Raw genomic sequence first — 56,744 nt, forward strand, 5'->3', positions numbered from 1 at the left:
ACTTTTCCAGCGCGGTGGAGCTGCTGCAGTTGTGCAAGACCCACAACCTGCGCGTCGCCGAGTTGATGCTGGCTAACGAAAAAACCTGGCGCTCCGAAGAAGAAATCCGCAGCGGCCTGATGAAACTCTGGCGCGCCATGCAGGATTGCGTGGAGCAGGGCCTCAAGCACGAAGGCATCCTGCCTGGCGGCCTGAACGTGCGCCGCCGCGCCGCCAAGTTGCATCGCAGCCTGCAAGAGTTGGGTAAGCCGAACGTGATCGGTTCGACCTTGAGCGCCATGGAATGGGTCAACCTGTTCGCCCTGGCAGTCAACGAGGAAAACGCCGCCGGTGGACGCATGGTCACCGCACCCACCAACGGCGCGGCGGGGATTATCCCGGCGGTGTTGCACTACTTCATGAAGTTCAGCGAGGAAGTCACCGAAGCCAATGTGGTCGACTACCTGCTGGGTGCGGCGGCGGTGGGGATCCTGTGCAAGAAGAACGCCTCGATCTCCGGTGCCGAAGTCGGTTGCCAGGGTGAAGTGGGTTCGGCCTGCGCGATGGCTGCTGCTGGTTTGGCCGAGATCCTTGGCGCCACGCCGGAACAGCTGTGCAACGCCGCCGAAATCGGCTTGGAACACAACTTGGGCCTTACCTGCGACCCGGTGGGTGGGCTGGTGCAAGTGCCGTGCATCGAGCGCAATGCAATTGCGGCAGTGAAGGCGATCAACGCGGCGCAAATGGCGCTGCGTGGCGATGGCCAGCACTTTATCTCCCTGGACCGGGTGATTCGCACCATGCGCGATACCGGGGCGGATATGCATGACAAATACAAAGAGACATCGCGGGGTGGGTTGGCGGTCAGCGCTGTTGAATGTTGAGACCGCGTCGCTTGTATTCGCGAGCAAGTCGAATCGTCGCACCGCCGCTCCCACATTTGATCGAGTTCCAACATGAGAACGCGGTCAAGTGTGGGAGCGGGCTTGCTCGCGACTACGGTAGTCCAGACAACATTGCGCATAAAGTGAACACCCGGATGCAAAAGCGCCACCTTTTAGCGCGTCGCAAACAGATAAGTAGCTACCGAACGATTTCCCGCCCGACCCGCTGTCACCCGTGCTTGGGGTGACAGACTTTTCCCACACCCGCAAAGCGCCTTCCCACAAGTGCTACCGATCTGCTCACGCCCCGTGGGCAGACTCATTCCTACGGCTGATTTCAGCTATATCCGTACTCGCGGCGCGGGCTTATCTAGACGCGTCATCAGGTCGTTTTTAGGAGTTATTGGATGGCCATTCAATTTTAGGCATGGCATTTGCTCTATCAATTCAAAGCCTCTCTCCTCGCTGGATGAAGAGCGCAATAACAAGAGCCTCGCCTGAGGCCATCACCCGCTTTGTGTGAGGAGATACCGCGATGACGTCGTTCAACTCCGGGGCCCAACCCCAGAACCGTGCGCCTCAATCCATCGGCTTTTTGCTGCTGGACAATTTCACGCTGATTTCCCTGGCCTCCGCAGTCGAACCCCTGCGCATGGCCAACCAGCTCTCTGGCCGCGAGCTGTATCGCTGGACGACCTTGAGCGTCGACGGAAACCAGGTGTGGGCCAGCGACGGTCTGCAAATCACCCCCGATGCTTCCATGCACAAAGCCCCGGCCCTGGACACCGTAATCGTGTGCGGCGGCGTGGGTATCCAACGTACCGTTACCCGTGAACATGTGTCGTGGCTGCAAAGCCAGGCGCGTCAGTCCCGTCGCCTTGGCGCGGTGTGCACCGGCAGTTGGGCCTTGGCCTGCGCCGGTTTGCTCGATGGGTTTGATTGCAGCGTGCACTGGGAATGCCTGGCCTCGATGCAGGAAGCCTTCCCCCGCGTGGCCATGAGCACACGCCTGTTCACCCTCGACCGCAACCGCTTCACCAGCTCCGGCGGCACCGCGCCACTGGACATGATGCTGCACTTGATCAGCCGCGACCACGGCCGTGAACTGTCGGCCGCGATCTCCGAGATGTTCGTGTACGAACGCATCCGCAACGAACAGGATCACCAGCGTGTGCCGCTCAAGCACATGCTCGGCACCAACCAGCCGAAGCTGCAGGAAATCGTCGCGCTGATGGAAGCCAACCTGGAAGAGCCGATCGACCTGGACGAACTGGCGGTGTACGTCGCCGTGTCGCGTCGCCAGTTGGAGCGCCTGTTCCAGAAATACTTGCATTGTTCGCCGTCGCGTTACTACCTCAAGCTGCGCCTGATCCGTGCACGGCAGTTGCTCAAGCAAACGCCGATGTCGATCATCGAAGTGGCGTCGGTGTGCGGGTTTGTCTCCACACCGCATTTCTCCAAGTGCTACCGCGAATACTTCGGCATTCCGCCACGGGATGAGCGTGTGGGTTCCAACACCACCCAGCAAGTGGCGATGATGCCAATCCCGCAGGCGCTGGTGTTGTCACCGTTGTCGGGGCCGATGTCGGCGTTGAGTCAGGCGCGCAATGAATCGACGTTTGCCAGCGTAAGGCTCTAAACCGAGGGGGCTTCATCGCAGGCAAGCCAGCTCCCACATTTTGATCTGTGAATACATTCAAATGTGGGAGCTGGCTTGCCTGCGATGGCGCTTTATCAGGCGCCGGAGTTCTGTTTGAACTGCACCAATGCCGGCAACAGCTGTTTGTCGATTGCCTGCCTCACGGCCGGCAGAATCGTCGCACTGCCGGTGTACATCTGCTCAACCATGCCCTTGAGGGCCTTGGCCCGCGCCGGGCTCAAACCGCGTACGGCGCACTCGCAGGCCTGTTCGGCGGTGGCGCCACTGGACACTTCGAAACCCAGTGAGCGCAGTTGGCCCAGCAGGTCATCCTGGTCAATCAAATCCGCATGCATCATGACGTTTATCCTGGTGAAGGGAACGGGGCTTGACGTGGATTCTGGTAGCCACCCAAGCGGTCGGCAAGGGCCGATTGCACGAATGCCTCAGATGGCTATGAGCAGGTCGTTTTCGGGCCATGTACCGACGGTATTAATGGGCACACTGAACTCAAGCAAACAACTTGAAGGTTTGGTCACCCTCAGGATGTCACGCTCACACAAGGCACTCTGCCCCGATCCAGTCACGGCTGGATCGGGGCTTTTTTTTGCCTGGGATTTGTGCTGATTACACGGACGCCATCGCCGGCAATAGCCGCGCCACGGTCTAGCGCTGCAACACCAGGATGCGCGAGAGCAATTCATCCCGGTCGATATAGCACCCCTGAAAATGCCGCGCCCCCGAAGTGGGATCAAAAGCATTGCGCGCATGCAAGGTGCGGCGGTTGTCGAAGCACCACAACTCACCCGGGTTCAGGCGCTTGACCAGCCTAAAGCGATCCTCCCGCGTCATCGCAATAAACCGCCGATACGCCCGATACAGCAAGGGCATCTGCTCCACACTGGCCTCGAACGGCCCACGCAAAAAGTTAGCCATGCGAATCTCCGCCACATCCCCCAACGCATCCAGCGCAATGATCGGCGCCAGGCGGCGATAGTCGCTGTGACGGTCCTTGTTGCGAAACTCCACGGGTATTTCACACAGTGCGCGAAACGCTTCGGGGTCTTCTGTGCGCAACGCATGGGCGATGGCAAACCCATCGACAAAAATGCTCTCGCCACCGCTGGCATCGTTCACCAGGCAATGCAGGAATTGCAGGCCCGGTTGCAGCTCCCGCGTGGGCAGATCAGTGTGCAAGGGCAGGTTGAACGCGGTGTAGGCATTGCTGTCGGCATCGGCCTTGGATTGCACATTGAACAGCACGCCGAAGTTGCTCTCGCGGATGAAGGATATGCGCTTGGCGATCAGCGCCAGGGAGCCGGGCTCGGTTGGGACGCCTCGGATTTGCGTCAGGCCTGAATCGCGCAGCGCCAGCAACCATTGCAGTAGCGCGTTCGGGTCTTCCATGACGGCCTTGTATTCGAACGCCGGCAGTTCGAAGCGACTGTCCCACAGCTGCGATTGGGGCTTTGCCGCACGGCGTTCGGCACGGGATTCATCGTCGTAGGCATGGGCCCGCAACCAGCCGGGATCGTACTGACTGCGGTGGCCGCCGCTCCATTCCAACCACAGGTTGCCTCGGTCAAGACGTGCCGAGGCAGCCCTGAGATCGGCATCTACGTCGACAATCTCCAGCACTTGTTCACGGGTCACGCTGTATACACATTCTGCACAGGGGCAGTTGTCCCGCAGCCATTGATGATGGAACGGGCTGACCCGCCCATCGGCCCAATGCACAAGGATTTGATCTTCCAGCACCCGCACGTCCGCGATGTCGCAGATCTTCGGGTAGGTACGGAAATCGGCGACAGCGACAGCGGCGGTTTGCATGGTGGCTCCTTATTATTTTTTGGGTGGCTATTTTTTCAGCGGCAGTCCAATCACTCGGCCAAGCAGTGCGGGGCGCGGCAGGTCAGCCTGCTCCGCACTGATGGCCGTGAGTTTTTCCAATGTGGCCTCGGTGAACGGCGCCGAATTCGGGCCTGCCAGCTCAACATGCAGCAGCATCTGCTCGTTGCCCGCTAGCTCCTTTTCATCTCCCACTAAATGCAGGCTGTGATAGAGGTGCAGGCGCTTGGCATCAAAGGCGATCAGTTGGGTATGCACCTCCACGTAGGCACCGAGTTTCACTTCGTGCAGGTAGTTGAGGTGCAGCTCCAGGGTGAACAGTGAATGGCCGCTGGTTTCACGGTTTTCGCTGTCCAGGCCCAGGGTGTCCATCAGCGCGTCGGTGGCGTAGCTGAAGATCAGCAGATAGAACGCGTCGCGCAGGTGGCCGTTGTAGTCCACCCAGTCGGGGTGGACCTGGGTGGTGTAGGTGGTGAGTGCGGGCATGTCAGGGGTTCCGTTATTCGGCGAAGGTCATGCCGTGCTTGGCCTTGGTGGTTTTCACCGCCTCCAGCACCGCCAGCAGGCAGTCATCACGATAGCGCTCCAGCGCCGAAATGCTGTGTTTGCCCAGTTGATCGCTGGTGCCGTCGACTACATCGTCGATCAGCTTGTCGGTCAGCTCCGGCGCCGGCAGGTAGGTCCACGGCAATTGCAGTGCCGGGCCGAACTGCGCCATGAAGTGGCGCATGCCGGCGTCGCCGCCGGCCAGGGTGTAGGTCAAGAAGGTACCCATGAACGACCAGCGCAGGCCCGCGCCAAAGCGGATCGCGTCGTCGATTTCGCCGGTGGTGGCCACGCCGTCATTGACCAGATGCAGGGCTTCACGCCACAGCGCTTCGAGCAGACGGTCAGCGATAAAGCCTGGGACCTCCTTGCGCACATGCAGGGGTCGCATGCCGAGGGATTCGTACACCTTGATCGCGGCTTGAACGGCTTCCGGCGCGGTGTTCTTGCCGCCGACCACCTCCACAAGTGGCAGCAGGTAAACCGGGTTGAACGGATGGCCGACCACGCACCGCTCAGGGTGGGTCGAGCCCTCGTAGAACTCGCTCGGCAACAGGCCGGAGGTGCTCGACCCAATCAACGCATTCGGCTTGGCCGCAGCACTGATCTTGCTGTGCAGGTCGAGTTTCAGCTCCAGGCGTTCCGGGGCGCTTTCCTGGATGAAGTCGGCGTCTTTCACACACTCTTCAATGGTGGCGACAAAGCGCAGGCGGTCCTGGGACGCACCCGGCGCCAGGCCTTGCTTTTCCAAGGCGCCCCAGGCGTTGGCGACACGTTTGCGCAGTGCGGCTTCGGCACCGGGCGCCGGGTCCCAGGCGATTACATCCAGGCCATGGGCCAGGGCGCGGGACACCCAGCCGCTGCCGATGACACCGCTGCCCAGGGCGGCGAAGGTTTTGATTTCGGTGATAAAGCTCATGGCAAATTCCTAAAATAGTGGTGGCAGCGATCAACCGCGTTTGGTCAAACCCATCTTGATTCGGCCTTCGGCCGGGGTCATGACCCGTGCACCCAGGCGGCTGAGGATTTCGCTCGCCCGTTCCACCAACTGGCCGTTGGTGGCGAGCACGCCTTTGTCCAGCCACAGGTTGTCTTCCAGGCCGACCCGCACGTTGCCGCCCAGCAGCACCGCTTGTACCGCCATTGGCATTTGCATGCGGCCGATGCCGAAGCCGGCCCACACCGCGTCGGCTGGCAGGTTGTCGACCATGGCTTTCATGGTGGTGGTGTCCGCCGGCGCGCCCCATGGGATGCCCAGGCACAGTTGGAACAGCGGGTCGTCGAGCAGGCCTTCCTTGATCATCTGCTTGGCGAACCACAAGTGACCGGTGTCGAAGATTTCCAGCTCGGCCTTCACGCCCAGTTCCTGGATGCGCTTGGCGCCGGCCCGCAGTTGCGCCGGGGTGGAGACGTAAATAGTGTCGCCATCGCCAAAGTTCAGCGTGCCGCAGTCCAGTGTGCAGATTTCTGGCAGCAACTCTTCGACGTGAGCCAGGCGGGTCAACGGGCCGACCAGGTCGGTGTTGGGGCCGAACGCCATCGGGTTCTCGCCGCCACCGATCTCCAGATCACCGCCCATGCCGGCGGTGAGGTTGACGATGATGTCGATGTCAGCCTCACGGATGCGCTCCATCACTTCGCGGTACAGGGCGACGTCGCGGCTGAACTTGCCGGTTTCAGGGTCGCGCACATGGCAGTGCACAACGGTGGCGCCGGCCTTGGCAGCTTCCACGGCGGCGGCGGCGATTTGTTTGGGGGTGACCGGCACGTGTGGGCTGCGGCTGGTCGTGTCGCCAGCACCGGTGAGTGCGCAGGTGATGATGACGTCGTGGTTCATTAGGCGGTTCCTTACAGGCGTGGTGGTGCCGTTCGCAGCCCGGTTGAGCTGCGAAACGGTGGTTCAGAAAAAGTTATTTGCTGGTCAGTTGCAGGTTGGCCGCGGCCGGCTTGCCGTCGAAGGTCGTCACACCTTCCAGCCAGCGCGCCTGGTCTTGCGGGTGATCCTTGAGCCACTGCTTGGCGGACTCGATGGCGTCCTTGTGATCCAGCAACGGCTGCATCATCCGGCTCTCGTCGGCGGCGGTGAAGGTCAGGTTGGTCAGCAGTTTGTGCACGTTCGGGCATTGCTCGGCGTAGTTCGGCGCGGTGACGCTCCACACGGTGGCCATGCCTTCGTTCGGGCCCAGGGCGTCGTCGCTGCCGGTCAGGTAGGTCATGGCGACGTTGACGTTCATCGGGTGCGGCGCCCAACCAAAGAACACCACGGCTTCCTTGCGGCGCACCGCCCGGTCGACGGCGGCGAGCATGCCGGCTTCACTGGATTCCACCAGTTGGAACTTGCCCAGGCCGAACTGGTTCTTGGCGATCATCGCCTTGATTTGGGTGTTGGCGCCCGAGCCTGGCTCGATGCCGTAGATCTTGCCGCCCAGTTCTTTCTCGAACTTGGCGATGTCCGCGAAGGTTTTCAGGCCTTTGTCTGCCAGGTAAGTCGGCACGGCGAGGGTGGCGCGTGCGTCTTCCAGGCTGGGCTTGTCGAGGACTTTGACTTGCTTGGCGTCGACGAACGGCGTGATGGTCTGGGTCATCAGCGGGTTCCAGTAACCCAGGAACACGTCCAGGCGCTGGTCGCGGATGCCGGCGAAGATGATTTGCTGGGAGGCGCTGGTCTGTTTGGTTTTGTAGCCGAGGCCGTCGAGCAACACTTGAGTCATGGCGCTGGTGGCGATTACGTCGGTCCAGTTCACCACGCCCATGCGCACGTTCTGGCAGGATGCCGCGTCGGCAGCCAGTACGTTCGTGCTCAAGATGGCGCTGGCGCTGAGTGCAAGCACACAGCGGCTGATCAGTCGGTTCATGGTGGATCCCTCGGCAGGTCGTTATTGTGGGGGCCGGTGTCTTTGTGCACCGTGGAGCCAAGTTACGTAGCTTTGGGGGCGACAAAACGCACGGCGGCGACCAGCTCTTGCACTGCAGCGACCTGCCCCCTTGAATCCACCCGAGAACGGGAGTATCACAGTGCCACGCTGCCCGTCCTACGAGAGCGCCACCATGTCCCAGGATTTCTACTTTCTGCTGATGCCGGGCTTCTCGGCCATCGGCTTTATCTCCGCGCTGGAACCGTTGCGGGTGGCCAATCGCTTTCGTGGCGAGCTGTACCGCTGGCATGTGTTGAGTGCCGATGGCGGCGCGGTGCTGGCGAGCAATGGCATGTCGGTCAACGCCGATGCCGCGTTGGAACCGCTGAAGAAAGGCGCGACCTTGCTGGTGGTGGCCGGCTTCGAACCGCTGCAATTCGCCACCCCCGCATTGGAACACTGGCTGCGCCGCCTCGACCATGATGGCGTGACCCTCGGCGCCATTGACACCGGCGCCTGCGTCCTCGCCGAAGCGGGCCTGCTCGACGGCCACCGCTTGACCCTGCATTGGGAAGCCATCGACGCCTTCAAGGAATCTTATCCACAGCTCACCGTGACCCAGGAGCTGTTCGAGATCGACCGCCGTCGCATCACCTGCGCTGGCGGCACAGCGTCCATCGACCTGATGCTCGACCTGATCGCCCAATCCCACGGTTCGGAGCTGGCGATCCAGGTCTCCGAACAATTCGTGCTCGGCCGCATCCGCCCGCGCAAAGACCACCAGCGCATGCAGATCGCCACACGCTACGGCATCAACAACAAGAAGCTGGTGCAGGTGATCGGCGAGATGGAGCAGCACACTGAGCCGCCCCTGAGCACATTGGCCCTGGCCGAGGCGATCAAAGTGACGCGTCGCCAACTGGAGCGCCTGTTCCGTCTGCACCTGAACGACACCCCCAGCAACTTCTACCTTGGCCTGCGCCTGGAAAAAGCCCGGCAGCTCTTACGTCAAAGCGGTATGAGCGTGCTGGAAGTGAGTATTGCGTGCGGGTTTGAATCGCCGTCGTATTTCACCCGCAGTTATCGGGCGCGGTTTGCCAAGTGTCCACGGGAGGATCGGCGACGAGAGGTTGTTTGACGGCCAATTATAGTCAATTATACTCGTGACTATAATTTATAGTCATTTCTATAATTGAGTGTAAAACCATGTCCAAGCACAGCGGCTTTGTATTCCGCCGTCCCACGCTGGCAAGCAGTATTGCCGATGGTCTGGTGGGGGCCGGTATCCAGGATTTCACCTCTGGCCTGTTTCTCGCGGCGCCGCGTCGCACGGGCAAAAGTACTTTTTTGCGTGAGGACCTGATCCCGCAGTGTCAGCTTCGAGGGTGGCTGGCGGTGTACGTCGATCTGTGGGCTGACAAAGAAAAAGACCCCGCAGAGTTGATTGCCAGCGCCATCGCCGCAGCGCTGGTTCCCTATGAAAAGGGCATTCGCAAGCTCGCCAAGAACCTTGGGATCGAGAAACTGAGCTTTCTGCGCACGCTGTCCTGGGACTTCAGCAAGCCTCAATTGCCCGTCGGCGCGACGTTGACCCAGGCCTTGGAGTTGCTCCATCACGCGGCGGAAAAACCCGTGGTCCTGGTGATTGACGAAGCGCAGCACGCGTTGACCAGCGATTCAGGCATCAATGCGATGTTTGCGCTGAAGGCCGCCCGGGATCAGCTCAACCAGGGGCGTGACGAGGAGGGCAGCGGTTTGCATCTGGTGTTCACCGGCTCCAATCGCGACAAGCTGGCCCATTTGGTTCTGGGCAAAAGCCAGCCATTCTTCGGCTCCAGCATCACGCCGTTTCCGCTGCTGGGTAAGGCGTTCACACAAGCCTATACCGCGCACCTCAATGCGCACTTGGCGAAAACCAACCAATTCAGCGCGGACGATATTGATGAGGCTTTTGAGCTGGTTGGCCGTCGCCCCGAGATGCTTCGTACCATCATTGGAGAAGTGGCGCTGGAGTTGGGCGAGGCGAGCAATTTGGGTCAACTGCTGCACAGCCGCGCCGAACTGTTGCGCGCAGGTGTGTGGACCGAATTCGAAAGCGCCTGGAACACTCTCACCATTCCCCAGCGTGCCGTGCTGGAAGTGATGGTGGAGCGCTCGCAAACGAACGAACCCTTCGCGCCGTTCACCGACAGCACGCTCACGGCGGTCAGCAAAGCGCTGGAAGAGATGGGCAGCGATGTGGTGCCAGGTACCCAGACGATTCAGGCTTGCATCGATGCCCTGCGTGACAAGGAACTGGTGTGGAAGTCGAGCCGGGGAGGGTATGCCCTAGAGGACAAGACCTTTGGTGATTGGCTGCAACACAGGGGCCGTACACCTGATTAAGGCACAACGCGAATCCAATGTGGGAGCGGGCTTGCTCGCGAAGGCGGTGTGTCAGTTGATGCATTCGGTACTGGCATACCGCATTCGCGAGCAAGCCGGCTCCTACAAGGGTTGTGTGTGGCTTATTTCTTTAACAGGGCCGAGCACGCCGCTTTGTAGGCTTCGTGTTGGTACTTGTTCAGCGTCGCGGGCAGATCAAAATTGTGCTTCTTGTTCTGCGCATTAATGGTCTGCGGCGACAGCAGCGTCACTTCAACACCGTCCAGCAACTGAAACACCCCTTCAATCTTGAACGTCGTCGGGCCGCCGGCAAACTCGCCTTTTTTGCTGCGCTTCTTGATGGCGATACGGGTGATGCCGTTTTCCTGTACGAACGTTTTCACTTGAGCGGCGAAGGCTTTGACGTTGGCGGCCTCATCGTCGTCTTCAAGTGCGATCTTCTTGGTCGCCAGGGCGACATGGCTCAACGCCTGATTGTCCAGGAGGGCGACCGCGATGATGGCTTCGCTGCCTTTGATTTCGATGCCGCAAATAGTCATGAATAGCCTTGGTTCAGAGAAAAGTGGCGGTGATTGTCGTTTATTCCTGCCCGATCGACTCCAAAAACTCCGACCGCTCATCGCTCATCCGTGCCAGACAATCATTCTGCGCAATCGCATACGCCTTGGTGCCGTTCACTGCCGGGAAGGTGTCCACGGCGCAGTCGGCATCGCGTAACTTTTCCCACTTCTGCTGGGCATCCTTCAGACGAGCGGTAATGTCCGCCAGCTTGGTCTTGTCGCTGCCGTAGGTCGAAGCCATGCGTTCCAGCAGGCCCTGATAGTTATCCTTGAGCAATTGCTCGGCGGTGGTTTTGTTATAGGAGGCGCATTCCAGGGTTTGCTTGTCGTTTTCGATGCCATCGCACGGCGTGCTGTCGGTGTCTTCGGCGGCGTGGACGCCGGTTGCGATGAGTGCCAAAGCCAGGAAAATCGATTTCATTGCGCCGTCTCATATCAGGTGATGCGGGAATTCTGGCTCAAGCGTAAGACAAAGAACAGCCGCCAGTCAGACCTCTCATACCAGCCTTTGTCGTGGATTGACGCTTTCGGCAATTCCCCTGTCGTTTTTGCACCCGGCTCTGTCGGCCCCTGGGCATATGCTGGCCCCAAAGCGCCGGCAGACGATTCGGCGCATGAATCGCCAATAAGGGGACGCCTGATGAGCCCAGCCGAATTGCACGCCGACAGCATCGTTATCGACGGGCTGATTATTGCCAAGTGGAATCGCGACCTGTTCGAGGACATGCGCAAAGGCGGTCTCACTGCCGCTAACTGCACCGTGTCGGTGTGGGAAGGGTTCCAGGCCACCATCAACAATATCGTGGCCAGCCAGACCCTGATCCGTGAAAACAGCGACCTGGTGATCCCGGTGAAAACCACCGCCGACATCCGCCGTGCCAAGGAACAAGGCAAGACCGGCATCATCTTCGGCTTCCAGAACGCCCATGCCTTTGAAGACCAGCTCGGCTATGTCGAGATCTTCAAGCAGCTCGGCGTCGGTGTGGTGCAGATGTGCTACAACACCCAGAACCTGGTCGGCACCGGTTGCTACGAGCGTGATGGCGGCCTGTCGGGTTTCGGCCGTGAAATCGTTGCTGAGATGAACCGCGTCGGCATCATGTGCGACCTGTCCCACGTCGGCTCCAAGACTTCCGAAGAAGTCATCCTCGAATCGAAAAAGCCAGTGTGCTACTCCCACTGCCTGCCGTCCGGCCTTAAAGAGCACCCGCGCAACAAGTCCGATGAAGAGCTGAAGTTCATCGCCGACCACGGTGGTTTTGTCGGCGTGACCATGTTCGCGCCGTTCCTGGCCAAGGGCATCGATTCGACCATCGACGACTATGCCGAAGCCATCGAATACACCATGAACATCGTCGGCGAAGACGCCATCGGCATCGGCACCGACTTCACCCAGGGCCATGGCCAGGATTTCTTCGAAATGCTGACCCATGACAAGGGCTATGCCCGCCGCCTGACCAGCTTCGGCAAGATCATCAACCCGCTGGGCATCCGCACCGTGGGCGAGTTCCCCAACCTCACCGAGACCCTGCTCAAGCGCGGCCACCCCGAGCGCGTGGTACGCAAGATCATGGGCGAAAACTGGGTCAACGTCTTGAAAGACGTCTGGGGCGAATAAGCCACCGCCAACGCATCTTTTCCCCTGCCGTTCGCGCCGGGGGCATTAACAAGAATTTTTCTGGAGTTAAGTTTCCATGGCCAAGATCGCCCCGCAATTGCCTATCGAAGTCGACAGCGAAACCGGTGTCTGGACCTCCGACGCCCTGCCAATGCTGTACGTGCCGCGCCATTTCTTCGTCAACAACCACATCGGTATCGAAGAGGTGCTGGGCGCCGATGCCTACGCCGAAATCCTCTACAAGGCTGGCTACAAGTCCGCTTGGCACTGGTGTGAAAAAGAAGCTGAATGCCACGGCCTGGAAGGCGTCGCGGTGTTTGAGCACTACATGAAGCGCCTGTCGCAACGCGGCTGGGGCTTGTTCAAGATTCAGGACATCGACCTCGACAAGGGCACCTGCAGCGTCAAGCTGGAACACTCCGCGTTTGTGTACGTGTACGGCAAGGTCGGGCGCAAAGTGGACTACATGTTCACTGGCTGGTTTGCCGGCGCCATGGACCAGATTCTGCAAGCCCGCGGCAGCCAGATCCGCACTGTCGCCGAACAAGTCTACGGAGGCTCCGAAGAGGGCCACGATGACGGCCTGTTCACCGTCAAGCCGTTGTAAGCCGAGGACCGTGCCATGGCTTTCGAAGCAATGTTCCAGCCGATCCAGATCGGCAAACTGACCATCCGCAACCGCGTGCTCAGCACCGCCCACGCCGAGGTCTACGCGACCGACGGCGGGATGACCACTGACCGCTATGTGAAGTACTACGAAGAGAAAGCCAAGGGCGGTATCGGCCTGGCGATCTGCGGCGGTTCCTCTGTTGTGGCTATCGACAGCCCGCAGGAATGGTGGAGTTCGGTCAACCTGTCCACCGACCGCATCATCCCGCACTTCCAAAACCTGGCCGACGCCATGCACAAGCATGGCGCCAAGATCATGATCCAGATTACCCACATGGGCCGTCGCTCGCGTTGGGACGGCTTCAACTGGCCGACCCTGATGTCGCCGTCCGGCGTACGTGAGCCGGTGCACCGTGCCACTTGCAAGACCATCGAGCCGGAAGAAATCTGGCGCGTGATCGGCAACTACGCCAGCGCCGCCAAACGCGCCAAGGCCGGCGGCCTGGACGGTGTTGAGTTGTCCGCTGTGCACCAGCACATGATCGACCAGTTCTGGAGCCCGCGGGTTAACAAGCGTACTGACGAGTGGGGCGGCACCTTCGAAGGCCGCATGAAGTTCGGCCTGGAAGTATTGAAAGCCGTACGCGCCGAGGTCGGTGACGACTTCTGCGTAGGCATGCGCCTGTGCGGTGACGAGTTCCACCCGGACGGCCTGTCCCATGAAGACATGAAGCAGATCGCCAAGTATTACGACGACACCGGCATGCTGGATTTCATCGGCGTGGTGGGCTCGGGTTGCGACACGCACAACACCCTGGCCAACGTGATCCCCAACATGAGTTATCCACCGGAGCCGTTCCTGCACTTGGCAGCCGGCATCAAGGAAGTGGTCAAGGTTCCGGTGCTGCACGCGCAGAACATCAAGGACCCGAACCAGGCCACGCGCATCCTCGAGGGCGGCTATGTGGACATGGTCGGCATGACCCGTGCGCACATCGCCGACCCGCACCTGATCGCCAAGATCAAGATGGGCCAGATCGACCAAATCAAGCAGTGCGTCGGCGCCAACTATTGCATCGATCGCCAGTACCAGGGCCTGGATGTGTTGTGCATCCAGAACGCCGCGACCTCCCGTGAATACATGGGTGTGCCGCACATCATCGAAAAAACCACCGGCGTCAAACGCAAGGTTGTGGTGGTCGGTGCCGGCCCGGCCGGGATGGAGGCTGCGCGCGTGGCCGCCGAGCGTGGTCACGACGTGACCCTGTTCGAGAAAAAAGAGTTTATTGGTGGGCAGATCACCACGGCGTCCAAGGCGCCGCAACGTGACCAGATTGCCGGTATCACCCGCTGGTACCAACTGGAACTGGCGCGGTTGAAGGTCGACCTGCGCCTGGGCGTGGCCGCCGATGCCGACACTATCCTGGACGTACGTCCGGACGTGGTGGTGCTGGCGGTGGGCGGACATCCGAACGTGGAACAGAACGAACACTGGGGCGCAGCCGAAGGCTTGGTGGTGAGCAGTTGGGACGTGCTCGACGGCAAAGTCGCGCCGGGCAAGAACGTGCTGGTGTACGACACCATCTGCGAATTCACCGGCATGTCGGTGGCGGATTTCCTCGCGGACAAAGGCAGCCAGGTCGAAATCGTCACCGACGACATCAAGCCGGGCGTAGCCATTGGCGGTACGTCGTTCCCGACCTACTACCGCAGCATGTACCCGAAGGAAGTGATCATGACCGGCGACATGATGCTGGAAAAGGTCTACCGCGAAGGCGACAAGCTGGTGGCGGTGCTGGAAAACGAATACACCGGCGCCAAAGAGGAGCGGGTGGTGGACCAGGTGGTCGTCGAGAACGGCGTGCGCCCGGACGAAGCCATCTACTACGCACTCAAGGAAGGCTCGCGCAACAAGGGCCAGATCGACGTCGAAGCCTTGTTCGCGATCAAGCCGCAGCCGTGCCTGAGCGAGGCGGGTGATGGGTACTTGCTGTTCCGCATTGGTGACTGTGTGGCGCAGCGTAATACCCACGCTGCGATCTATGACGCCCTGCGCTTGTGCAAGGATTTCTGAGCCACCTTGAACCAATGTGTACTCGGTCAAAATGTGGGAGGGGGCTTGCCCCCGATGGCGGAGTGTCAGTTGATACAGCTGTAGCTGACCCACTGCTATCGGGGGCAAGCCCCCTCCCACATTCAGCGCCAGTTTCACAGTAGACCTGTGTGGTCTGTGGGAGCTTCACCATGTTGAACACCTTGCTGCCTATTCTCTTGTTTGCCGCCCTGGGCCTTGCTGTCCTCGGCGCCTTGCGCCGGGTGAACATGTGGCGCCGTGGCTGCGCGTCCAAGGTCGACCTGCTGGGCGGCCTGCTGGCCATGCCCAAGCGCTACATGGTCGACCTGCACCACGTGGTTGCCCGCGACAAATACATCGCCAACACCCACGTCGCTACCGCGCTGGGCTTTGTGTTGTCGGCGCTGTTGGCGATCCTGGTGCACGGCTTTGGCCTGCATAACCGCATCCTCGGTTATGCCTTGCTACTGGCCTCGGTGCTGATGTTTGTCGGTGCCACATTCGTGTACCTGCGTCGGCGCAATCCGCCGTCGCGCCTGTCGAAAGGCCCATGGATGCGCCTGCCGAAAAGCCTGATGGCGTTCTCGGTGAGCTTCTTTCTGGTGACGCTGCCGGTGGCTGGCATCCTGCCGGCTGATTTCGGCGGTTGGCTGCTGGCCGCGTTGCTGGGTGTCGGTGTGCTGTGGGGCGTGTCCGAGATGTTCTTCGGCATGACCTGGGGCGGCCCGATGAAACACGCCTTCGCCGGTGCCTTGCACCTGGCCTGGCACCGTCGCGCCGAGCGCTTTGGCGGTGGCCGTTCCACCGGGTTGAAGCCGCTGGACCTCAGCGATAAAACCGCGCCGTTGGGCGTGGAAAAACCCAAGGATTTCACCTGGAACCAACTGCTCGGTTTCGACGCCTGCGTGCAGTGCGGCAAGTGCGAAGCCGCGTGCCCGGCGTTCGCCGCCGGCCAGCCACTGAACCCGAAAAAACTGATCCAGGACATGGTCGTTGGCCTGGCTGGCGGCACGGATGCCAAATTCGCCGGCAGCCCCTATCCAGGCAAACCGATCGGCGAACACAGCGGCAGCCCGCACCAGCCCATCGTCAACGGCCTGGTGGACGCCGAGACCCTGTGGTCGTGCACCACCTGCCGCGCCTGCGTGGAAGAGTGCCCGATGATGATCGAGCACGTGGACGCCATCGTCGATATGCGCCGCCACCTCACCCTGGAAAAAGGCGCCACGCCAAACAAGGGCGCCGAAGTGCTGGAGAACCTGATCGCCACCGACAACCCCGGCGGTTTCGCACCGGGTGGTCGCCTGAACTGGGCGGCAGACCTGAACCTGCCGCTGCTCAGCGAAAAAGGCAGCTGCGAGGTGCTGTTCTGGGTCGGCGACGGTGCCTTCGACATGCGTAACCAACGTACCCTGCGTGCCTTCGTCAAAGTGCTCAAAGCCGCCAAGGTCGACTTTGCCGTGCTGGGCCTGGAAGAGCGTGACAGCGGCGACGTGGCCCGTCGTCTGGGCGACGAAGCGACCTTCCAGTTGCTGGCTTCGCGCAATATCCAGACCCTGGCCAAATACAGCTTCAAGCGCATCGTCACCTGCGATCCGCACAGCTTCCATGTGCTGAAAAACGAATACGGCGCCTTCAATGGCAACTACCTGGTGCAGCACCACAGTACGTTCATGGCCGAGTTGATCGGCGAAGGCGCACTGAACCTGGGCCAGCACAAAGGCAACAGTGTGACCTATCACGACCCGTGCTACCTGGGCCGCTACAACGGCGAATACGAGGCGCCGCGCCAAGTGCTGCGGGCCTTGGGCATCGAGGTCAAGGAGATGCAACGCTCGGGCTTCCGCTCACGCTGCTGCGGTGGGGGTGGCGGTGCGCCGATTACCGACATTCCCGGTAAGCAACGGATCCCGGACATGCGCATGGACGACATCCGCGAAACCGGCGCCGAGCTGGTGGCCGTGGGTTGCCCGCAATGCACGGCGATGCTGGAAGGCGTAGTCGAGCCGCGCCCGTTGATCAAGGATATTGCCGAGCTGGTGGCCGACGCATTACTTGAAGATGCAGTGCCCACCAAAGCTCCCATCAAGCGTGAACCTGCGGAGGTGCATTAATGAGCGACATTATCCGCCGCGACCCACGGGCCGAATGGATCGCCCGCAACCGCCTGCACCCGCTGCACGCAGCGATGCAACCGGTGCAACACAGCTGGATGGGACCTAACGGGGTCATCCGCAAGAACGTCCATGGCGTCGGCTTCATCGGCCCCAATGGCATCAAGCGCATCGACCGCAGTGGCGCCCAGCAGGGTGGCGCGGCCAAGCGTACCGCGGCCGTGGAAGTGCAGTTGCCACTGCATCAGGTGGCGGCGCCTGCGTTCTACATCAACGTGGTGCCGGACATGGTCGGTGGTCGCTTGAGCAGCCACGACCGCGACTTGCTCGGCCTGGCCCGGCAACTGGCTGGCAGCGACGGCGCGGTGCTGGCGGTGGTATTTGGCGAACACAAGGAAAATGCGTTTGCCACCGCAGGCGTCGACCGCCTGCTGGTGCTGGACGGCCACGAATTCGACGGTTATTCACCGGAACAACGCGTGCAGGGTTTGCGTGCGGTGGATAACCAGTTCAACCCGCGCCACTGGTTGCTGCCCGATAGCCGCAGCGGTGGCGGCGAACTGGGCCGACGGTTTGCCGCCAGCCTCAAGGAGCGCCCGGCTACGCGGGTTTGGCAGATCAAGGGCGACGAGTGCATCGGCCGCGCCGGTGCAGGCCAGGAAGACTTGGCTCGTGCGCTGCCACGCCTGATTCTGGCGGCCGTTGAATGTGCCGATCCCGTCAGCGAAACCCGTCACGAAGTGCTCCCCGTGGAGTTATCCACAGCCCTGGCGCGCAGCCTGCCACGCATCGAAGACCTCGGTGCGGTGGCGGTGGATCCGGCGGCGATTCCCATGGCCGAAGCGGAATTCATTTTCTCCGGCGGCAACGGCGTGAAGGACTGGGCCTTGTTCCACCAGACCGCGGCGGCCCTGGGCGCCACCGAAGGCGCCTCGCGGGTGGCGGTGGACGATGGCTTCATGGCGCGTGATCGCCAAGTCGGCGCCAGCGGCACCTGGGTCACGGCGCGGGTCTACGTGGCCGTGGGTATTTCCGGGGCGATCCAGCACCTGCAAGGCATCGGTGCCTGCGACAAGGTAGTGGCGATCAACCTCGACCCTGGTTGCGACATGATCAAGCGGGCCGATCTCTCGGTCATCGGCGAAAGCGCCGCGATTCTGCAAGCCTTGATCGTTGCGGTCGAGGCCTACCGCAACGGCGCCAAGCGCGACGCGGCTTGAGGATATGAGCATGAACACGAATGTCATCAGCCTGGTATCCATCGGCGCCCACCCGACCTCCGGGCGCCCGCGCCGCGCCGAACAAGACGCGCGTGCGGTGGAGCTCGGCCTGCAAATGGCTGGGGATAAGTTGCAGGTGTTGCACGCCGGCAACATCAATGAGCCGACCCTGCGTAGCTACCTGGGCATGGGATTGCCGCAGTTGCATGTGCTGGAGCAACTGGCGGGCAGCGATGCCTTGCCCGTTCTCAGTGAATACCTGCGCGACGCCGGTGCCCAAGTGGTGCTCGCTGGTAGCCAGGCCGAAACCGGCGAAGGTTCGGGTATGTTGCCGTACCTGCTGGCTGAGCAGTTGGGTTGGCCGCTGATTGTCGGGCTGGCGCAGGTCGAGTCCATCGATGGCGGCGTGGCCCATGTGCTGCAAGCCTTGCCACGCGGGCAGCGGCGGCGCCTGAAGGTACGCCTGCCGTTCCTGGCGACAGTGGATAACGCCGCGCCCAAGCCTCGGCAAAGCGCTTACGGCCCGGCGCAGCGCGGTGAGCTGGCGGCCCATGAAGTCGAAATCGAACAAGACGAGTTACTCACAGGCGCCGTGCTCCAGCCGGCCAAACCAAGGCCCAAACGCCTCAAGGTGATCAAGGCCAAGAGCGGTGCCGACCGTATGAAAGCCGCCACTGCCAAGGCCAGTGGCGGCGGTGGGCAAGTGCTCAAGGGCCTCAGCCCGGAAGCGGGCGCCGAAGCTATCCTCAAACTGCTCGTAGAGGAAGGCGTCGTACGCTAACCCCCCGTAGGAGCTGGCTTGCCAGCGATAGCAATCGTTCAGCCGATGGATGTCTCGACTGACACGCCGTCATCGCCGGCAAGCCGGCTCCTACAGAGGGTTTACCCACAATCCCTGTTGACCCGTCTGTGGATAACCTGTTCGCGGTTGTCCACACCCCCTGTGAATCAAGCCCTGCAGCCCTCTGTACGAAAAACAACCAGGCTAACTGACGGTTTTTACTTGGGTTTTTCGTTGCTCTTGTGCATTTCTCCAGACCGACTTGCCCCCATAGTCTGTTGGCGCTTCTGTGGATAACATGTTCGCTCTCCGCTGAAGCCCTTATTAATCAAGGCTTTCACTGGATTGATCAAAATATGATCGAATTGGTTTTTTTCCCGGCTGAAATCCCTGGAAACCGCGTTTTGTGAAGGTTTTAGGTGGTTTTCCACAGCGTTCTCCGAGTTGCCCCCAAAGTCTGTTGGTGCTTCTGTGGATAAGGTGTTCGCGTACCGCTACAGGCCACGTAAATCATGGCTTCTATTCATTTGATCAATAAATGAACAAGGCTGGGCCAGACCGACTGACTGGATTAAGTCACGGATTTTTTTCACTTAATTTCAGGAGGGAAGCGTACTTGCCCACAATTGCTGTGGGTGGCTTTGTGGATAACTTGTTGGGTAAAGGCTGGAGGGCAGGGGAATCAAGGGTTATCAGAGGGTTGGGTGTTTTTTGTACAACCCAGCCCTCTGGAGATCAAAAGGTTATTCGTGAACTGCAACACCTTTGAGGTACGGCGCTGGAGCCGCCCCCAAGTTGTTCAGCATGCGCTCGCTGTACCAATCCACAAAGTTCACCACGCCGAACTCATAGGTCTTGGAGTACGGACCTGGCTGGTAGGCGGTGGAGTTGATGCCGCGCTGGTTCTCTTCGGCCAGGCGACGGTCCTGGTCGTTGGTGGCGTCCCACACCTGGCGCATGCGCTCGACGTCGTAGTCCACGCCTTCCACGGCGTCCTTGTGCACCAGCCATTTAGTGGTGACCATGGTTTCCTGGGCGCTGATCGGCCACACGGTGAACACGATGATGTGATCGCCCATGCAGTGGTTCCAGGAGTGGGGCAGGTGCAGGATGCGCATCGAGCCCAGGTCTGGGTTCTTGATGCGGCCCATGAGTTTGGCGCAGCCCTGCTTGCCGTCCAGAGTCATCGACACGGTGCCCTTGAGCAGCGGCATGCGCACGATGCGGTTACGCAAGCCGAAGCTGGCGTGCGCGTACGGGATCTTCTCGGCATCCCAGGCGGCGGCGGAGGCGGCCACGTGATCCTTGAACGCTTGGTCGGCGCGCGGGTCGGTGACGTCGTCCCATTCCAGCAGGGTTTTCAACAGTTCCGGGTGCGACGCGTTGCAGTGGTAGCACTCGCGGTTGTTTTCCAGCACCAGCTTCCAGTTGGCTTTCTCCATCAAGGTGGTGGTAATCGCCACCTTGGTGTTCTCCATGTCGTAGGGTTCCATGTAATGGTTCAGCGTCGACAGGAAATCATCGATGGCCGGCGGGTTCTCCGCCAGGCTGATGAAGATGTAGCCGCCAGCGGTCTTCACGTTCACCGGCTTCAAACCGTACTGCTTCATGTCGAAGTCGGCGCCCATCTCGGTGCCGGCGAACAGCAGGCGGCCGTCCAGTTCGTAGGTCCACTGGTGGTAGTGGCAGACCAGTTTGGCGACCTTGCCCTTGTCGCTGGTGCACAAGCGCGAACCACGGTGACGGCACACGTTATGGAAGGCATGCACGACGCCTTCGGCGCCACGGATCACGATGATCGGGTTCTTGCCTACTTGCAGGGTCAGGTAGTTGCCCTTGGTGGGGATCTCGCAGGTCATGCCGGCGATCAGCCACTCTTTCTGGAAGATCTCCTGCATGTCGATATCAAACAGCCGTTCATCAGAGTAGAACGGCTGTGGCAGCGAGAAAGTGCGCTCGCGCTCTTGCAGCATTTGCGCGGTGGCCTTGCGTGCGGGTTCCAGCGGATCGCCCAAGCTTAAGGTTGCGGTGACGTCCATCGTGTGTGTCCTCATGGCCATTCTGTGTGGCCGAGATAAGTGGCTAATCAGGTTTGCAGCAAGGCGTAAAGAAAGCGTCTGTGTTGGGAGCGAGTGTGGGGCCGCCGATGCGCCGAACCTTATCCATGGGCGACATGGCCCAATCTGTTCCCGACGCGCAACCCTAGGTCGTTGGGGCCTGGTCGCGATAAGTATGTGAATGTCGCAGATAGGTAAATGGGTGGTTCTGGCGTTACGCAGAATCGCCACCATAAGGCCGATGTCGGCGGTGGAGAACAACATGTCCAATAATTTCCTGAATCCGGTAACCACCCAGACCTGGGCCAATGGTCGGCACATTGTCCGTTGCGTCAAAGTCATCCAGGAAACCTGGGACGTGCGCACCTTCTGTTTCATGGCCGACCAGCCGATCCTGTTCTTTTTCAAGCCGGGGCAATTTGTCACCCTGGAGCTGGAAATCGAAGGCCAGCCGATCATGCGCTCCTACACCATCTCCAGCTCACCGTCGGTGCCGTACAGTTTCTCGGTGACCATCAAGCGCGTGCCGGGCGGCAAGGTTTCCAACTGGTTGCACGACACCCTGCATGAAGGGCAAGAGCTGGCGGTGCACGGGCCGGTGGGCTTGTTCAATGCCATCGACTTCCCAAGCCCGAAAGTGTTGTACCTCAGCGGCGGCGTGGGGATAACGCCAGTCATGTCCATGGCGCGCTGGTTCTACGACACCAACGCCAACGTCGACATGACGTTTATCCACAGCGCCCGTTCGCCCAAGGACATCATCTACCACCGTGAGCTGGAACACATGGCGTCGCGGATCGATAACTTCAGCCTGCACCTGATCTGCGAGAAACACGGCTTGGGTGAGCCATGGGCGGGTTATCGCGGTTACCTGAACCACAAGATGCTCGAACTGATGGTGCCGGACTTCCTGGAGCGCGAAGTGTTCTGCTGCGGGCCTACGCCGTACATGAACGCGGTGAAGCGCCTGCTGGAAGTGGCGGGTTTCGACATGACGCGTTACCACGAGGAATCGTTCGGCGCCACGCCGCCGGAAGCCCGTGCGGATGCGGTCGAACAAGCCGAACAAGCCGCCGACGCGCCGGAAATCGACCTGGCGGATCTGCATCAGGTGGAGTTCATTGCATCGGGTAAAAGCATTCGTGTCGCCCCTGGTGAAACCGTGCATGCGGCGGCGGCCAAGCTTGGGCTGTTGATCCCGAAAGCCTGTGGCATGGGCATCTGCGGCACCTGCAAGGTGATGAAGCTGGGCGGTGAAGTCGAGATGGACCACAACGGCGGCATCACTGAGGAAGACGAAGCCGAAGGCTACATCCTGTCGTGCTGCAGCGTGCCGAAGGGTGATGTGCGCATCGAGTTCTGACCAATGATCGTTCCCACGCAGAGCGTGGGAACGATCAACAGTCCCGCGTTGCAGGTCATGAGTCTGCGGCGCGGGCCTTAGTGGTTAGCGGACAAAAAGGTTGATGATGTATCCGCCGGATGCTGTCATTTCGAACTCTTTTCCAGTGACGGTAAGAGTTCTGGATGGCTCGATGATGGTGTCGCCGACGTTCGCCAGCTTCCTAAGATCGTCCAAGCCGACGAGCGTGGCGTTGACGTCGGCGCGCGATTGCGAATCAGTGGTGTAGCATTGAATTTCCATGATGTTGCCCTCGATAGGATTTCCATTTCCAGCCGACTATTCGGCAGGCAGTCAGCCCCGAAGTAACGCGTCCGTTTGTTCGGGGTGACGAGATCCTATCCAAGACAGGGGGTAGATAGATACTGTCAGAAATACGTACAAACAGTCTCTGAAAATGCGCTGAAAGGCCCGTGGTTTCAGGCTTCCATCACTTTCCGAATATCCGCCGCCAATTCTCTTACACGTTCTTCCTCGGTATCCCACGCACACATGAAGCGTGCGCCGCCTTTGCCGATAAAGGTGTAGAAACGCCAGCCCTTGGCGGTCAACGCGGCAATCGCCGGTTCCGAGAGTTGCAGGAACACGCCGTTTGCCTGCACCGGGAACATCAACTCCACGCCGGGAATATCCGCCACCAGGCTGCTCAGCAGTTGCGCGCAGTGGTTGGCGTGACGCGCGTGTTTGAGCCAGGCGTCGTTTTCCAGCAGGCCTACCCACGGCGCGGACAGGAAGCGCATTTTCGAGGCCAGTTGGCCGGCCTGTTTGCAGCGGTAGTCGAAGTCTTCAGCCAGCTTGTGGTTGAAGAACAGGATCGCTTCACCCACGGCCATACCGTTCTTGGTGCCGCCAAAGCACAGCACGTCCACGCCGGCTTTCCAGGTCAGGTCGGCGGGCGAGCAGCCGAGGAACGCGCAGGCGTTGGAGAACCGCGCGCCGTCCATGTGCAGGTTCAGCCCCAACTCTTTGCAGGTCACGCTGATGGCGCGTATTTCATCCGGGGTATACACGCTGCCGACTTCCGTGGCTTGGGTCAGGGTGACCACGCGTGGTTTGGGGTAGTGGATGTCCTGGCGCTTGAGGGCGATCTCGCGGATCGACTCCGGGGTCAGCTTGCCGTTTTCGGTGCGAGCGGTGAGCAGCTTGGAACCGTTGGAGAAAAACTCCGGCGCGCCGCATTCGTCGGTCTCGACGTGGGCGGTTTCCGAGCAAATCACGCTATGGTAGCTCTGGCACAGCGAAGACAACGCCAGGGAGTTGGCAGCAGTGCCGTTGAAGGCGAAGAACACTTCGCAGTCGGTTTCGAAGAGGTTGCGGAAACCGTCGGCGGCGCGGTGGGTCCATTCATCATCGCCGTAGGCGCGCTGATGGCCCTGGTTGGCTTGTTCCATGGCGGCCCAGGCTTCCGGGCAGATGCCCGAATAGTTGTCACTGGCGAATTGTTGGCTCTTGTCGGTCATGGCCCATTCCTGTGGTCGATGTTGGTGCGCACTGTAACCAAGATTGTCGCGGGTGCGCACGTACTGTAAATGCAAAGTCACTGGGGAATTATGCACGGTACTGAAACGATTCCTGTCGGACGCGTCCGTGATGGCGCTTTGGATCTGCTCAAGTGGCTGGCGCTGTTGAGTATGGTGTTGGACCACTTGCGCTATGTCGGTTTGAGCCTGGACGGCCTGTATGTGCCGGGGCGCCTGGCGTTCCCGTGGTTTTGCCTGGCGATTGCGGCCAACTTGCATCGGGCGAGAAACTCACCTGTCACGGGCCAGTGGCGGTACTTGGGCTGGCTGTTGCTGTTTAGCGTGATCAGCGAAGCGCCGTACCGACTATTTATCGATGATGCCGATACATTGAACGTATTGCCGACGTTGGCGTTGGGCTTGCTTATTGCCCGAGGATGGCAGCAGAAAGCGCTTTTTGATCGCGGATTGGCGCTGATCGCGGCCACGATTGCGGCGGTGTTTTCCACGCAGCTGATGTTTGGTTTTTTCGGTGTGTTATTGCCACTGGCGATGCTGTTGGTGTTCCGTCGTCCCTGGTATTTCAGCGTATTGCCGGGTTTGGTTTGTGTCGCCGCCAACCAATGGCAGATATTGCTCAATAGCGGCAGCCTGATTGCCATGCTCGGTTTGGTCATGTGCCTGATCGCGCCATTGGCTGGATTGGCCGTGCTGCGACATGGGCAAAACATCTCGCCACCCGCTATGCGCCGCTGGGCCTACACCCTCTATCCCCTGCATTTCCTGCTGCTGCTACTCGTCCGCCAGACCATCGTATAAACCCTTGTGGGAGGGGGCTTGCCCCCGATAGCGATGGGTCAGCTTGCAGATGCAGTGGCTGACACTCCGCTATCGGGGGCAAGCCCCCTCCCACATTTGTTCGGCGTTGTTTGAGCAATGTCGTAAACGCACCTTTGCGTGGCGTGCGTAGGCATTTGACCTGCTGACGCCAGCCCTACCATCGCATCAAAGGGCCCTGCACGGGCCTCAACAATACGAAAGGCTGGGAGAGACGCGATGTTCAGCAAACAAGACCAGATTCAGGGATATGACGACGCACTGCTGGCGGCGATGAATGCCGAGGAGCAGCGTCAGGAAGATCATATCGAGCTGATCGCGTCAGAGAACTACACCAGCAAACGCGTGATGGAAGCTCAAGGCAGCGGCCTCACCAACAAATACGCCGAAGGCTACCCAGGCAAGCGCTACTACGGTGGCTGCGAGCACGTGGACAAGGTTGAAGCCCTGGCCATCGAGCGCGCCAAGCAATTGTTCGGCGCCGATTACGCCAACGTGCAGCCGCACTCCGGTTCTTCCGCCAACAGCGCGGTGTACCTGGCCCTGTTGAACGCCGGTGACACCATCCTCGGCATGAGCCTGGCCCACGGCGGCCACCTGACCCACGGCGCCAAAGTGTCGTCCTCGGGCAAGCTGTACAACGCGGTGCAGTACGGCATAAACACCGACACCGGCCTGATCGACTACGACGAAGTCGAGCGCCTGGCCGTCGAGCACAAGCCGAAAATGGTCGTAGCCGGTTTCTCTGCCTACTCCAAGACTCTGGATTTCCCACGTTTCCGTCAGATCGCCGACAAGGTGGGCGCACTGCTGTTTGTCGACATGGCCCACGTCGCCGGCCTGGTTGCCGCCGGCCTGTACCCGAACCCGCTGCCGTATGCCGACGTGGTCACCACGACCACCCACAAGACCCTGCGCGGTCCACGGGGCGGTCTGATCCTGGCCAAGTCCAACGAAGAAATCGAAAAGAAACTCAACGCTGCGGTATTCCCAGGCGCCCAGGGCGGCCCGCTGATGCACGTCATCGCCGGCAAGGCCGTGTGCTTCAAGGAAGCCCAGGAGCCAGGCTTCAAGGTCTACCAGCAACAAGTGATCGACAACGCCCAGGCCATGGCCAGCGTGTTTATCAAACGCGGCTACGATGTAGTGTCCGGCGGCACCGACAACCACCTGTTCCTGGTCAGCCTGATCCGTCAGGGCCTCACCGGCAAAGAGGCGGATGCCGCCCTGGGCCGCGCCCACATCACCGTCAACAAGAACGCCGTGCCGAATGACCCGCAGTCGCCATTCGTGACCTCGGGCCTGCGCATCGGCACCCCGGCGGTGACCACGCGTGGTTTCAAGGTGCCGCAATGCATCGAGCTGGCTGGCTGGATCTGCGACATCCTCGACAACCTCGGCGATGCCGATGTCGAGGCCAACGTGGCCAAGCACGTGTCTGCCCTGTGCGCTGATTTCCCGGTTTATCGCTGAGCGCGGTTTTGGAGTAATGACTATGCAACGCTACTCGGGCTTCGGCCTCTTCAAGCACTCACTCAGCCACCACGAAAACTGGCAGAAAATGTGGCGCACGCCGACCCCTAAAAAGGTCTACGACGTGGTCATCGTCGGCGGCGGCGGGCATGGTCTGGCGACCGCCTACTACCTGGCCAAGGAGCACGGCATCACCAATGTGGCCGTGGTCGAGAAAGGCTGGCTGGGCGGCGGTAACACCGCGCGCAACACCACCATCGTGCGTTCCAACTACCTGTGGGATGAGTCGGCCCACCTGTACGAACACGCGATGAAACTGTGGGAAGGCCTGTCCCAGGACCTGAACTACAACGTGATGTTCTCCCAGCGTGGCGTCTACAACCTGTGCCATACCCTGCAAGACATCCGTGATTCCGAGCGCCGCGTCAGCGCCAACCGCCTCAATGGCGTGGACGGCGAACTGCTCAACGCCAAGCAAGTGGCCGACGAGATCCCGTACCTCGATTGCTCCAAGAACACCCGCTACCCGGTCCTCGGCGCCACCGTGCAACGTCGTGGCGGCGTGGCGCGTCACGATGCGGTGGCCTGGGGCTTTGCCCGTGCGGCTGACGCCCTCGGCGTGGATTTGATCCAGCAGACCGAAGTGATCGGCTTCCGCAAGGAAAACGGCGTGTGCATCGGCGTGGAAACCAACAAGGGCTTTATCGGCGCCAAGCGCGTCGGTGTGGTCACTGCCGGTAACTCCGGGCACATGGCGTCGTTGGCGGGCTTCCGCCTGCCGATTGAGTCCCACCCGCTGCAAGCGTTGGTGTCGGAGCCGATCAAGCCAATTATCGACAGTGTGATCATGTCCAACGCCGTACACGGTTACATCAGCCAGTCCGACAAGGGCGACCTGGTGATCGGCGCCGGTATCGACGGCTACAACGGCTACGGCCAGCGCGGCTCGTACCCGGTGATCGAACACACCATCCAGGCCATCGTCGAGATGTTCCCGGTGCTGTCGCGCGTACGCATGAACCGCCAGTGGGGCGGCATCGTCGACACCACGCCGGATGCCTGCCCGATCATTTCCAAGACCCCAGTGCCGAACATGTTTTTCAACTGCGGTTGGGGCACCGGTGGCTTCAAGGCCACGCCGGGCTCAGGCAACGTGTTTGCCGCCAGCCTCGCCAAGGGTGAAATGCACCCGTTGGCCGCACCTTTTTCCATCGACCGTTTCCACAACGGTGCGTTGATCGACGAACACGGCGCTGCGGCCGTCGCCCACTAACAGGAGAAATTCCCTATGTTGCATATCTTCTGTCCTCACTGTGGCGAACTGCGCTCCGAAGAGGAATTCCACGCGTCCGGCCAAGCGCACATCCCGCGCCCGCTGGACCCGAATGCCTGCACCGATGAAGAGTGGGGCGACTACATGTTCTTCCGCGACAACCCCCGTGGCCTGCACCACGAACTGTGGATTCACGCCGCCGGTTGCCGCCAATACTTCAACGCGACCCGCGACACCCTGACCTACGAAATTCTTGAAACCTACAAGATCGGTGAGAAGCCACAATTCACCGCCAAGGCCTCTGGAGAGAAGGTATGAGCCAGACCAATCGCCTGTCCAACGGTGGCCGGATCGACCGTAATAAAGTCCTGACGTTTACCTTCAACGGCCAGAGCTACAAAGGTTTTGAGGGCGACACACTGGCCGCAGCCCTGCTGGCCAACGGCGTCGACATCATCGGCCGCAGCTTCAAGTACTCGCGCCCTCGCGGCATCTTCGCTGCGGGCGCCGAAGAGCCGAACGCGGTGCTGCAGATCGGCGCCACCGAAGCTACCCAGATTCCCAACGTGCGCGCCACGCAACAGGCGCTGTACCAAGGCCTGGTCGCCACCAGTACCAACGGCTGGCCTAACGTCAACACTGACGTGATGGGCATTCTTGGCAAGGTCGGCGGCAAGCTGATGCCACCGGGTTTCTACTACAAAACCTTCATGTACCCGCAATCGTTCTGGATGACATACGAGAAGTACATCCGTAAGGCTGCCGGCCTTGGCCGCTCGCCGACCGAGAACGATCCGGACACCTACGACAACTTCAACCGTCATTGCGATGTGCTGATCGTCGGCGCGGGCCCTGCGGGTTTGGCCGCAGCATTGGCCGCCGCACGCAGCGGTGCCCGTGTGATCATCGCCGATGAGCAGGAAGAGTTCGGTGGTTCGCTGCTGGACTCGCGCGAAAGCCTCGACGGCAAGCCAGCCGCTGAATGGGTCGCCAGCGTCATTGCTGAATTGAAAGCCCTACCGGACGTGGTGCTGCTGCCCCGCGCTACCGTCAACGGCTACCACGACCATAACTTCCTGACCATTCACGAACGCCTCACCGACCACCTCGGTGACCGTGCGCCGATTGGTGTGGTGCGCCAACGCATCCACCGTGTGCGCGCCAAGCGTGTGGTGCTGGCGACCGGTGCGTGTGAGCGCCCGCTGGTGTACGGCAACAACGACGTGCCGGGCAACATGCTGGCCGGTGCGGTTTCTACTTACGTGCGTCGCTATGGCGTGGCGCCGGGCAAGAAACTGGTGCTGTCGACCAACAACGATCACGCCTACCGCGTTGCGCTGGACTGGCTCGACGCCGGTCTGCAAGTGGTGGCCGTGGCTGATGTGCGCCACAACCCACGCGGCGCACTGGTTGAAGAAGCCCGCGCCAAAGGTATTCGGATCCTCACCGGCAGCGCTGTGATCGAGGCTCGTGGCAGCAAGCACGTCACTGCTGCCCGCGTCGCTGCGATTGATGTGAAAGCGCATAAAGTCACCAGCCCAGGCGAATGGCTGGATTGCGATCTGGTCGCTAGCTCTGGCGGCTACAGCCCGGTGGTCCACCTGGCTTCGCACCTGGGCGGCAAGCCGACCTGGCGTGAAGACATCCTCGGTTTTGTACCGGGCGAAGCGCCGCAGAAACGCGTGTGCGTAGGTGGTATCAACGGTGTCTACGGCCTTGGCGATTCCCTGGCAGACGGTTTTGAAGGGGGCGTGCGCGCAGCCAGCGAAGCCGGTTTTGCGCCAGTGGAAGGCACCTTGCCGAAAGCCCTGAGCCGCCTGGAAGAGCCGACGCTGGCGATCTACCAAGTGCCGCACGACAAGCCAACCGCACGGGCGCCGAAGCAATTCGTCGACCTGCAGAACGACGTGACCGCTGCCGCCATCGAACTGGCGACCCGTGAAGGGTTCGAGTCGGTGGAGCACGTCAAACGCTACACCGCGTTGGGTTTCGGCACCGACCAGGGCAAGTTGGGCAACGTCAACGGCCTGGCGATTGCCGCTCGTTCGCTGAACGTGACCATCCCACAGATGGGCACCACCATGTTCCGCCCGAACTACACGCCGGTGACCTTCGGCGCAGTGGCGGGCCGTCACTGCGGGCACATCTTCGAACCGGTTCGCTACACCGCGCTGCAAGCCTGGCATGTGAAGAACGGCGCCGAGTTTGAAGACGTCGGCCAGTGGAAACGTCCGTGGTACTTCCCACGCAACGGTGAAGACCTGCATGCGGCGGTGAAACGCGAATGCCTGGCCGTGCGCGACAGCGTTGGCCTGCTGGATGCGTCGACCCTCGGCAAGATCGACATCCAGGGCCCGGACGCGCGCGAATTCCTCAACCGCATCTACTCCAACGCCTGGACCAAGCTCGACGTGGGCAAGGCGCGCTACGGCCTGATGTGCAAGGAAGACGGTATGGTCTTCGACGACGGCGTCACAGCCTGTCTCGCCGACAACCACTTCCTGATGACCACCACCACCGGCGGCGCCGCCCGCGTACTCCAGTGGCTGGAAATCTACCAGCAGACCGAATGGCCAGACCTCAAGGTGTACTTCACCTCGGTCACGGACCACTGGGCGACCATGACCCTGTCCGGCCCCAACAGCCGCAAGCTGCTGGCGGAAGTCACCGACATCGACCTGGACAAGGACGGCTTCCCGTTCATGACCTGGAAGGAAGGTTTGGTCGGCGGCGTACCGGCCCGTGTGTTCCGGATCTCGTTTACCGGTGAGCTGTCGTACGAAGTCAACGTGCAGGCCGACTACGCCATGGGCGTACTGGAAAAAATCGTCGACGCCGGCAAGAAGTACAACCTGACCCCGTACGGCACCGAAACCATGCACGTGCTGCGGGCGGAGAAGGGCTTCATCATCGTCGGCCAGGACACTGACGGCTCGATGACCCCGGACGACCTGAACATGGGCTGGTGCGTTGGTCGCACCAAACCGTTCTCGTGGATCGGCTGGCGCGGCATGAACCGTGAAGACTGCGTGCGCGAAGAGCGTAAGCAACTGGTGGGCTTGAAGCCGATCGACCCGACCGTTTGGCTGCCGGAAGGCGCGCAGTTGGTGTTTGATCCGAAGCAGTCGATCCCGATGAAGATGGTCGGCCACGTGACATCGAGCTATGCGCATAACTCCCTGGGTTATTCGTTTGCGATGGCGGTGGTGAAGGGCGGCTTGAAGCGCATCGGCGAGCGGGTGTTCTCACCGCAAGCGGATGGCAGCGTGATCGAGGCGGAGATTGTGTCCTCGGTGTTCTTCGACCCCAAAGGCGATCGCCAGAACATCTGATAGATCGAGTCGCCTGCATCGCAGGCAAGCCAGCTCCCACATTTGAATCTATTCACAATTCAAAAATGTGGGAGGGGCTTGCCCCGATGAGGCCAGAACAGACACCACAGCATTCAGAACAGGTGCTTTATGACAGCAGCCAATGTTTACCAACAACGCCCAACCACTGGGGCCAAGGCCGAGTCGTCGCTGCACCATGCCGACCTCGCCAGCCTGGTTGGCAAGGGTCGCAAGAACGCCGGCGTGACCGTGCGTGAAAAGAAACTCCTGGGTCACCTGACCATTCGTGGCGACGGCCATGACGCAGCCTTCGCTGCCGGCGTGCACAAGGCCCTGGGCATCGAATTGCCCGGCGCCTTGCAAGTGATCGTCAAGGGTGAAACCAGCCTGCAGTGGCTCGGCCCGGATGAGTGGTTGCTGATCGTGCCAAGCGGTGAAGAATTCGCGGCCGAGCAAAACCTGCGTGCCGCGTTGGGTGAGTTGCACATCCAGGTCGTCAACGTCAGCGGCGGCCAGCAGATCCTCGAACTCAGCGGCCCGAATGTGCGCGATGTGCTGATGAAGTCCACCAGCTACGACGTGCACCCCAACAACTTCCCGGTGGGCAAGGCGGTGGGCACGGTGTTCGCCAAGTCGCAGCTGGTGATCCGTCACACGGCTGAAGACACTTGGGAACTGCTGATTCGCCGCAGCTTCTCGGATTACTGGTGGTTGTGGTTACAGGATGCATCCGCCGAATTCGGCCTGAGCGTCCAAGCCTGAGGAATACCCCATGAGCCGCGCACCTGATACATGGATTTTGACCGCCGACTGCCCCAGCGTGCTCGGCACGGTGGACGCGGTCACCCGCTATCTGTTCGAGCAGGGTTGCTACGTTACCGAGCACCACTCGTTCGATGACCGGCTTTCGGGCCGGTTCTTTATTCGCGTGGAGTTCCGCCAGCCCGACGGTTTTGACGAACAAGGTTTCCGCGATGGCCTGGCCGCGCGCGGGGAAGCGTTCGGCATGATCTTCGAACTGACGGCGCCGAACTATCGGCCAAAAGTGGTGATCATGGTCTCCAAGGCCGATCACTGCCTGAACGATCTGCTGTATCGCCAGCGCATCGGCCAGTTGTCGATGGACGTGGTCGCGGTGGTGTCCAACCACCCCGATCTCAAGCCTTTGGCCGACTGGCACCAGATTCCCTACTACCATTTCCCCCTCGACCCCAATGACAAGCCGTCCCAGGAGCGGCAGGTGTGGCAGGTGGTGGAAGACACCGGCGCGGAATTGGTGATCCTTGCGCGCTACATGCAAGTGCTGTCGCCGGAGCTGTGCCGCAAGTTGGATGGCAAGGCCATCAACATTCACCACTCGTTGTTGCCGGGGTTCAAGGGCGCCAAGCCGTATCACCAGGCGTACAACAAGGGCGTGAAGTTGGTGGGGGCCACGGCGCATTACATCAACAACGATCTGGACGAAGGCCCGATCATTGCCCAGGGCGTGGAGGTGGTGGATCACAGTCACTATCCCGAGGATTTGATTGCCAAGGGGCGAGATATTGAAGGGCTGACATTGGCCCGGGCGGTGGGGTATCACATTGAGCGGCGGGTGTTTTTGAACGCCAATCGCACGGTCGTTCTTTAGATCGCTATCGCAGGCAAGCCAGCTCCCACATTTTTGAATGTGTTCACAGATCAAAATGTGGGAGCCGGGCTTGCCCGCGATGAGGCCCTTACAAACAACGCAAAAACAGCATCTGTACCCGAGCACTTAAACGCGCTGCCCACCCAACGGGCAACGCAGTTCCATAAAAACAACAGCGAGGTGAAAGCATGTCTGGTAATCGTGGTGTCGTGTATCTCGGCAACGGCAAGGTCGAAGTACAGAAAATCGACTATCCCAAAATGCAGGACCCCCGTGGCAGGAAGATTGAGCACGGCGTCATCCTGCGCGTGGTCTCCACCAACATCTGCGGCTCCGACCAACACATGGTGCGCGGCCGCACCACTGCCCAGACCGGCCTGGTGCTCGGTCATGAAATTACCGGTGAAGTGATCGAGAAGGGCAGCGACGTCGAGAACCTGAAGATCGGCGACCTGGTTTCCGTGCCGTTCAACGTGGCCTGCGGCCGCTGCCGTTCCTGCAAAGAGCAACACACCGGCGTATGCCTGACCGTCAACCCGGCCCGTGCCGGTGGTGCCTATGGTTATGTCGACATGGGCGACTGGACCGGCGGCCAGGCCGAGTACGTGCTGGTGCCGTATGCCGACTTCAACCTGCTGAAACTGCCGGACCGCGACAAGGCCATGGAAAAAATCCGCGACCTGACTTGCCTGTCCGACATCCTCCCGACGGGCTACCACGGCGCCGTCACTGCGGGCGTTGGCCCAGGCAGCACCGTCTACATCGCGGGCGCCGGTCCGGTCGGTCTGGCCGCTGCCGCCTCTGCACGCCTGTTGGGCGCCGCAGTGGTGATCATCGGCGACGTCAACCCGATCCGTCTGGCCCACGCCAAGGCTCAGGGTTTCGAAGTGGCCGACCTGTCCACCGACACTCCGCTGCACGAACAGATCGCTGCGTTGCTGGGCGAGCCGGAAGTGGATTGTGCCGTCGACGCTGTAGGTTTCGAAGCCCGTGGCCACGGCCATGAAGGCGTGAAAGCCGAAGCGCCGGCCACCGTCCTCAACTCACTGATGGGCGTGGTGCGCGTGGCGGGCAAGATCGGTATCCCTGGCCTGTACGTCACCGAAGATCCAGGTGCAGTGGATGCCGCCGCCAAAATGGGCAGCCTGAGCATTCGCTTTGGTCTGGGCTGGGCTAAATCCCACAGCTTCCACACCGGCCAGACCCCGGTGATGAAGTACAACCGCGCGTTGATGCAGGCGATTATGTGGGACCGTATCAACATTGCCGAGATCGTAGGCGTACAGGTGATCAGCCTGGATGACGCACCGCGTGGTTACGGTGAGTTCGATGCGGGTGTGCCGAAGAAGTTTGTGATTGACCCGCACAAGCTGTTCAGCGCGGCTTGAGAAATCGCGATGATTAACAAAGGCGACCTTGGGTCGCCTTTGTTTTTAGTAGCAGGCGCGGTCAATCAGGATTAATACCTCCTGCCCGTCAATTATTCTTTATTAAGTTACGAAGAGGGCATCGTGGTGCTGAGGTTTTTGGGTCTTACTTCCTGCCATACATGCATGTCGTTAATGGCATGGATCACGATGGGTGTTTCGCTGCAGTAAGGAAAAACATTGTTACTCAGTTTGATGTTGCATACTTCTACTTTCAAACCGCTGCAACCCTTGAGGGTTGTAATGTAGCGCGGCCGGTCCAGAAAATGGTAGCCAATCGGGGCTTTAATTAGAGTAGATTCCGGTGGGGTGTGCAGATTGCAATCATCGAATATCATCGCCATTCTGGCGTGGATGACAACTTCAAGTTCATCTTCATTTTCTTCTTTTTCCAGGTTGAATATGTATTTTCTATAAGCTCTTTCAACCGGGAAGTCCTGGGGGGATGTCTGTGTGTGACCCCTGCTGAGTGCGTGAAGTGTGGCAGCAAATGTTTCAATGAGCACTGTGGAAGAAATGGTCATTTGATTCTCCATAAATGTAATGTCCGGAGTAACAATTCTCTACAATGCCGACGGTGTGAGGCGTTAACTATGCATTCCGCAATGTCCTTTGGGTGGGGTTGGGCCAAAACGCCACACCGACCGAGCAACCAGCGATGCAGGCGACCATGGCGGTCGCCACTTTTCAGGCGTCACTTGAGGGTTGAGAGCCGCAGGTAGGGATCCGACACCTCGCCGTTTTGGTCAGGCGCTTGCCACGACTTCAGGCTTCAACGTACCGCAAGGGCACCCTGGTAGATCGTCGGGCCAGTTGGCTCTTTGCTCAACGACCCGCCTTTGGTCTCCGAGCTCACCAACAACTCTACCGGCTCGCTGATACTGGCTTGCTGGCGCGGGTTGAGGCCGATGATGCCTTTGCCATCTTCCGGCAACAGCCCCAAGGACACCGGTTTACCGCCCTCAGGCAGGGCCCACAGTTCCAGGCTGCGCGTCGGTTCTATCGCCGCCAGGGTCACGGGCTCCACTTGCAAGTGGTCGGCGAATGCCTTGATCTGCAGGGCTGGTTGTTGGCTGGCGTTGATCAGCGTGACGTTGTACGGCGCACTTATATCGCGCTGGTAAAGCACACCCACCGTCACAGCGACCACTACGGCACAGGCGGTGGTCTGGTAGTTCATGATTCAAGGCACCTGCGCAGGCGTTCCATGCCGCGGCGAATCCAGGATTTGACCGAGCCCAGCGGCGCCGCCAGCTGTTCGGCTAGTTCCGAGCACGACAGGCCCTGGAAGTAAGCCACGCTGATCGATCGGCGCTGCATGCCGTCGAGGGTGTCTCCAGGCACTCGAACGAGGGCGACGGGACTGCGCACGGTAGGCAGAGCGTAGTTCAGCTTGGGCCTTCACTCCATCCAACTCCGGGCGGCGTAGGGTGGATATACGCACGCGCAGGCCATTTGGATGCGGTGTTTTCTGAACTAATCTACAAGGGGGAACAATCCTTCAGGACTGTCAGTCAAACCCCTGCTTTTAGCGCTTACTTTCAGAGGTTGTCTTGATGAAGATTTCACGCGGTTTTGCCCTGTCCTGCCTGCTGAGCGTGGCCGCCGGCCCGGCGTTTGCCGCAGGTTTCAGTTTGGGTGACGTGGCTAATGCCGTCTCCGGCGCCCAAGGTAACAACAAGGCGGCTGCAGCGGCGCCCAGCTCCGAGACCGCCGGTCTGCTGAGTGCCCTGACTTCGCAACTCAATGTCACTCCCGAACAAGCCGTCGGTGGCACGGGCGCCATGCTGGGCCTGGCCAAGAACAAACTGAGCGGCAACGATTATTCACAACTGGGCAACAGCGTGCCGGGCCTCGACCAGTTGTCGGGCAACAACGCCTTGGGCAGCCTCGGCGCCTTGAGCGGGATGCTCGGCCAGACCGGCGGCAGCAAGACCAGCGGCCTGGACGGCTTGCTGGGTAACGTGAAGAACACCAGCGACCTGAATACAGCCTTCAGCGCCTTGGGCATGGACAGCGGCATGGTTGGCCAGTTTGCCCCGGTGATCCTGCAATACCTGGGCGGCCAGGGCGCCAGCAGCTCGGTGCTGGGCAAGTTGGCCCAGGCCTGGGGCACTGGCAGCTAAAGCTTCTCCGCGCGCAGTTGCTCGATGCGCGCGTCCTTCTCCGTCCAAAGCTGGTTGACCCAGTTCTGGACGGTCTGGCGAAACGCCGGATCATTCTCGTAATCCCCTTGCCACAACGCCGGATCCAGTTCGCGGGTGCGGATATCAATGATCACCTTTGGCACCGCGCCGCTGATCAAATCCCAGAACCCCGGAATCTTTTGCTGTGGATAGACCACGGTCACGTCGAGCACGGCATCCAGCTGTTCACCCATCGCTGCGAGCACGAACGCCACACCGCCCGCCTTGGGCTTGAGCAAGCGAGTGAAGGGCGAATCCTGCTGCTTGCGCTTGGTTTCGTTGAAGCGCGTGCCTTCCAGGTAGTTGACCACCGTCACCGGCTGGCGCTTGAACAGCTCGCAGGCCTCTTTGGTGATCTTCAAATCCTGCCCCGCGAGTTCCGGGTGCTTGGCCAGGAAGGCCTTGGTGTAGCGCTTCATGAACGGGTAATCCAGCGCCCACCAAGCCAGGCCGAGGAAGGGCACCCAGATCAGCTCTTTTTTCAGGAAGAATTTGAAGAACGGCGTGCGCCGGTTGAGGGCCTGGATCAGCGCCGGGATATCTACCCAGGATTGATGATTGCTGATCACCAGGTAGGACGTGTCACCGCGCAAATCGTCGCCGCCGCGAATGTCCCATTGGGTCGGAATGCACAGCGCGAAGATCAACTTGTCGATCTCGGCCCAGGTCTCGGCGATCCACATTACCGCCCACGACATGTAGTCACGATAGCGGCCGGGAGCCACCAGCTTGAGCAGGGCAAACACCATCAACGGCCCGATCAGGATCAGGGTGTTGAGCAGCAGTAGCAATGAGACAAAACAGCCGGTGAGCAGGCGGCGCATAAGTAACTCTTGAAATCCTGTGGGCGGGCCATGATAAGCAGCTTGAGTCTAGAGGCCAAATCCCAATTCGCCGGACGAATGTTTCACAATGTGCCGGTTATGCTGGGTGAGCTAACTAAGTGCTGCCTTTGCGGTCTAGAATCCGCCTACTTCTTTCCGAGGAAATCACTTCGTGAAACTGCTCCTTGCCTCTCTCGCCCTGGTTGCCCTGCCGGTCATGGCCGCCGAACCGACCCTCTACGGTCGCTACGAATACATCCAATTGCCGGAGATCGGCGAAACCTTCAAGGCCAAGATGGACACTGGCGCGCTGACCGCCTCGCTGTCGGCCCGTGACATCCAGACCTTCACCCGTGACGGCGACGATTGGGTGCGCTTCCGCCTCGGCGGCAAGGATGCCTCCAACAAAGTCTACGAACACAAAGTCTCGCGCATCAGCAAGATCAAGAGCCGCGCCGATGAAGACGACGACAAGGACGAAGCCACCGTGGCCAAGCGCCCGGTGATCGACCTGGAAATGTGCCTGGGCGACGTCAAGCGCACCGTTGAGGTCAACCTCACCGACCGCAGCAGCTTCAACTACCCGCTGTTGATCGGCGCCAAGGCCCTGCGTGAATTTGGCGCGGCGGTGAACCCGGCCCGTCGTTACACTGCCGACAAACCGGACTGCTGACGGACCACCATGGCGCATATCCTGATTGTCGAAGACGAGGCGGCAATTGCCGACACGCTGATTTTCGCCCTGCAAGGCGAGGGCTTCACCACCACTTGGCTGACCCTCGGCCAGGCGGCGCTGGAGCATCAGCGCCAGACGCCTGCCGACCTGATCATCCTCGACATCGGGCTGCCGGATATCACGGGTTTTGAAACCTGCAAGCAACTGCGCCGGTTCAGTGAAGTGCCGGTGATGTTCCTCAGCGCACGAGATGGCGAGATCGACCGCGTGGTGGGCCTGGAGATCGGCGCCGACGATTATGTGGTCAAGCCCTTCAGCCCACGGGAAGTGACGGCGCGGGTCCGGGCGATCCTGAAACGGATTGGCCCAGGTGCTGCGCCCGCGGTGTTCCAGGTTGATCTGGAGCGTATGCAGATCAGCTATCGCGGCCAACCGTTGAGCCTCACACGACACGAGTTCCGCCTGCTGCAAAGCCTGCTGGAACAACCCGAGCGCGTGTTCAGCCGCGAGCAACTGTTGGATGCGGTGGGCGTGGCGGCGGATGCCGGCTACGAGCGCAATATCGACAGCCATATCAAAAGCCTGCGCAGCAAGTTGCGCAGCGTGGCCGCCGATGCCGAGCCGATCCAGACCCATCGCGGCCTCGGCTACAGTTACAGCCCGAGCAACAGCTGATGCGCCTGGGGCTGCGGATTTTCCTGGTGTATGCGCTGTTTATCGGCCTGACCGGCTACTTCGTGCTCAGCACCGTGATGAAGGAAATCCGCCCCGGCGTGCGCCAGTCCACCGAAGAAACCCTGGTGGACACCGCCAACCTGCTGGCCGAGATCGTGCGTAATGACGTGAAGAACGGCACCCTCGGCCAAAGCCACTGGCCGGAGCTGCTCAAGGCCTACGGCAACCGCCAGCCGGGGGCGACCATCTGGGGCTTGCCGAAGAACCAGGTCAACCACCGCATCTATGTTACCGACGCCAAGGGCACCGTGTTGCTCGACTCCACGGGCGAAGCGGTGGGGCAAGACTATTCGAAGTGGAACGACGTGTACCTGACCTTGCGTGGCGAGTACGGCGCGCGCTCCACCCGCAGCGAACTGGATGACCCTGCCTCGTCAGTTATGCATGTGGGCGCGCCGATCCGCGACAACGGCCAGATCATCGGCGTGGTCACTGTGGCCAAACCCAACAGTTCATTGCAGCCTTATGTCGATCGCACCGAACGCCGCCTGCTGTGGTACGGCGCGGGCCTGGTGATTCTGGGCCTGCTGTTGGGCGCGCTGCTGTCATGGTGGCTGAGCGTCGCACTGCGCCGTCTGACTGCCTACGCCGAAGCTGTCAGTGAGGGGCGGCGTGCCGAGTTGCCTCATTACCGTGGCGGTGAACTCAAGCAGCTGTCCACCGCTGTGGAGCACATGCGCACGCAGTTGGAAGGTAAGGCTTACGTCGAGCATTACGTACACACCCTGACCCACGAATTGAAAAGCCCCTTGGCCGCGATTCGCGGCGCGGCAGAGTTGTTGCAGGGCGATATGACCCGCGATCAACAGCAGCGTTTCGTCGGCAATATCGACAGCGAAAGCGCGCGTCTGCAGCAGTTGATCGAGCGTCTGCTGAACCTGGCACAGGTCGAGCAGCGCCAGGGCCTGGAAGAGCAGGCGAGTATCCCATTGGCGACGATGGTTGATGAGGTACTCAAGGCCCAATGCGCACGGATTGAAGGCGCCGGGTTGCAGGTCGAGCAGACTATTGCGGCGGATGTGAGGGTGTACGGCGAACCGTTCTTGTTGCGTCAGGCCCTGGGCAATTTGCTGGACAATGCCCTGGACTTCACGCCGCCCGGCGGCTTGTTGAAGTTCAGCGCACAGACGCGACACGACGATGTGCACGTCAGCCTGTTCAACCAGGCCGCACCGATTCCCGACTACGCCCTGCCACGCCTGAGCGAGCGTTTCTACTCGCTGCCACGCCCGGCCAGCGGTCGCAAAAGCACTGGCCTTGGCCTCAACTTTGTCGAGGAAGTGATGAAGCTGCACGGCGGTGCGTTGCAGATCGGCAATGTCGACGGCGGCGTGCAGGTGGTGCTGCATCTCCACACAGTCTCCACATTGCCCACATAAATCCCCCACACGGTCTGCCCAGACTCTCCCCATCAAAACAGGGAGAGACCCATGAACCGCAGCCTGCTTTTCAAACTTGGCGCGATTGCGCTGCTGATCCTGCTGTTGTTGATTCCGTTGCTGATGATCAACGGCATTATCAGCGACCGCCAGCAACTGCGCGATGGCGTATTGATGGACATCGCCCGCAGCTCCAGCTACGCCCAGCGCCTCACCGGCCCGGTGATGGTAGTGCCGTATCGCAAGACCGTCCGCGAGTGGAAGCTCAATGAAAAGCTCAACAAACGCTACGAAGTCACCCGTGAAGAGCGCGGTCGTCTGTATTTCCTGCCGGACCGATTTGAGCTCGACGGCAAGGTGCAGACCGAACTGCGCGCACGGGGTATCTACCAGGCGCGGCTGTTCCATGCCGACAACCGCATCAGCGGGCGTTTCGAATTGCCTGCGCAGTTGGGTATTACCGAAAACTTTGTCGATTACCGTTTTGAGCCGGCGTTTCTGGCGGTGGGCATCAGCGATATTCGCGGCATCGAAAACGCGCTGAAACTGGAGCTAGGCAGCCAGCAGTTGGAGTTCGAACCGGGCTCCCAGGTGGACTGGCTGGGCGAAGGCGTGCACGTGACACTGCCGGAGCACGACAGCAAAAAGCCCAACGTCGTGAACTTTGCTTTCGACCTGCGCCTGCAAGGCACCGAGCAACTGCAAGTGGTGCCGGTGGGCAAGACCAGCCAGGTGTCACTCGCTTCCAACTGGCCACATCCCAGCTTCATCGGCAATTTCCTGCCGGCACAACGCGAGATTACCGACAAGGGCTTCAGCGCCAACTGGCAGACCTCGTTCTTCTCCACCAACCTGGAGCAAGCGCTGCAAACCTGCCTGGACAAGCAGGGCTGTGAAGACTTCAACAACCGCAGCTTCGGCGTGAACTTCATCGATCCGGTGGACCAGTACCTCAAGAGCGACCGTGCGATCAAATACGCGCTGCTGTTCATCGCCCTGACCTTCGCCGGCTTCTTCCTGTTCGAAGTACTCAAGAGCCTGGCAGTGCATCCGGTGCAGTACGCGTTGGTGGGGTTTGCGCTGGCGTTTTTCTACCTGCTGTTGCTGTCGTTGTCCGAGCACATTGGGTTCGCGCTGGCTTATCTCATCTCTGCCAGCGCCTGCGTGTTGTTGATTGGCTTCTATGTGTGCCATGTGCTGCGCAGCGTCGCTCACGGCCTGGGGTTTTCGGCGGGGTTGGCGGCGTTGTATGGCTTGTTGTACGGGCTGTTGAGTGCCGAGGATTACGCGTTGCTGATGGGCTCGTTGCTGCTGTTCGGCCTGCTGGGCACGGTGATGGTGCTGACGCGTAAGTTGGATTGGTATGGCGTGGGCAAGCGCAAGGCAGTTGAGCCACTGAAGTTTGACCTGGAGGCGGTGCAATGATCGGGTTGCGGGAGGATCAGCAAATGAAGGCGCGGATTATCGACTACCTCAACAACGCCACCGTCCACTGTGGGAGCGGGCTTGCCCGCGAAGGCGGTGGGTCAGTTGATGAATCCGTGACTGATAGACCGCATTCGCGGGCAAGCCCGCTCCCACACTGGACTGCGGTGGGTTTTAGGTCGGGGGTTGGGTCTCTTGCATCGAAGCCCGCTGGCTGACCTCGGCATACCAGGCGGCAAGCTTCGGGTTATCCAGGCGCCATTGCATGTCCGGATGACGGAAGTCGAGGTAACCCAAGGCACAAGCCACGCTGATCGCGGCGATGTCGAAGTGGCTGGTCAGTTCGGCAATCGCATCCGCTTCCAACTCAGAGAGGCTGCGGCGGATTTTGTTGCGCTGCTCATCGAGCCACTGGTCCCAGTGCTTTTCCGCTGGGCGCAGGGCGGTTTCGTAACGCACCAACACGGCGGCATCCATGATGCCGTCGGCCATCGAGGCCAGGGTCAGGCGGCGCCAGCGGGCCGAGCCGTCGCGGGGAATCAGTGGGTTGCCGACGTGCTGGTGATCGAAGTAATCGAGGATCACCCGGCTGTCGTGCAATACCGTGCCATCGGCCAGGCGCAGGGCCGGGATCTTGCCCACGGGGTTGCCTTGCAGCACCTGCGCATCCGGGTTGACCGGGGTCGGCATGCAGCCGTGCAGTGCGACGCGGTCCTGCTGGCCGGTTTCAGCCAGCAACACGCGAACCTTACGCACGAAGGGTGACGCGGGGTTGTGGAACAAGGTCATGCTGGGTGTGGACATGGGCATTCCTCGGTAAGGGCAGTGGGGCCTGTGTTCAATTGCTTTCTCGCGCAATGGCTTTCAAATAGTTGTAAACCGTCGCTCGGGAGATCTCGAAGTACTCGCCGAAATAATCGACGAAGTTGCGTATGTCCAGCAGCCCATTGGCTTGCGCTTGTGCGAGGACGAGCATGATTTCGGTACGCCCGAAGTCACTTCGCCGCACGCAGTGTTCGACGGATATCTTTTCGACGATGTCGTTGAGTGTTTCCCGCCAGTCAGCGCTGAACAAAGGGGCGGGGCGTGCTTGGGGTTGCAGGCCCACGGCAAAACCACTCAACAGCTTCTGCACCTGCGATAACGCCGTGACATCGAAGTTCAGACACAGGAGCGCAACGATATCGCCGCTCTCCGAGCGGGCAACGATAGAAATCGAGCGTAGCGTGCGATTGTTGGGGCCTGCCTTCTCATACGGTCCTAGCACATCCAGCCCAGGGGCCAGGTCCGGAAGATCACAAATCAGCGATGCATCACCGACTTTGCGCTTGGAGAACCCGTTGGCAATGTGCACGATCAAACCGCTGCGGACATCGTGAACCACCGCTTCCAGGTCGGGGAAAAGCAAAGCAGCGATGCCGTCTGCCGCTGCATTCATGAAGGCGATACTGGCCATGGCGATCCAAGCACAGGTAGGTGGAGGGAGTGATTGTACGGAGTCGTCCATACCTTTGACAGGTGCGTTGGCGCGGCTCTCAGTGGTGGATCTGCGCCAGGAATGCTTGAGCCCTGTCGCTCTTGGGGGCGTTAAAAAACTCCTCAGGGGGCAGGTCTTCGACAATGCGTCCTGCGTCGAGGAATAGCACCCGCTCGGCCACTTGGCGGGCAAAGCCCATTTCGTGGGTGACGCACAGCATCGTCATGCCGGTGCCGGCCAATGTGACGATGACCTCCAGCACTTCGTTGACCATTTCCGGGTCGAGTGCCGAGGTGGGTTCGTCGAACAGCATGATTTTCGGCTCCATGCACAATGCCCGGGCAATCGCCACCCGCTGTTGCTGGCCGCCTGACAGTTGGCTGGGATACTTGTCCGCCTGGTTGGCAATACCGACCTTGCCAAGGTAATGCCGGGCGAGTTCTTCGGCGGCCCTGCGTGCCAGGCCGCGCACCGACATGGGGGCCAATGTGCAGTTCTGCAGGACGGTCATGTGGGGAAACAGGTTGAAGTTCTGGAAGACCATCCCTATCTCTTGCAGCGTTTTATGCCTGGCTGGCGTAGGTTTGCCGAGGTCGGTTCCCAAGGCTCGAATAACACCACTTTGGGCAACTTCAAGGCGACTGATGCAGCGAATCAAGGTCGATTTTCCCGAGCCGGAAGGCCCGCACAGCACAATGCGCTCACCCTGGCGGACGGTCAGATCAATGGCGTGCAAGACCTGGAAGTTGCCATACCACTTGTTCAACCCGCTTATGTGCACCGCGGGTTCTGGCGGTGCCTTGGTTGAAGGGTGAAGAGCGTCTGGCGCGATGGTGTACGAATTCATGGCTTGCCCTCTGGACCGTAAGGGTGGGGATGTTGAAATCGGATTACCCGATGTGCTTGCTCAGTGACCGCTCAAGGTGCTTGAGCGCTCGTCTGACCAGTTCGACGATTGCCAGGTACAGCGCTGCTGCCCACAGGTAGACCTGGAAATCAAAGCTGCGTGAGAACACCAATTTGGTCACGCCCATCAGGTCATAAAGCGTGACCAGTGAGGCAATGGCGCTGGCCTTGATCATCAGGATCAATTCGTTACCCAGCGGCCCTATGGCCACCAGCAGCGACTGCGGCAGGATGACTTTTCTCAAGGTGGTCCAGCGCGACAGGCCCAGGGTTTGCGCGGCTTCGCGCTGGCCCGGTGCGACAGCGGTCAGGGCACCGCACATGATCTCGGCTTGATAGGCGGCGGTGTTCAGGGTGAAGGCCAGCAGGGTGCACAGCCAGGCATCCCGGAAGAACCACCAGAGGCCGACGTCTTGCCAGAAGTGTTTGAATGACCCCAGGCCGTAATACAGCAGGAATAATTGGGCGAGCAGCGGAGAGCCGCGAAAGACATACACGTAGACGCCAGTGAAACCGCGCAGCCAGCGATGGCTCGACAAACGGCCCAGCGCAATCAGCAGGCCCAGCAGTGCACCGAGACTGAAAGAAATCGCCACGAGTTTAGCGGTGACCAGCAGGCCGTCGATAAAACGGGGGGCGTAACGCTCAAGCAGTTCCAGGTTGAGAAGCCTGCTCAGCCAATGCTCGAAGGTCATGACAGAGTACTCCGCTGATGGCGGCTGAAATGTCGCTCCAGAACCTGGAACACGCGGCCGGACAGCGCCGAAAAAAGCAAATATGCCAAGCAGGCCACTGTGTAGAACAGCATGGGCTCTTTGGTCACGCTGACCGCCAGGCTGGTCTGGCGCATCAGGTCGACCAGGGAGATGGTCGACACCAGCGAGGTGTCCTTGAGCAGGGACAGCCAGTTATTCGACAGACCTGGCAAGGCAGTGCGCGTCAGTTGTGGCAGGACCACGGTGCGAAAGGTCGTGGCTGTGGACAGGCCCAACACCGCTGCAGCCTCGAATTGACCCCTGTCCACGGTCTTGAAAGCGCTCAACCAGATCTCGCTGGAAAACGCGGCAAACACCAGGCTGAATGCAATCATGGCCGCGACAAAGGTGTTTATCATCACCTCGCCTTGATAGCCCACGGCGGCGAGCACGTGTTGTGCAGCTATTTGGCAGCCGTAATAAATGAGCAGCAGTGTCAATAGCTCGGGCAACCCACGGAACACCGTGGAAAATACCGTGGCTAGCGCACGCAGCCAGCGTCGTTTGGAGCGTGCCGCCAAGGCCACTCCGAGGCCCAAGGGTAAGCCGAGCGGCACGCAGGCGAGGGCCAGCGCGAGGGTGACCAAGGCACCGACGAGCAGCGCCCAGCCCCAGCCGCCGCTGGCGAACGATAACAGTGACAATTGTTCGAGCATGCGAGCCCCCGCAGATCAATAGATATCGAAGGCGAAGTAACGGCTGGAAATCTTTTTATAGGTGCCATCGGTGACGATTTCGTCCAGCGCATTGTTCAGTCGCTCACGCAGTGCCACATCGCCCTGGCGTACCACAATTGCAGCGTCGGTATTGGTACCGTCGACGTCCCCGAGGAATCTGCAGCACGCTTTGCCCGCGCCTTCTATCCAGGCCAGCAGGGGGTATTTGTCGGCGATGACGGCGTCCAGGCGCCCGGCTGCAAGGTCGCTGGCGGCTTCGTCCTGGGAGGGGTAGAGCTTCACGGTGGCACCGGCCGCGGCATAGTGTTCTTCGGCGTAGATAGCTTGTGTCGAATACGACTGGGTTCCCACCGTCAGGCCTTTGAAATTGGACTGGGCGTTGCTGATGTCCGAGTCTTTGGGCACGGCGATCGACAGCGGTGTGCGGTAGTAACGATCGGTGAAGGCGACCGTCTTTTTGCGCTCCTCGGTGACATTCATCGAGGCAACGATCGCATCGTATTTTTTCGCCAGCAGGCCGGGAATCATGCCCTCCCAGTCCTGGGTGACAAAGGTGCACTGCACCTTCATTCGCTCACACAACGCGTTGGCAATGTCGATATCGAAGCCATGCAGTGTGTTGGTTGAGTCCACGTAGTTGAACGGTGGGTAAGCCCCTTCACTGGCAATGCGCAGTGTTTCTGCCTGTGCAACACCCGCGGCGGTGCAGAGCAGCCAGGCGGTGGCTGCGGTCATCGTGCTCATCAGCTTTTTCATGTGAATACCTACCTTATTGTTATTGTTGGTTCAGGTGTCATATGGGTGAGGATCAGGGAGACGGCGTGGCCTGGATCAGACCAAGCGCGAGGCTGGCGATCGCAATGTCCTGGGCGGCAAGGCCGGTCAAGTCAGCGACGGTCACGTCGTCAGCGCTTGTGCGCCCCGGGAGGTTGCCGGCCAGCACGTGCCCCAGCGAGATGTCGGTGGTGTGGGTGATCAACCCGGCGCGAAGGGCGTGGGCGAGTTCTCCGCGTTCGGCACATTGCTGGTGGTCGTCGGTCATGACGACCCGGGCCAACGCGAGTATTTGAGGGTCAAGCTCCTGTTTTCCCTGGCTGTCTGCGCCCATGGCGACGATATGGGTTCCGGGTTTTACAGCGGACACCGGAACGATTGCCTGAGTCGACGGTGTGCAGGTAATCACGACATTACAGTGTTCGAATACGTCCTCCACCGTTGCGGCCGTTTGGGCGGTCAAGCCCTGATGCACCAGCTTCTCAACCAGGCGGGTGGCTTTGTTCGGGTCCCGCCCCCAGATGAATACACGCGGCGTCCCGAGGAGCTGTGCAGCCCATTGGGCCTGTTGTTCGGCCTGATGCCCGGTACCGAGAATACCCAGCGCGGTGACCTGTGAGGGTGCGCCAGCCTTTGCAGCCAAGGCCCCGGCTGCGGCTGTCCGCCAACTGGTCAACCAGCCCTCGTCATTGAGGATGGCGACAAGCTTGCCGGTGTGTGAGCTGAAGACCAGCATCAGCCCGTTATTGGTGTGCAGCCCTTTGGACGGGTTCTCATAAAAACCCATTGCCAGTTTGACCACGAAGGTCTCACCGCCTCGCAAATAGCCGAGCCTGACATGGCAATCCCCGGGAGGCGCTTGAAACAGCAGTTCGCCGGGCGTGGCACTGACGATGTTGTTTTGGGAATGTTGAATACAGGCGTCGCGTGTCACGCGCAGCATGTCACTGCGCTTTAGCACTGCGCGCAGATCGGGAAGGCTATAGATGGGAAACGTCATTGGGTGTTGCCCCGCAGGCTGACGACACTGGATGTGTGGACGGGGCAGAGATTAATCGAGTTTAAATAAAGTGTATAAATTGTTATTAATGTCTAATTATTGCAATGGAGTTATCTCTTGCGCCCGCCTCAGCGGTGCAGCAGTCTCCATAGCGCAATGACTGCCGGCACCCCCAACCCGACCCAACTGAGCGAATCCCACAGCCCATCCCCCAGCAACGCCGCAAACAACCCGGCCGCGCTGAGCAAGCCGATCCCCAGCGGAATCCCAAACACTTTCCAGAAGTTCGACTGACGCGGCTTCATGCCTTGCCCGCCTTGCGCCGCACGATCCACAAGTAAATCCCACTGACCAGCACGATGATGGTCAGCACATCCAGCGCCGCCCAGAGGATTTTCATCGGCATGCCGCCGTAGTCACCGAAATGCAGCGGCTGGGACATGCCCATGGCGTCCATGTACCAGGGCCGTTCGGCGATGGCGGTGACGGCCAGGGTGCTGGCGTCGATCAGCACGGGTGTGAGCAGGTGCGAGGTGAGGTGGGTGCTGCCCTTCATGAACACGGCGTAATGGTGCTCACTGGAAAAGCGTGTGCCGGGGAAGGCGATGAAGTCCGGCTCCATGCCCGGCGCGGCCTTGGCGGCGATCGTTAGCAGCTCGGTGGCCGGTGCGCGCTGGGTCAGCGGAGGGGCGTTTTTGTAGGGTTCGATCATGGCGCTGAGGCTGTCCTGGCGCCAGGCGGCGATGATCAGGTCGGCGCAGGCGCTGATCACGCCGGTCACGCCCACCACCAAGGCCCAGGTCAGGGTGACCACGCCGATCAGGTTATGCAGGTCGAGCCAGCGCAGGCGCGTGGATTTGTCCTGGCGCACGGTGGCGAACTTCAAGCGACGCATGAACGGCAGGTACAGCACCGTGCCCGAGATGATCGCCAGCACAAACAGAATACCCATGAACGCCAGCAGCAACTTGCCCGGCAGGCCGGCGAACATGTCCACATGCAGGCGCAGCAGGAACAGGGTCAACCCGCCGTTGGCCGCCGGAGTTTCCACCGCTTCACCGGTGCGCGCGTCGAGCATGAAGGTGTGGGACGCGTTGGGCTCGGTGCCGGCGGTGGCGGCCATGATCGCGATCACGCCGTTCTTGTCATCTTCGTCCCAGGCCAGGTACTGCATGGCTTCGCCGGGGCGATGGGCCTGCGCCTTGGCCACCAGTTGCTCCAGGTTGAGCTGCGGTGTGTCGGCAGGCATTTGCGCCAATTCAGGCTCGTTGCCCAGCAGGTGGTCGATCTCATGGTGAAACACCAACGGCAAGCCAGTGAGGGCGAGCAGCAGCAGGAATACCGTGCAGATCAGGCTGGTCCAGGTGTGGATGAAGGACCAGCGGCGGATGGTTTTGCTTTTCATCACGGCTCCAAAGGCAAAAGGGCCGCGGTTCAGGCGGCCCTTCATTGGCGGTTTTTACCGTCTTAGAATTTGTAGTTAACGCTGGCGACCACGTTACGCTGATCGCCGTAGTAGCAGTAGAAACCATCGCAGGTGGACAGGTAGTCCTTGTTGAAGATGTTCTTGGCGTCGACAGCTACGGTCACGCCCTTCATGGTGCTGTTCAAGCGGCCAAGGTCATAGTGCATCGAAGCGTCATACACGGTGTAGGAGCCTACGTGGCCCAGGTCGGTATTGGCTGCATTGCCGTAGGTATCGCCAACGTAGCGCACACCCGCGCCAATACCAAAACCGTCGAGCAGTCCGCTACGCCACGTGTAATCAGCCCAGCCAGTGGCCTGGTTGCGTGGTAACTGGTTCAGGCGGTTGCCTTTTTCAGCAGCAACTCCTTGAGTGATTTCGCTGTCGTTGTAGGTGTAGGAACCCACCAGTTTGAGACTTTCGGTGACGTCGGCACTGGCTTCCAGCTCCAATCCGCGTACCCGCACTTCGCCCACTTGGCGCGTGATACTACCCTCAGTGACCGAAGTATTTTGCTGGGTCAGGTCGAATACGGCAGCTGTGAACAACGCTTTGGTACCAGGAGGCTGGTACTTGATACCGGCTTCGTACTGTTTACCTTCTGTGGGCTTGAAAGCTCCGGTGCTGCCCACTTGAGTGCCCGAGCCCGCCTGGAACGATTCGGCGTAGGAAAGGTATGGTGTGATGCCGTTGTCGAAGACATAGCTCAGCGCTGCGTTGCCGCTGAAATGTTTGTCACGCTGGGTGTTGGTGGCGTCGTTCAGGTTATGGAAAGTGGTGCCGGTATGTACCCAATCTTCACGGCCGCCGAGGGTCAGGCGCCAGTTGTCGAGGGCCATCTGATCCTGTACGTACAAGCCGGTCTGTTGGGTCTTTTGGGTATAGTCGTACATGGTGAAGTACTGGACGTTGGAAAAGTCCTGGCCGTATACCGGGCGGTTGAAGTTGATGGTGGGCACACCTGCAGAACCCCACAGCCAGCGCGCATCGCTGGTGGACCGCTGGTGGTCGAGCCCCAACAACAGCGTGTGACTTACGGCGCCCGTTTGGAAGTCGGCCTGGAAGTTGTTGTCCACGGCAAATTGACCGATGTTTTCATCGACCTTGCCGGCGGAGCGACTCACGTTACCGTTAGCGTCTACTGCCACTTCAGGGCCATTCGGGAAGAATGCGCCGCCTGCGGTAATGCCTTGGAACGACAGATCGTTCTTGGTGTAGCGCAGGTTCTGGTGAAACTGCCAGGTATCGTTCAGGCGCGTTTCGAAGGCATAGCCCAGAGCGTAGTAGGTGCGGTCGTAGAACTCCCAGTCCGGATCACCCAGATTCTTGTGGTGGGAGATCTTGCCGGCTGGCGAGCTCAACTTGGTGCCTTGCAGCGGCAAGAATTGCCCGGTGATACCTGTATCGTCGCGGGTGAACTGGGTGAGCAACGTCAGTTTGGTATCGTCGTTGATGTTCCAGGTCAGGCTCGGAGCGATGTTGTAGCGCTTGTCCGGGATATGGTCCACTGGTGTGTTGCTGTCACGTACGACGCCACTGACGCGATAAAGGAACTGGCCCTCGTCGTCGATTTTTCCGGTGCTGTCGAAGTTGATTTGCTTGTGATTGTTGCTGCCGGCCTGCACCTCGATTTCATTCGAGCTTTCGGCCTGTGGACGGCGGCTGACCATGTCCAGCAAACCACCTGGTGGGGTTTGCCCGTAAACCGACGATGCAGGACCGCGCAGAACGGCAATGCGCTCCAAATTCCAGGTGTCGATTTTTGGTGTGGCGTAGTTGCCTTTGGGCAATGGCAGGCCGTCGAGAAATTGAGTCGGGACAAAACCGCGCACCAGCAGCCAGTCACTGCGGGAATCCGAACCGTAGCCGGAGCTCTGCACGCCAGCGGTGTAGCGCAAAGCGTCATTGAGGTTGAGTACGGAGCGGTCTTCCATCTGTTTGCGAGTGATCACCGTCACTGAACGAGGAAGCTCGGCAATCGGTGTATCTGTTTTGGTACCAGCAGCGGTGCGTGTGGCAACATAGCCGTCTACCGGGCCCCAGGCGCTTTCATAGCTACCTTGGCCGGTGATGTTGGTTTCAGGCAACGCTACGACCCCCTCCGGAATCGCTACCAGGGTATAAGTCCCCGCCGTGCTCTGCTCAAGCTGCAACCCCGTCCCACGCAACGCCTCACGCAGCGCACCCGGCGCATCGAACTGGCCCTGGACCGGCGCCGAGGTCTTGCCCGACGCCAATGCCGGGCTGAGGGTCAGCGCCAGGCCGCCCTGGCTGGCGATCTGGTTCAGGGTAGTCGCCAGTGGTGCCGCCGGCAGGTTGTAGGTGCGCACGCTGGATGCCTGCTCCGCGGCGATCAGCGTAGTGCTGGCCAGCGGGGCACTGAGGGCAATGGCCACGGCTAACAGGCTGGGGCGCAACAAGGTGTCTAGCGTGCGGGACATGGGGCGGCTCCTGAATGGAAATATTTCTCAATTGCCTAGGTGCCGAACGAGAATCGAAAAGTGATAGGGCCAAATGAAAATAAATCTGTGAGTGGTCACAACTCTTCGCACTGCATGGCCCTGAAGGTTCAGGTGTGTTGTGAGGTTCAGCCCTGCGCCCATTGCAGTTTAGCGGCCAAGGCGTCCGGGTAAGTTTCTGCACTGGCGATTGCCGCACGCGTCGCATCACCCTGGCCGAAGGCCTCGATCAACAGCGTGACGTGGGTGGCCAGGAAGTCGCTGCGTTGATTGAGGTGTTCCTCCAGTGCCCGGTAGCGCTTGCCATCCATGAACCCTTCGCTGAGAAACCAGGCCGCGTGTTTGTTCAGGTAGTCGAGTACGTACAGGTCGTACAACGCGCTCACCAGATCTTTTGCAAGCCCAGGCGGCAGTGAGTTGCCGGCCTTTACCGCACTCTCGATGGCAAGGCGCTGGGCATGCGCCTCGCCAGCGCGTGCAACCACCATCAGTTTTGAGTTCCAGACCTGCATGTCGTCCTCTCCCTGAGCCCGGTGTGCGGCGACATGGTGGGCCACCTCCGTGAGCAAACGGTATTCCAGGGTGCGGACCATGCTCAGCCCGTAGTCAACGTCGTCCAGGTTAGCGTGCGGGTCCGGATGGGCGGGCTCGGTCAAGGGTTGGCCAATCAGGACCTTGGCGGCATCCAGCAGGATCATGCGGTTGTTGCCACCGGCGTCTTGGTAGATCTTGGCCATGCCTTCATAGTCGGCGAAACGATTGAGGTTGAGCGCCCCGGCCACGCCGCAGCGCAATCGGCATTCGGTGGCCACGGCCTCAGCGGCGGGCGCACACAGGGCTTTGGTCAGCGCCAGGGTCTGGCTGATGGCGGCCCAGGGTGTCCATGTCACATCGCCCGTGCCGGTTGTTTGCAGGGAGGCCTGGCTGGCGGTGCCTTCGATCCATAGGCGGGCGGAGTCATTGGCAAAGCATTTCATGACGTACGCTGTCGCCAGGCAGCCGAATAACGCCCGGCGCTGGGTGCGAAAGTCCAGCAAGCCTGTGCCGTTGCCGATTCTCGCCTGGGTGGTGCGCCGGTTGGCGTGAGTCAGGGCCAGGGTTGCACAGGCCATCATAACGGAGCTCAAGCCGGTGCCGACCATCGCCCACACGTTCTTGGGGGCGAACAGTGAGCGGATCAGACGGCGGTCAGTGCTGCCCAGTGGGTCTTGAAAGCGGTTGGACTGATCAATGTTCGCTCCGTCACACAGCCAAGCGTCAAAAGAGACGCGGACCTGATTAAAACGCAACAAGCCGTAATCCAACGGTACGGCGCGAATTTCTGCTGGTGAAGACATTTCAATGCCAGGGCATGGACCCTGTGTGTCGCTTAATGGCAAGACAAAGGCGAAGACACCACAGCGTTGGTCCTGAACCTTCAACTCGGCAAACACCACGCCCAACTTGTTGAGGTCATTGATACCGACATTGGCAAATTTCAGCGCAGCGTTGTTGGGTGTGTTCAACACAAACGTGCGCGTGTCGGTGTCGAATACCGCCTCCAGGCAGGGGCCCATGTGTGAGTTGCTACGGCCGATTTCAGTCAGCGCGTAGACCCCCAGGCATTGGCCCTTCTCCAGTTCGCATCGCCATTTGGCGGCGTACGGGTGGTCCTGTTCGAACGCCAGGAGTGTACCGATGCACAAACCCTGCTGAATCACGCACCCCATGAACAGCGACGGATCATTGACCGCCGCGTGGGTGGCCACGGCCATCAACCACTCCGGTTGTTTGAATCCGTGGATACCGTCGGGCAGTTGTTTGAGCAGATGCTGCAAGCGCCGATAGGTCTGACGGTGGCCGTCGTGGAAGGTCAGGTTGGTTTGCGGATGCAACTCAGGGTCGTTGAACGTGTGAGCCATGTGCGCATGGGCCTGGGCGGTGACGGGCCCGTTGACCAGCTGGCGCAGAGTGTCCAGGGTATGTGAGTCGGCCAGTAGTTGGCGAAGTTCATTAGGTGGTGCGGCGAGGGGCGTGTAGGTCTTGGCATCGCGCAGGCTTTTGAGGATGCACATCGACATGCCTCGGTTTACACCCATGTCGATAAACACGCAGCATTTGTCGAGTGGCAACGCGCCCAGTGTCTCGGGCAGGTTGGTGGGGTCGGTCACGCCCAAGGTGAACAGCTCGTGCAGGTCATCCCCGTGCTGGTAACAGCCCCCCAAAACGGTCGAATAGACGGGGGTCCTGAACGGCTGTTGCTCCAGGGGTTGCAGCAATGCGTTCATGAGTTCTGCGACATGCCGATGCGCCGAGTAATGGGATGCGTAGGCGATCGACACCCAGCGCAACGGCGGGGTGCTGTCGCCGTAACGCTCAAGCAGAGCGTGCAATGCGTCCATTTCTCCGCTGATGATGCATTGCTCAGGGGCATTGACCGACCCCAACTCCAGCTTCAGTTCAGGCCACCTGTCGAGCAGCGCTTGCGTCATCTCCGGCGACAAGTTGACCAGCAACATGCCGCCGCGGCCTTCTTCACTACGGTAGGCCGCATTGAGGGCGCAGACCGCACGCACGCCCTGCTCAATGCTCAGTACACCGGCGCACACTCGCGCAGCAATCTCACCAAAACTCTGTGCGACAATCAGTGCCGGCCGCACGCCTGCGTCGTGGAGCAGTTGGTTGAGCACCACGGCCGCACCATACAGGGCCAGTTGCGTGACTCCGGAAGGCAGCGGCAAAGCATGCTGATGGGTCAGTAACACTTGGGTGACCAGGCCGGGCTGCAGGCCGGGTTCGTGCTGCGCCGCTTCGTGTTCGATGAGCGCCAGTATGGCATCTATCGAGGTACGCAATTCCTCGGCGTGTTGGTGCAGGTCAGCCAAGGCACCGCAGGGGTCGTTGCCTTGGCCGGGGAAGCAGAAGGCAAAAGTGTGCCGGGTGATGTGCGGGAGCGTCGACATGGTTTCATCCTCATAGAACAACTAGGGATGTCTATTGAAGGACGTTACGGTACGGATGAAACCTGTGAGGGATTACAGTTTTTTAGACACGTTCGAAATGACGGTTTATTCATTTCCCACTAAGTGATTCGGTGTTTTTCGCCTTGGCGTTCACCGTGACCCACCACGGCGTATGCTGCTCGATCTGCACCGGCAATGTCGGCAGCAGTGCATTGAGCGCCAGCGTGGTGTCGCGCAACGGGAAGCTGCCGGTAATGCGCAGGTCAGCCACGTTTTTATCCACACCCAGGTAACCGGTGCGGTAACGGCTGAGTTCCGCAACCACATCGCCCAGGCGCGCGTTGTCGACCACCAGCATGCCGCGGGTCCAGGCGTCGGTGGCGGGGGTGACGGCAAGCGCAGGGCCGAGGCCATCGCTGCGCATCAGCACTTGCTGGCCTTCCTTGAAGATCTGTTCCTGCTGCAGCGCCTCGGGCTGGGCGGCCACGGCCGATTGCAGCACGCTCAAGCGCGTGGCGTCGTCTTCGCGCTTGACGATAAACCGCGTGCCCAGCGCCCGCAGGCTGCCGTCGCGGGTTTGCACATAGAACGGGCGCGCATCGTTGTGGCCGGTCTCGACCAGGATTTCGCCTTCCTGCAACACGATCAGCCGGCGTTTTTCATCAAAACGCACGTCGATGGCGCTGTGGGTATTGAGGTTGATCAGCGTGCCATCCGCCAGCTTCAGCGTGCGCTGCTCGCCGGTGGCGGTACGTTGGTCGGCCAGCCAATAGTGGATCGGCACATAGCGCTCACCGGCAAACAGCGCCAGGCCGATGACCAGCGCGATGCTCGCCAGACCACTGCCCAGCTTGCGCACACGTTGGCGAATGCCTTCACGCGATTGCAGCAACGCTGCCCGCGCCGGGCCCGAGGCCACGCTGAAACGCTGGTCGAGCATGCCCAACTGACGCCAGGCGCGGGCGTGTTCTTCGTCGCCGGCCAGCCATTTATTGAATTCTTCACGCTCAATTGCGCTGCCGTCGCCCGAATCGAGGGACAGCTGCCAGGCGATCGCCGCATCCAGCACGCGGGCCGAGACCGGTTTGGAACTGATCACCGTCACAGCGGCTCGCCATACAGCGCGATGTAGCACTGGCGAATGCCCTGGGCCAGGTACTGGCGCACGCGGGGCACCGACACGCCGAGGCGCTGGGCGATTTCGGCGTGGCCCATGCCGTCGAGGCGGTTATAGAGGAAGGCGGCGCGGGCCTTGGTCGACAGCTTGCCGAGCAGGCGGTCGATGGCCTTGAGGTCGTCGAGGATCAGTTGCTGTTCTTCCGGCGAAGGGTGTTCGCTTTCCGGGATCAGCATCAGTTCGGTGAGGTAGGCCTGTTCCAGGGCGGCGCGACGGAAATAGTCGAACAACAAGCCCTTGGCGATTGCCACCAGGAACGCCCGTGGTTCGCGGGGTTCACGCAACTCATCACGGCCGAGCAGGCGCATGAAGGTGTCCTGGCTCAGGTCTTCGGCGCGGCTCGGGCAGGCCACGTTGCGTCGAAGCCAGGCCAACAGCCAGCCACGATGGTCGCGATACAACGCGCCAACAAGCTCACTGTGTGGGTTCTGGATCGACGACAAGGCATCACCTAGTAAACGGGATGTTTAAACTAACGAGAATTATTCGCGATTGTGTCAGAGCCGTGGAGTGGGCGCAATTGGCGTCTGTCGGTTTGAGGGGGGGGGCGCTTTTGTGGTGAGCGGGCTTGCCCCGCGCTGGGCTGCGAAGCGGCCCTGAAACCAGACGCCGCGTTCTCTCTGGAAAAATGCGGTGGTCTTATAGGGGCCGCTTCGCAGCCCGGCGCGGGGCAAGCCCGCTCACCACAGGGTTCTGAGGCGTTAGAAAGAGGGCGCGCGCAGACGCCGTTTCCATTGGCTCAAACGCTCTTGTAACGCCTGTGGCGTGTCGATGTGTTGCTGGCGCGCGCGGCTGAACAGGATCAGCATCAGCTCCGCCGTGGCCAGTGCATCGGCGCTGGCGTGATGGCGCTCGCCCACATGCAGATGGAAGTGGTTGATCCAATCGTCCAACCCGGCTTCGCGGATATGCGCATCCGGGCACAGCAGCGGGGCGATGTCTGCAACATCGAGAAACGGATGGGCCAGGCGGTACCCCAGGCTGTCCTTGAGCGCCCGGCACAGCATGTGTTGATCGAATGGCGCATGGAAGGCGAGCAATGGGCTGTCTCCCACAAAGTCCATGAAGTCCAGTAACGCGTCGACCGGATCGCTGCCGGCGGCAATCGCACTGGGGCCGAGGCCGTGGATCAACACACTGGGGCTGAGTTTGGTTTCAGCCCGTTGCAAGGTGCGTTCAAACAGTTGCGAGAAATCCACCGCGCCATCCTCGATCACCACCGCGCCGATGGACAGCACCTGGTCACGGTTGAGGTTGAGGCCGCTGGTTTCCAGGTCCACCACCACCCAGCGTTGGCTGCGCAGGGTGTCTTCGCCCAGCGGCCTGGGTTTGCGCAGTTGCGCCAGGCGCTGTTGTTGCGCGCTGTCGAGCCCCGGCTTTTTCTTGCGCAGCCAGTTGAACAAGCTCACAGCTGGTACCGCAATGTCAGGCTGCTTTGCAGGCGTTGGGCCTGGCGCAGGGATTCACGCAGGATGCGCCGGTCCAGGTGGTTGAGGCTGTCAGGATCGACACGGTTGGAGTACGGCTGGTTCTCGCGGGTTTGCAGTTGGTGCTGTTGCATACGGGTCTGCTGGATAAAGTGGTAGGCCTCTTCATACGCAGCGCCGTCCAGCGGCTCAATCACTTCCTTGACCACCAACTGGCGCAGGCGCTCCAAGGTGTTGTTGGCGTGAATACCATTGGCCAGGGCCAACAGGCGCGCGCCGTCGACAAAGGGGGTCAGGCCCTGCACCTTGAGGTCGAGCGTAGCTTTTTCGCCCCCTTTACGCGTGAGTACAAATTCGCGGAAGCGTCCTACGGGTGGCCGCTGGCGCAACGCGTTTTCGGCCAGCATGCGCTGGAACAAGCGGTTGTCCGCCACTTGGTCGAGAATGCCTTGGCGCA

53 protein-coding genes and 1 pseudogene (2 of these 54 only partly in view) are annotated in these 56,744 nt (G+C 60.5%); 24 read left to right on the forward strand and 30 right to left on the reverse strand.

Going from position 1 to position 56,744, the window contains the following annotated elements; genetic code table 11:
• Together EJ576_RS02915 and EJ576_RS02920 are read left to right on the forward strand one after the other, a co-directional pair.
• Positions 1-863, forward strand: partial view of an L-serine ammonia-lyase gene (locus EJ576_RS02915; RefSeq protein WP_126569528.1) — the 3' portion only. Its footprint begins 514 nt before the window's first position; the window shows 863 of its 1,377 coding nt (coding positions 515-1,377); the start codon falls outside the window, past its left edge; it ends in the stop codon at positions 861-863.
• Positions 864-1,398: 535 nt separating this feature from the next.
• Positions 1,399-2,502, forward strand: a complete 1,104-nt coding sequence (locus EJ576_RS02920) for a GlxA family transcriptional regulator (RefSeq protein ID WP_005792167.1) — start codon at positions 1,399-1,401, stop codon at positions 2,500-2,502.
• 95 nt (positions 2,503-2,597) lie between these two features.
• Here the strand turns inward: EJ576_RS02920 and EJ576_RS02925 are convergent, their stop codons facing one another.
• The 6 genes from EJ576_RS02925 to EJ576_RS02950 form a co-directional block, all read right to left on the reverse strand.
• A complete protein-coding gene (locus EJ576_RS02925; protein ID WP_028618238.1) occupies positions 2,598-2,861 on the reverse strand; it encodes a hypothetical protein in 264 nt (87 codons plus the stop codon).
• Between the two features lie 307 nt (positions 2,862-3,168).
• Positions 3,169-4,332, reverse strand: a complete 1,164-nt coding sequence (locus EJ576_RS02930) for a gamma-butyrobetaine dioxygenase (protein ID WP_126569529.1) — start codon at positions 4,330-4,332, stop codon at positions 3,169-3,171.
• A gap of 27 nt (positions 4,333-4,359) precedes the next feature.
• The gene (locus EJ576_RS02935) at positions 4,360-4,836 is read right to left on the reverse strand and encodes a thioesterase family protein (protein ID WP_126569530.1); all 477 of its coding nucleotides are present in this window, start codon (positions 4,834-4,836) and stop codon (positions 4,360-4,362) included.
• Between the two features lie 13 nt (positions 4,837-4,849).
• Positions 4,850-5,815 (reverse strand): L-carnitine dehydrogenase, encoded by a 966-nt coding sequence (locus EJ576_RS02940; RefSeq protein ID WP_028618235.1) that lies wholly within the window; start codon positions 5,813-5,815, stop codon positions 4,850-4,852.
• A gap of 30 nt (positions 5,816-5,845) precedes the next feature.
• On the reverse strand, positions 5,846-6,733 hold the full coding sequence (locus tag EJ576_RS02945) for a 3-keto-5-aminohexanoate cleavage protein (RefSeq protein WP_126569531.1): 888 nt from the start codon (positions 6,731-6,733) through the stop codon (positions 5,846-5,848).
• Positions 6,734-6,806: 73 nt separating this feature from the next.
• Positions 6,807-7,751, reverse strand: coding sequence for a choline ABC transporter substrate-binding protein (locus EJ576_RS02950; RefSeq protein WP_126569532.1), 945 nt, complete (start codon positions 7,749-7,751; stop codon positions 6,807-6,809).
• 193 nt (positions 7,752-7,944) lie between these two features.
• On the opposite strand from EJ576_RS02950, the gene EJ576_RS02955 reads away from it, so the two are divergent.
• Positions 7,945-8,889, forward strand: coding sequence for a GlxA family transcriptional regulator (locus EJ576_RS02955; RefSeq protein WP_178083517.1), 945 nt, complete (start codon positions 7,945-7,947; stop codon positions 8,887-8,889).
• Between the two features lie 68 nt (positions 8,890-8,957).
• A complete protein-coding gene (locus EJ576_RS02960) occupies positions 8,958-10,136 on the forward strand; it encodes an AAA family ATPase (RefSeq protein WP_126569533.1) in 1,179 nt (392 codons plus the stop codon).
• 122 nt (positions 10,137-10,258) lie between these two features.
• Here the strand turns inward: EJ576_RS02960 and EJ576_RS02965 are convergent, their stop codons facing one another.
• Both EJ576_RS02965 and EJ576_RS02970 read right to left on the reverse strand, forming a co-directional pair.
• Entirely contained in the window at positions 10,259-10,675 is a 417-nt protein-coding gene (locus EJ576_RS02965; RefSeq protein WP_126569534.1) for a DUF3010 family protein, read from the reverse strand.
• A 40-nt stretch (positions 10,676-10,715) separates the two neighbouring features.
• Positions 10,716-11,117: a lysozyme inhibitor LprI family protein gene (locus EJ576_RS02970; protein WP_016977792.1), complete on the reverse strand. Its 402-nt coding sequence runs from the start codon at positions 11,115-11,117 to the stop codon at positions 10,716-10,718.
• 219 nt (positions 11,118-11,336) lie between these two features.
• Here EJ576_RS02970 and EJ576_RS02975 point away from each other — a divergent pair, with 219 nt between their 5' ends.
• From EJ576_RS02975 to EJ576_RS03000, 6 genes are all read left to right on the forward strand, one after another.
• On the forward strand, positions 11,337-12,314 hold the full coding sequence (locus EJ576_RS02975; protein WP_005792153.1) for a dipeptidase: 978 nt from the start codon (positions 11,337-11,339) through the stop codon (positions 12,312-12,314).
• Between the two features lie 76 nt (positions 12,315-12,390).
• The gene (locus tag EJ576_RS02980) at positions 12,391-12,921 is read left to right on the forward strand and encodes a DUF5943 domain-containing protein (protein WP_033898043.1); all 531 of its coding nucleotides are present in this window, start codon (positions 12,391-12,393) and stop codon (positions 12,919-12,921) included.
• A gap of 15 nt (positions 12,922-12,936) precedes the next feature.
• The gene (dgcA, locus tag EJ576_RS02985; RefSeq protein ID WP_016977794.1) at positions 12,937-14,997 is read left to right on the forward strand and encodes a dimethylglycine demethylation protein DgcA; all 2,061 of its coding nucleotides are present in this window, start codon (positions 12,937-12,939) and stop codon (positions 14,995-14,997) included.
• Between the two features lie 170 nt (positions 14,998-15,167).
• Positions 15,168-17,111, forward strand: coding sequence for a dimethylglycine demethylation protein DgcB (gene dgcB, locus EJ576_RS02990; protein ID WP_126569535.1), 1,944 nt, complete (start codon positions 15,168-15,170; stop codon positions 17,109-17,111).
• Positions 17,111-18,331: an electron transfer flavoprotein subunit alpha/FixB family protein gene (locus tag EJ576_RS02995; protein WP_126569536.1), complete on the forward strand. Its 1,221-nt coding sequence runs from the start codon at positions 17,111-17,113 to the stop codon at positions 18,329-18,331. The genes dgcB and EJ576_RS02995 overlap by 1 nt, the downstream gene beginning before the upstream one ends.
• A gap of 10 nt (positions 18,332-18,341) precedes the next feature.
• The gene (locus EJ576_RS03000) at positions 18,342-19,112 is read left to right on the forward strand and encodes an electron transfer flavoprotein subunit beta (protein ID WP_126569537.1); all 771 of its coding nucleotides are present in this window, start codon (positions 18,342-18,344) and stop codon (positions 19,110-19,112) included.
• Between the two features lie 743 nt (positions 19,113-19,855).
• Here EJ576_RS03000 and gbcA read toward each other — a convergent pair.
• Positions 19,856-21,151, reverse strand: a complete 1,296-nt coding sequence (gbcA, locus tag EJ576_RS03005; RefSeq protein ID WP_068936255.1) for a glycine-betaine demethylase subunit GbcA — start codon at positions 21,149-21,151, stop codon at positions 19,856-19,858.
• A 280-nt stretch (positions 21,152-21,431) separates the two neighbouring features.
• Here gbcA and gbcB point away from each other — a divergent pair, with 280 nt between their 5' ends.
• Positions 21,432-22,532, forward strand: coding sequence for a glycine-betaine demethylase subunit GbcB (gbcB, locus tag EJ576_RS03010; RefSeq protein ID WP_028618224.1), 1,101 nt, complete (start codon positions 21,432-21,434; stop codon positions 22,530-22,532).
• 84 nt (positions 22,533-22,616) lie between these two features.
• Here the strand turns inward: gbcB and EJ576_RS03015 are convergent, their stop codons facing one another.
• Both EJ576_RS03015 and EJ576_RS03020 read right to left on the reverse strand, forming a co-directional pair.
• Positions 22,617-22,814 carry a hypothetical protein gene (locus EJ576_RS03015; protein ID WP_122729522.1) on the reverse strand — a complete coding sequence of 66 codons (198 nt, stop codon included), beginning with the start codon at positions 22,812-22,814 and terminating at the stop codon, positions 22,617-22,619.
• A gap of 176 nt (positions 22,815-22,990) precedes the next feature.
• Entirely contained in the window at positions 22,991-24,031 is a 1,041-nt protein-coding gene (locus tag EJ576_RS03020) for a low specificity L-threonine aldolase (protein ID WP_028618222.1), read from the reverse strand.
• Between the two features lie 90 nt (positions 24,032-24,121).
• Between EJ576_RS03020 and EJ576_RS03025 the strand changes: the two genes are divergently transcribed.
• From EJ576_RS03025 to fdhA, 8 genes are all read left to right on the forward strand, one after another.
• Positions 24,122-24,850 (forward strand): TraX family protein, encoded by a 729-nt coding sequence (locus tag EJ576_RS03025; protein ID WP_123475012.1) that lies wholly within the window; start codon positions 24,122-24,124, stop codon positions 24,848-24,850.
• A 237-nt stretch (positions 24,851-25,087) separates the two neighbouring features.
• Entirely contained in the window at positions 25,088-26,341 is a 1,254-nt protein-coding gene (gene glyA, locus EJ576_RS03030; protein WP_122729518.1) for a serine hydroxymethyltransferase, read from the forward strand.
• 22 nt (positions 26,342-26,363) lie between these two features.
• Complete coding sequence (locus EJ576_RS03035) at positions 26,364-27,614, forward strand: sarcosine oxidase subunit beta (RefSeq protein WP_010207084.1); 1,251 nt, start codon at positions 26,364-26,366, stop codon at positions 27,612-27,614.
• A 15-nt stretch (positions 27,615-27,629) separates the two neighbouring features.
• The gene (locus EJ576_RS03040) at positions 27,630-27,932 is read left to right on the forward strand and encodes a sarcosine oxidase subunit delta (RefSeq protein ID WP_010207083.1); all 303 of its coding nucleotides are present in this window, start codon (positions 27,630-27,632) and stop codon (positions 27,930-27,932) included.
• Positions 27,929-30,946: a sarcosine oxidase subunit alpha gene (locus EJ576_RS03045; RefSeq protein WP_123475016.1), complete on the forward strand. Its 3,018-nt coding sequence runs from the start codon at positions 27,929-27,931 to the stop codon at positions 30,944-30,946. The genes EJ576_RS03040 and EJ576_RS03045 overlap by 4 nt, the downstream gene beginning before the upstream one ends.
• A 129-nt stretch (positions 30,947-31,075) precedes the next feature.
• Complete coding sequence (locus tag EJ576_RS03050) at positions 31,076-31,708, forward strand: sarcosine oxidase subunit gamma (protein WP_028618218.1); 633 nt, start codon at positions 31,076-31,078, stop codon at positions 31,706-31,708.
• Between the two features lie 10 nt (positions 31,709-31,718).
• A complete protein-coding gene (gene purU, locus EJ576_RS03055; RefSeq protein WP_126569538.1) occupies positions 31,719-32,576 on the forward strand; it encodes a formyltetrahydrofolate deformylase in 858 nt (285 codons plus the stop codon).
• Positions 32,577-32,764: 188 nt separating this feature from the next.
• Positions 32,765-33,964, forward strand: a complete 1,200-nt coding sequence (gene fdhA / locus EJ576_RS03060) for a formaldehyde dehydrogenase, glutathione-independent (protein ID WP_016977809.1) — start codon at positions 32,765-32,767, stop codon at positions 33,962-33,964.
• Positions 33,965-34,071: 107 nt separating this feature from the next.
• On the opposite strand, the gene EJ576_RS03065 is transcribed toward fdhA, so the two are convergent.
• From EJ576_RS03065 to EJ576_RS03075, 3 genes and pseudogenes are all read right to left on the reverse strand, one after another.
• Positions 34,072-34,527: a hypothetical protein gene (locus EJ576_RS03065; RefSeq protein WP_126569539.1), complete on the reverse strand. Its 456-nt coding sequence runs from the start codon at positions 34,525-34,527 to the stop codon at positions 34,072-34,074.
• Positions 34,528-34,775: 248 nt separating this feature from the next.
• Positions 34,776-35,183 carry an anti-sigma factor domain-containing protein gene (locus EJ576_RS03070; protein WP_126569540.1) on the reverse strand — a complete coding sequence of 136 codons (408 nt, stop codon included), beginning with the start codon at positions 35,181-35,183 and terminating at the stop codon, positions 34,776-34,778.
• Positions 35,180-35,338 (reverse strand): annotated as a pseudogene (locus EJ576_RS03075) (sigma factor-like helix-turn-helix DNA-binding protein); the annotation flags it as partial. The pseudogene EJ576_RS03075 and the gene EJ576_RS03070, both read right to left, overlap by 4 nt.
• A gap of 221 nt (positions 35,339-35,559) precedes the next feature.
• Here EJ576_RS03075 and EJ576_RS03080 point away from each other — a divergent pair.
• Positions 35,560-36,129: a DUF2780 domain-containing protein gene (locus tag EJ576_RS03080; protein WP_126569541.1), complete on the forward strand. Its 570-nt coding sequence runs from the start codon at positions 35,560-35,562 to the stop codon at positions 36,127-36,129.
• On the opposite strand, the gene EJ576_RS03085 is transcribed toward EJ576_RS03080, so the two are convergent.
• Positions 36,126-37,013 (reverse strand): acyltransferase, encoded by an 888-nt coding sequence (locus tag EJ576_RS03085; protein ID WP_126569542.1) that lies wholly within the window; start codon positions 37,011-37,013, stop codon positions 36,126-36,128. The two genes, EJ576_RS03080 and EJ576_RS03085, sit on opposite strands and share 4 nt — an antisense overlap.
• Before the next feature lie 172 nt (positions 37,014-37,185).
• On the opposite strand from EJ576_RS03085, the gene EJ576_RS03090 reads away from it, so the two are divergent.
• From EJ576_RS03090 to creD, 4 genes are read left to right on the forward strand one after another with little or no spacing between them, the layout of a single operon-like run.
• Positions 37,186-37,686, forward strand: coding sequence for an ATP-dependent zinc protease (locus EJ576_RS03090; RefSeq protein ID WP_068936265.1), 501 nt, complete (start codon positions 37,186-37,188; stop codon positions 37,684-37,686).
• Positions 37,687-37,695: 9 nt separating this feature from the next.
• Positions 37,696-38,364 (forward strand): two-component system response regulator CreB, encoded by a 669-nt coding sequence (gene creB, locus EJ576_RS03095; RefSeq protein ID WP_028618212.1) that lies wholly within the window; start codon positions 37,696-37,698, stop codon positions 38,362-38,364.
• Positions 38,364-39,803, forward strand: coding sequence for a two-component system sensor histidine kinase CreC (gene creC / locus EJ576_RS03100; protein WP_122729508.1), 1,440 nt, complete (start codon positions 38,364-38,366; stop codon positions 39,801-39,803). Before creB ends, creC begins: the two co-directional genes overlap by 1 nt.
• Positions 39,804-39,854: 51 nt before the next feature.
• Positions 39,855-41,228 (forward strand): cell envelope integrity protein CreD, encoded by a 1,374-nt coding sequence (creD, locus tag EJ576_RS03105; protein ID WP_122729506.1) that lies wholly within the window; start codon positions 39,855-39,857, stop codon positions 41,226-41,228.
• A gap of 174 nt (positions 41,229-41,402) precedes the next feature.
• Here the strand turns inward: creD and EJ576_RS03110 are convergent, their stop codons facing one another.
• From EJ576_RS03110 to EJ576_RS03180, 15 genes are all read right to left on the reverse strand, one after another.
• Positions 41,403-42,032, reverse strand: a complete 630-nt coding sequence (locus tag EJ576_RS03110) for a glutathione S-transferase (RefSeq protein ID WP_123475024.1) — start codon at positions 42,030-42,032, stop codon at positions 41,403-41,405.
• Positions 42,033-42,066: 34 nt separating this feature from the next.
• Complete coding sequence (locus tag EJ576_RS03115) at positions 42,067-42,684, reverse strand: transcriptional regulator (protein WP_123475026.1); 618 nt, start codon at positions 42,682-42,684, stop codon at positions 42,067-42,069.
• Between the two features lie 79 nt (positions 42,685-42,763).
• Complete coding sequence (locus EJ576_RS03120; protein ID WP_126569543.1) at positions 42,764-43,552, reverse strand: amino acid ABC transporter ATP-binding protein; 789 nt, start codon at positions 43,550-43,552, stop codon at positions 42,764-42,766.
• Between the two features lie 43 nt (positions 43,553-43,595).
• Positions 43,596-44,306: an ABC transporter permease gene (locus tag EJ576_RS03125; RefSeq protein ID WP_126569544.1), complete on the reverse strand. Its 711-nt coding sequence runs from the start codon at positions 44,304-44,306 to the stop codon at positions 43,596-43,598.
• On the reverse strand, positions 44,303-45,022 hold the full coding sequence (locus tag EJ576_RS03130) for an ABC transporter permease (RefSeq protein ID WP_126569545.1): 720 nt from the start codon (positions 45,020-45,022) through the stop codon (positions 44,303-44,305). Before EJ576_RS03130 ends, EJ576_RS03125 begins: the two co-directional genes overlap by 4 nt.
• 15 nt (positions 45,023-45,037) lie before the next feature.
• On the reverse strand, positions 45,038-45,799 hold the full coding sequence (locus EJ576_RS03135; RefSeq protein WP_178083518.1) for a transporter substrate-binding domain-containing protein: 762 nt from the start codon (positions 45,797-45,799) through the stop codon (positions 45,038-45,040).
• 52 nt (positions 45,800-45,851) lie between these two features.
• Positions 45,852-46,817 (reverse strand): ornithine cyclodeaminase, encoded by a 966-nt coding sequence (locus tag EJ576_RS03140; RefSeq protein ID WP_122729493.1) that lies wholly within the window; start codon positions 46,815-46,817, stop codon positions 45,852-45,854.
• Positions 46,818-46,945: 128 nt separating this feature from the next.
• Positions 46,946-47,122, reverse strand: a complete 177-nt coding sequence (locus tag EJ576_RS29735) for a DUF4175 domain-containing protein (RefSeq protein ID WP_148106697.1) — start codon at positions 47,120-47,122, stop codon at positions 46,946-46,948.
• On the reverse strand, positions 47,119-48,222 hold the full coding sequence (locus EJ576_RS03145) for a PepSY domain-containing protein (RefSeq protein WP_123475030.1): 1,104 nt from the start codon (positions 48,220-48,222) through the stop codon (positions 47,119-47,121). The genes EJ576_RS29735 and EJ576_RS03145 overlap by 4 nt, the downstream gene beginning before the upstream one ends.
• Positions 48,223-48,284: 62 nt before the next feature.
• Positions 48,285-50,723: a TonB-dependent siderophore receptor gene (locus EJ576_RS03150; RefSeq protein ID WP_122729491.1), complete on the reverse strand. Its 2,439-nt coding sequence runs from the start codon at positions 50,721-50,723 to the stop codon at positions 48,285-48,287.
• 146 nt (positions 50,724-50,869) lie between these two features.
• Entirely contained in the window at positions 50,870-53,683 is a 2,814-nt protein-coding gene (locus EJ576_RS03155; protein ID WP_126569546.1) for an acyltransferase domain-containing protein, read from the reverse strand.
• Positions 53,684-53,792: 109 nt separating this feature from the next.
• The gene (locus tag EJ576_RS03160) at positions 53,793-54,788 is read right to left on the reverse strand and encodes a FecR domain-containing protein (protein WP_126569547.1); all 996 of its coding nucleotides are present in this window, start codon (positions 54,786-54,788) and stop codon (positions 53,793-53,795) included.
• Positions 54,785-55,303, reverse strand: a complete 519-nt coding sequence (locus EJ576_RS03165; protein ID WP_122729484.1) for an RNA polymerase sigma factor — start codon at positions 55,301-55,303, stop codon at positions 54,785-54,787. Before EJ576_RS03165 ends, EJ576_RS03160 begins: the two co-directional genes overlap by 4 nt.
• Before the next feature lie 258 nt (positions 55,304-55,561).
• Positions 55,562-56,269 (reverse strand): PolC-type DNA polymerase III, encoded by a 708-nt coding sequence (locus tag EJ576_RS03175; RefSeq protein WP_126569548.1) that lies wholly within the window; start codon positions 56,267-56,269, stop codon positions 55,562-55,564.
• Positions 56,266-56,744, reverse strand: the 3' end of a protein-coding gene (locus tag EJ576_RS03180; protein WP_178083519.1) for a putative nucleotidyltransferase substrate binding domain-containing protein. The gene runs 1,444 nt beyond the window's last position; the window shows 479 of its 1,923 coding nt (coding positions 1,445-1,923); the start codon falls outside the window, past its right edge; its stop codon occupies positions 56,266-56,268. The genes EJ576_RS03175 and EJ576_RS03180 overlap by 4 nt, the downstream gene beginning before the upstream one ends.

Origin of the sequence: Pseudomonas sp. C 49-2, assembly GCF_003970195.1 — a bacterium.
Classification (GTDB): Bacteria; Pseudomonadota; Gammaproteobacteria; order Pseudomonadales; family Pseudomonadaceae; genus Aquipseudomonas; species Aquipseudomonas canadensis.

Bases quoted from the DNA above. Each gene is read 5' to 3' on its own strand.
- EJ576_RS02920 (WP_005792167.1), top strand. From the start codon at position 1,399: ATGACGTCGTTCAACTCCGGGGCCCAACCCCAGAACCGTGCGCCTCAA.
- EJ576_RS02925 (WP_028618238.1), bottom strand. From the start codon at position 2,861: ATGATGCATGCGGATTTGATTGACCAGGATGACCTGCTGGGCCAACTG.
- EJ576_RS02930 (WP_126569529.1), bottom strand. From the start codon at position 4,332: ATGCAAACCGCCGCTGTCGCTGTCGCCGATTTCCGTACCTACCCGAAG.
- EJ576_RS02935 (WP_126569530.1), bottom strand. From the start codon at position 4,836: ATGCCCGCACTCACCACCTACACCACCCAGGTCCACCCCGACTGGGTG.
- EJ576_RS02940 (WP_028618235.1), bottom strand. From the start codon at position 5,815: ATGAGCTTTATCACCGAAATCAAAACCTTCGCCGCCCTGGGCAGCGGT.
- EJ576_RS02945 (WP_126569531.1), bottom strand. From the start codon at position 6,733: ATGAACCACGACGTCATCATCACCTGCGCACTCACCGGTGCTGGCGAC.
- EJ576_RS02950 (WP_126569532.1), bottom strand. From the start codon at position 7,751: ATGAACCGACTGATCAGCCGCTGTGTGCTTGCACTCAGCGCCAGCGCC.
- EJ576_RS02955 (WP_178083517.1), top strand. From the start codon at position 7,945: ATGTCCCAGGATTTCTACTTTCTGCTGATGCCGGGCTTCTCGGCCATC.
- EJ576_RS02960 (WP_126569533.1), top strand. From the start codon at position 8,958: ATGTCCAAGCACAGCGGCTTTGTATTCCGCCGTCCCACGCTGGCAAGC.
- EJ576_RS02965 (WP_126569534.1), bottom strand. From the start codon at position 10,675: ATGACTATTTGCGGCATCGAAATCAAAGGCAGCGAAGCCATCATCGCG.
- EJ576_RS02970 (WP_016977792.1), bottom strand. From the start codon at position 11,117: ATGAAATCGATTTTCCTGGCTTTGGCACTCATCGCAACCGGCGTCCAC.
- EJ576_RS02975 (WP_005792153.1), top strand. From the start codon at position 11,337: ATGAGCCCAGCCGAATTGCACGCCGACAGCATCGTTATCGACGGGCTG.
- EJ576_RS02980 (WP_033898043.1), top strand. From the start codon at position 12,391: ATGGCCAAGATCGCCCCGCAATTGCCTATCGAAGTCGACAGCGAAACC.
- dgcA (WP_016977794.1), top strand. From the start codon at position 12,937: ATGGCTTTCGAAGCAATGTTCCAGCCGATCCAGATCGGCAAACTGACC.
- dgcB (WP_126569535.1), top strand. From the start codon at position 15,168: ATGTTGAACACCTTGCTGCCTATTCTCTTGTTTGCCGCCCTGGGCCTT.
- EJ576_RS02995 (WP_126569536.1), top strand. From the start codon at position 17,111: ATGAGCGACATTATCCGCCGCGACCCACGGGCCGAATGGATCGCCCGC.
- EJ576_RS03000 (WP_126569537.1), top strand. From the start codon at position 18,342: ATGAACACGAATGTCATCAGCCTGGTATCCATCGGCGCCCACCCGACC.
- gbcA (WP_068936255.1), bottom strand. From the start codon at position 21,151: ATGGACGTCACCGCAACCTTAAGCTTGGGCGATCCGCTGGAACCCGCA.
- gbcB (WP_028618224.1), top strand. From the start codon at position 21,432: ATGTCCAATAATTTCCTGAATCCGGTAACCACCCAGACCTGGGCCAAT.
- EJ576_RS03015 (WP_122729522.1), bottom strand. From the start codon at position 22,814: ATGGAAATTCAATGCTACACCACTGATTCGCAATCGCGCGCCGACGTC.
- EJ576_RS03020 (WP_028618222.1), bottom strand. From the start codon at position 24,031: ATGACCGACAAGAGCCAACAATTCGCCAGTGACAACTATTCGGGCATC.
- EJ576_RS03025 (WP_123475012.1), top strand. From the start codon at position 24,122: ATGCACGGTACTGAAACGATTCCTGTCGGACGCGTCCGTGATGGCGCT.
- glyA (WP_122729518.1), top strand. From the start codon at position 25,088: ATGTTCAGCAAACAAGACCAGATTCAGGGATATGACGACGCACTGCTG.
- EJ576_RS03035 (WP_010207084.1), top strand. From the start codon at position 26,364: ATGCAACGCTACTCGGGCTTCGGCCTCTTCAAGCACTCACTCAGCCAC.
- EJ576_RS03040 (WP_010207083.1), top strand. From the start codon at position 27,630: ATGTTGCATATCTTCTGTCCTCACTGTGGCGAACTGCGCTCCGAAGAG.
- EJ576_RS03045 (WP_123475016.1), top strand. From the start codon at position 27,929: ATGAGCCAGACCAATCGCCTGTCCAACGGTGGCCGGATCGACCGTAAT.
- EJ576_RS03050 (WP_028618218.1), top strand. From the start codon at position 31,076: ATGACAGCAGCCAATGTTTACCAACAACGCCCAACCACTGGGGCCAAG.
- purU (WP_126569538.1), top strand. From the start codon at position 31,719: ATGAGCCGCGCACCTGATACATGGATTTTGACCGCCGACTGCCCCAGC.
- fdhA (WP_016977809.1), top strand. From the start codon at position 32,765: ATGTCTGGTAATCGTGGTGTCGTGTATCTCGGCAACGGCAAGGTCGAA.
- EJ576_RS03065 (WP_126569539.1), bottom strand. From the start codon at position 34,527: ATGACCATTTCTTCCACAGTGCTCATTGAAACATTTGCTGCCACACTT.
- EJ576_RS03070 (WP_126569540.1), bottom strand. From the start codon at position 35,183: ATGAACTACCAGACCACCGCCTGTGCCGTAGTGGTCGCTGTGACGGTG.
- EJ576_RS03080 (WP_126569541.1), top strand. From the start codon at position 35,560: ATGAAGATTTCACGCGGTTTTGCCCTGTCCTGCCTGCTGAGCGTGGCC.
- EJ576_RS03085 (WP_126569542.1), bottom strand. From the start codon at position 37,013: ATGCGCCGCCTGCTCACCGGCTGTTTTGTCTCATTGCTACTGCTGCTC.
- creB (WP_028618212.1), top strand. From the start codon at position 37,696: ATGGCGCATATCCTGATTGTCGAAGACGAGGCGGCAATTGCCGACACG.
- creC (WP_122729508.1), top strand. From the start codon at position 38,364: ATGCGCCTGGGGCTGCGGATTTTCCTGGTGTATGCGCTGTTTATCGGC.
- creD (WP_122729506.1), top strand. From the start codon at position 39,855: ATGAACCGCAGCCTGCTTTTCAAACTTGGCGCGATTGCGCTGCTGATC.
- EJ576_RS03110 (WP_123475024.1), bottom strand. From the start codon at position 42,032: ATGTCCACACCCAGCATGACCTTGTTCCACAACCCCGCGTCACCCTTC.
- EJ576_RS03115 (WP_123475026.1), bottom strand. From the start codon at position 42,684: ATGGCCAGTATCGCCTTCATGAATGCAGCGGCAGACGGCATCGCTGCT.
- EJ576_RS03120 (WP_126569543.1), bottom strand. From the start codon at position 43,552: ATGAATTCGTACACCATCGCGCCAGACGCTCTTCACCCTTCAACCAAG.
- EJ576_RS03125 (WP_126569544.1), bottom strand. From the start codon at position 44,306: ATGACCTTCGAGCATTGGCTGAGCAGGCTTCTCAACCTGGAACTGCTT.
- EJ576_RS03130 (WP_126569545.1), bottom strand. From the start codon at position 45,022: ATGCTCGAACAATTGTCACTGTTATCGTTCGCCAGCGGCGGCTGGGGC.
- EJ576_RS03135 (WP_178083518.1), bottom strand. From the start codon at position 45,799: ATGAAAAAGCTGATGAGCACGATGACCGCAGCCACCGCCTGGCTGCTC.
- EJ576_RS03140 (WP_122729493.1), bottom strand. From the start codon at position 46,817: ATGACGTTTCCCATCTATAGCCTTCCCGATCTGCGCGCAGTGCTAAAG.
- EJ576_RS29735 (WP_148106697.1), bottom strand. From the start codon at position 47,122: ATGAAGCCGCGTCAGTCGAACTTCTGGAAAGTGTTTGGGATTCCGCTG.
- EJ576_RS03145 (WP_123475030.1), bottom strand. From the start codon at position 48,222: ATGAAAAGCAAAACCATCCGCCGCTGGTCCTTCATCCACACCTGGACC.
- EJ576_RS03150 (WP_122729491.1), bottom strand. From the start codon at position 50,723: ATGTCCCGCACGCTAGACACCTTGTTGCGCCCCAGCCTGTTAGCCGTG.
- EJ576_RS03155 (WP_126569546.1), bottom strand. From the start codon at position 53,683: ATGTCGACGCTCCCGCACATCACCCGGCACACTTTTGCCTTCTGCTTC.